This is a genomic window from Mesorhizobium sp. RIZ17, from assembly GCF_051127865.1.
Classification (GTDB): Bacteria; Pseudomonadota; Alphaproteobacteria; order Rhizobiales; family Rhizobiaceae; genus Mesorhizobium; species Mesorhizobium humile.
In genome coordinates, this window is the sequence record NZ_CP147861.1 from 390441 (window position 1) to 446490 (window position 56050).

The following is a 56050-nucleotide window of genomic DNA, read 5'->3' on the forward strand; positions in this document are numbered from 1 at the left end:
CTACTTCGACGGACAACAGGCGATGGATGTCCTGATGGACACATCCCGCCATAGATTTATCGATATCAGCGGCGAACCCGGCGCGGATCATCTTGTCGATGGTTCCGGCGCTAAGGACTGGATGGGCTGGGATGTCGAAGACATGCGCAAGGCCATGAATGGGCCGACCGTGCTCAGAGGCGTTTTTATTGCCGAGCTGGCCGGCGAAAAGGCGGCGATGACGACGCAACCCGGATCGGTTTGCCGGGATGTCGGTTTTGCCCTGGGTGAAAAAAAGCATTCATCTTGCAACGCGGATACATGGAACAACGACATCACCGATGAATCGGACGCTGCCAAGGCCCGGATTGAAGCCTGGAATCTTCGTAAAGTCGCCCTCGGCATCGAAAACGCAACTTCGGCAGACGAAATTCTCTCGGGCGTCAGAGACCCAATTCTTGGTGCGATGCCTGCAGCACGCCAATTAATCGACGCGGTTTTCGCTGCGGCTACCAATACGAGCGATGATTTGTTTAACCCGAGTGAGCTGCTTAAAGCGGCCTTGGCTGCTGTTGATGCTGATCCTGTTGCCAAAGAGATTTATGGAAGGTTCTTGAACGTAGGCATCGAGAATAGATTCTGGCAATACTTCGGGAGTGGAGCCGCAAAATACGCCGAATTTCTGGCCACCACGTCTGATGCCGAGCTGGCTGAAAATATCGCAGTAGAACGCGTCGGCCCGGCCATTGCTGAATACAACGCAACACAACCTGTTATCGATGCCCTTTTAACGAAGACATACACACCTGGCGGGTTGTTGAAGCTCGGACCTGGCTCGCTGCGGCTGACGGGTGACAGCACCTATAGCGGCGACACGTTGGTCAATGGTGGCCTGCTGGCGCTCGACGGCTCGATTGTGTCGACGGTGACCGTCAACAGTGCCGGCACACTGGGCGGTGTCGGCCGTGTCGGGGCGCTGGTGGCCAAGGACGGCGGCTGGGTATCGCCGGGCAATTCTATCGGTACGCTCTCGGTCAGCGGTGACGCCAAACTGGAGAAGGGCAGCAGCCTGCTGGTCGAGGTGGATGGGGACGGCAATTCAGACAAGCTTGCCGTCGACGGCAAAGCGACGCTGCTCGGCGGTGTTGTCATGGTCATCCCGGAAGCGCCTGTGCTCACCCAGGCGGTCATGGATACGCTGGTGGGCCAGACTTACACTATCCTGACCGCTGCAGGCGGTGTCGAGGGCACCTTCGCGGGCGCGCAGTCCTACTACACCTTCATCGGCACCGATCTCGCCTATCATCCCGGTGATGTCACGCTGACGCTCAACCGTGTTGCCTTTGCCGATGTCGGACGCACCTTCAACCAGCAGGAGACTGCAAGCGGCATCGAATCGCTTGGTGCCGGCAATCCGATTTATGATGCGATCCTGGCTTCGACGATCGATGACGACCCGGCTTCGACCTTCGCAGCGCTGTCGGGCGATATCCACGCCTCGCTCAAAGGCGTGTTGATCGAGGATGGCCGCATTGTGCGTGATGCCGCCAGCGCCCGGGTGCGCGCCACGCTGGGCGGCATCGTCACCACGACGGCAGCAACGGATGCCAGCAATGATACCGGGATTGCCCCCACCAACTGGGCTCAGGCTTACGGATCGTGGGCAAGTATCGGCAGCGACGGCAACGCTGCCGAACTTGACCGGAAGATCGGCGGCTTCCTCACCGGTACCGACGGCTTCATCGCCAACGACTGGCGGCTGGGCTTCCTGGTCGGCTATGCTAACACCGCCCTCTTTGGTGCGGCGTCTTCTGCCAACATCGACAGCTACCAGATCGGCGTCTATGGCGGCACGCGATGGGATGCGATTGGGCTCAGCTTCGGTGCCGCCTACGCCCGCCATGACATCGACACAACGCGCAGTGTCGCGGGATATAGCGCTCAAGCCAATTACAGTGGCGATAGCGTGCAGATCTTTGGAGAAGCCGGCTACACGATCGATACTGCCTTTGCGGTCCTCGAACCGTTCGTTGGTGCCGCCTATACGCATCTGAGCACTGACGGCTTCGCGGAGACAAACTCCGGTCCCTACGGTCTGTCCGGTTCCGGCAGTTCCACCGATGTCACAACGACGACACTCGGCCTGCGCGCCTCGCATCACTTCTCGCTTGGCGGCACGAGAGCCACGGCATCAGGCATGATCGGCTGGCGCCATGCCGTCGGCCACGTGACGCCGGAAGCCGCCCTTGCCTTCAAAGGTGGTGACATCTTCGTCAACAGGGGCTTGCCGATTGCCAGAGATGCGCTGGTGTTTGAAGCTGGTTTCGATGTCGATCTGGCAACGAACGCCAAACTGGGCCTTTCCCACAACGGGCAGATCGGCAATGGCTTCAACGCCCACACGGTCAAAACAAATCTCACCATCAAGTTCTAAGAACGATCTTGATGGACCGATCAATTTTAACGGTTTCTGCCTAATTCTACCGCGTCACAAGATATGGTGGCGCGTGCCGATCAGCGCGGAAGGGCGCCACTTCGCGGGAGGCGCCCCTCGTACCCGGAATGCGGATCAGGCGCGCCCGCTACGGCGCGGAAGCCGCCCTTCGACTTGCCCGCCATGTCGTGCTCTCGCCGCACCGGCAAGGCGGACAGGCGCAGTTCATCGAGCGCCCGGTCGCGCCGACGCCGAACGCCGACCGGTTCACGCGCGCTCTCGACAAGGTGCGGGCAACGCTCGGCGAAACGCACAGTCTCGACAGCGTCGCCGACATGGCAGGCCTCACGCGTCGCACCTTCACGCGCCGCTTCCAGAACTCGATCGGCACCAGTTTCGGCGACTGGCTCGCCGACCAGCGCGTGGCACTGGCGCAGAGGCTGCTGGAGCAGACGGACAAATCGGTGGACATGGTGGCCTTCGAAGCCGGCTTCGGCAGCGCCACGTCGCTGCGCCAGCATTTCGCCGCGCGGCTCAGAACCTCGCCGATGCGCTACCGGCGCGAGTTTTCCCGAAGCACCCAGGCGCCAGGCGGGCTCAGCCTCTCGTAACGACCCGTGCCGGGTTGCCGACGACGGTGGTGTTCGCCGCCACGTCGCGCGTCACCACCGCGCCGGCGCCGACGATGGCGCCCTCGCCTATGCTGACGCCGGCAAGGATCACCGCGCTGCCGCCGATCCAGGCACTGTCGCCGATCGTCACGGCCCTGGCGATCTCCAGCCCTGCCAGCCGGCCGGAGGCCTCGCGATGATGCTCGGCGCAGTAGATCTGCACATTGGGCCCCAGCAGCGTCCCCTTGCCGATGTGCACCGGCGCGGTGTCGAGGATGGTGCAGCCAGCATTGAGGAAGACGCCGTCGCCGAGGAAGAGGTTGAAGCCATAGGCGCAATGGAACGGTGCCTCGATGCGCGCCCCCTCGCCCGCGCCGCCGAGCAGCGCCCGCAAGGCCGGGGCGATATTGCCGCGCTGCCGGGGCGTCAGGCTGTTGTGCTCGAACACCGCATCGCGCGCGGCAACGCGCAAGTCCTCGAGCTCATCGTCGATGCAGATGTACCATTCGCCCGCCGCCATCTTCATGCGTTCGCTCGTCGTCATGGCGGTACCTCCGGAGTCTGCTGCCAAAGCATAATCGCCAAAGCATAATCGATTGTCAGACAAAAGCCCCGTGGCCAAACGCCTGGCCTATGCTAGCCTGCGGTTGCGAGACCATGCGACGGTCTCATTTGAGGGGGTCGATCATGCTTTACATTCTTGCACTGCTGATAGGCGTCGTTGCCGGCCTGCGCGCCATGACCGCGCCGGCTGCCGTGGCCTGGGGTTCGTATCTCGGCTGGCTGCCGGTCACAGGCACCTGGGCGAGCTTCATGGGCCACTGGATCGCCGTCGGCATCTTCACCATCCTGGCTATCGTCGAATTGGTCACCGACCAGTTGCCGTCGACGCCGAGCCGCAAGGTGCCGCAGCAATTCGGCGCCCGCATCGTGACCGGCGCCTTCTCCGGCGCGGTGATCGGCGCCACGGCCGGCGCCACCATCGGCGGGCTGGTGGCAGGCGCAATCGGCGCGGTGATCGGCACGCTGGGCGGCGCCGAGGTCCGCGGCAGGCTGGCCGCCGCCTTCGGCAAGGATCCGCCCGCCGCCTTCATCGAGGACGCGGTGGCGATCATCGGCGGGCTGCTGATCGTGGCGGCGGTGGCATGAGCGCGAAAGCTTTCGACGCCATCGTCGTCGGCGCCGGACAGGCCGGCACCCCGCTCGCCGGCCGGCTGAACGCGGCCGGCATGAAGGTGGCGCTGATCGAACGCAAGCTGGTCGGCGGCACTTGCGTCAACACCGGCTGCATCCCGACCAAGACGATGGTGGCGAGCGCCTATGCCGCCCATCTTGCCCGTCGCGCCGCCGATTATGGCGTGACCGTTTCCGGTGAGGTCGGCGTCGACTACAAGGCGATCAAGGCGCGCAAGGACAAGGTGTCGGGTGCTTCCCGCACCGGGCTGGAGACCTGGATCGCCGGCATGGAGGGCTGCACGCTTTTTCGCGGCCATGCGCGTTTCGAATCCGCCAATACGGTGCGCGTCGGCGACGAGCTGCTCACCGCGCCGAAGATCTTCCTCAACACCGGCGGCCGCGCCTCTGTGCCCGACCTGCCCGGTGTCCACGATATCCCTTATCTCACCAACTCCTCGATGATGGATCTCGATGTGCTGCCCAGCCATCTGATCGTCGTCGGCGGCAGCTACATCTCGCTCGAATTCGCGCAGATGTTCCGCCGCTTCGGCTCCGAGGTCACGGTGATCGAGAAGGCGCCGCGGCTGACCGGTCGCGAGGACGAGGACACCTCCGCAGCCATCCTGTCGATCCTCGAAAACGAGGGCATCGCCGTTCATGTCGGCGCCGGCGACATCAGCTTCGCCAAACAAGGCAGCGGCATCGCCGTCACCTTCGCCGCCGACAAGCCGGCGGCGGTCGGCTCGCACGTGCTGCTGGCGCTCGGCCGCGTTCCGAACACCGACGATCTCGGCCTCGACAAGGCCGGTATCGCAGTCGATCAGCGCGGCTTCGTCGTCGTCGACGACCAGTTGCGCACCAATGTGCCCGGCATCTGGGCGATGGGCGACTGCAACGGCAAGGGCGCCTTCACCCACACCTCCTACAACGACTTCGAGATCGTCGCCGCCAACCTGCTCGACAACGATCCGCGCAAGGTCAGCGACCGCATCGAAGCCTATGCGCTCTATATCGATCCGCCGCTTGGGCGCTGCGGCATGACGGAGGCCGCGGTGAAGAAATCCGGCCGCCGCGCGCTGGTCGGCCAGCGGCCGATGACGCGTGTCGGCCGCGCCGTCGAAAAGGGCGAGACGCAAGGCTTCATGAAGATCCTGGCCGATGCCGACACAGGCGAGATCCTCGGCTGCTCCGTGCTTGGCCCAGGCGGCGACGAGGCGATCCACTGCGTGCTCGACCTCATGTATGCCAAGGCGCCGATCTCGACGCTCGCGCGGGCGATGCACATTCACCCCAATGTCTCGGAGTTGCTCCCCACAATCGCCCAGGAGCTTAAGCCGCTGACCTGAGGCTGGCCCGTCGGCTGGTGGCGAAGGGTCGCCCTCGCCTTTCTGCATTGCTGCGTTGCGACAATGTCGCTTGTGTGGGGGCATGCCCAAAGCCAGTTTCGATTTTTGAACCGATTCAGTCCGGACATCCCATGCCGCTGCCGATCCTAGCGCTAGCCATTGCATCCTTCTGCATCGGCACCACCGAATTCGTCATCATGGGTCTTCTGCCGGAAGTCGCTGGAGACCTCGGCGTCTCGATCCCTTCGGCCGGCCTGCTGGTCACCGGCTATGCTCTGGGCGTGGTCTTCGGCGCGCCGATCGTCGCCATGGCAACCGCCCGCCTGCCGCGCAAGCCGGTGCTTGTCGGCCTTGCCACGCTCTTCGTCATCGGCAACCTCTTCTGCGCCATTGCGCCGAACTATTGGCTCTTGATGGCGGCGCGCGTGTTCACCGCTTTCGGCCACGGCGCCTTCTTCGGCATCGGCTCGGTCGTTGCGGCGGGCCTCGTGCCGCGCAACAAGCGGGCGAGCGCCATCGCGCTGATGTTTGCCGGCCTGACGCTCTCCAACATCCTCGGCGTCCCGGCCGGCACGGCGCTCGGCGAGGCTTTCGGCTGGCGCGCCACCTTCCTCGCCGTCGTCGGCATCGGCCTGATCTCGGTCGCAGCCATCGCCTGGCTGGTACCGTCGGATGTCGCCGAACCCAGCGGCGGCGGCCTGGTCGGCGAACTGCGCGTGCTCGGCAAGCTGCAGGTATGGCTGGCGATGCTGATCGCCTCGCTTGCTTCCGCCAGCCTGTTCGCCGTCTTCACCTACATCAAGCCTTACCTCACCGACGTCTCCGGCCTGTCGACGGCGACCGTCACCTGGGTGCTGCTCTTGTTCGGCGCCGGCATGACCATCGGCAACGTCATCGGCGGCAGGCTGGCAGACTGGAAGCTGATGCCGACGGTGATCGCCACGCTGCTCGCCATGGCCCTGCTGTTCCTCGTCTTCACCGAGCTCGGCGCCATCGCCAGCGTGGCTGTCGCCATCGTTTTCCTGTGGGGCATGCTGATCTTCATCGTCGTGCCGCCGCTGCAGATCCGTGTCGTCGAGGCGGCCGCCGAAGGACCGAACCTTGCCGCCACGCTCAACCAGGGCGCCTTCAATGTCGGCAATGCCGGCGGCGCCTGGATCGGCGGCCTCGCCATTTCCTGGGGCGTATCCTACGCCAATCTGCCGCTGGTGGGGGCGGCGCTCGCGCTTCTGGCCGTCGCGGTGGCCATGCTGTCGCAGGCGCTCGACCGCCGAACTCTCCTGCAGCCGCAACCGGCTGAATAACGCTCGGCGTCTTCGCCGTAGCGGGCTCGGCATCTTCGCCGTAGCGGGCTCGGCGTCTTCGCCGTAGCGGGCTCGGCATCTTCGCCGTAGCCAGCTTCTGCCCCGACGGGCCGGCCCGTCTGGACCACTCGACAGTCCTGCCGCAAACATGCATGTCTGGCCCTCCATTGGAGGTACCCCATGCAGAAGACGATCGAACGCATCGCCGGCGACAGCGAGGGCGTCGCTTACGAATTTCCGGTCTTCCGCTTCGAGGGCAAGGACAAGGCGGCTCCTTCCGCCTATCTGCAGGCGGCGCTGCATGCGGGCGAACTGCCGGGCGTTGTCGCCATCGACGCGCTGATGCCGATGCTGGCCAAGGCCGAGGCCGAGGGCCGCATCAAGGGTCCGATCACCATCGTGCCCTGGGCCAACCCGATCGGCCGCGCGCAATATCATTTCGGCGAGCATCAGGGCCGCTTCAATCTCGGCACCCGCACCAACTTCAACCGCTCATTTCCGCTGCTTGCCGCGCCCGACGCGCGGCTCTTGCCCGATGTCAGCCTCGGCGGCGCCGATCGCCGGCTGAAGAACCGGCTTGTCCAGCTCTCGCTCGGCAACGACATCGTCCTTGACCTCCACTGCGACGACGAAGGCCTTGCTTATCTCTACATCCACACCAGCCTGTGGCCGCATATGGCCGACTGCGCCGCCGCCATGGGCGCCGAAGCCGTCCTGCTGTGGAGCGAGGACAGCACCGGCACCTTCGAAGGCGCCTCGATCATGCCCTATCAGAACGTGCCTGCGAGCGTCGCGCGCTTCGACCGCCGCGCCGTCACCACGGTCGAATATCGCGGCATGCTCGATGTCGACGGCGCCCTGGCCGCGTCCGATGCCGCGGGACTCTATCGCCTGCTGGCGGCGCGCGGCGTCGTCCAGGACTCGTCCATGCCCAAATTCGAGACATTTTCCGGGCCGGTCGTGCCGCTGGAAAACATCGACATGATGCCCTCGCCCAAGTCCGGCGCTATCCTCTACGACGTCAAACCCGGCGACCGCGTCAAGAAAGGCGACAGGCTGGCGACGATCGTGCATGCGCCCGGCGAGACCGGCGGCCGCACGGAAGTATTTGCCCCTCAGTCGGGCTTCATCCTGACCCGGCGCTCGCGCCGCATCATCCGTACCGGCGAGGATCTTTTGAAGCTGGCCGGCGACGGCAGGAGCGGCGACGCGCGTTCCGGTACGCTGGAAGACTGAAGCCTCTGTCTTCCGTGCACGTGAAATCCAGTTGCACCGACCTCCATTCGCCGCTATGGGAGTCGCCATGAACATGCGTTCGAACAAGACCGTTTGGTGGTGGGCTCGCTGACAGCGGCCTGTTCGTGCGTGTGCGCGTGAAAGTAGAGGGTGGCCGCAACGGAATGTCCGGGCGGCCATTTGTTTTTTAAAGCCATTCCCGGGTCCGTTGCCCAAAACGCTGATGGAGACGGCAATGACGACTAGAGTTCTCGACAACGGGGCGGAGCGCTTCGTTACCGCGGGCGGCGTGACGATCACCCGCGAGCGGCACGACAGGCCCTATGAAGGCGCGATCGATGCCTATGTCGACGGCCTGAATTCGCGCCGCGGCGCGGTGTTCTCCTCCAACTACGAATATCCGGGCCGCTACACGCGCTGGGATACGGCCATCATCGATCCGCCGCTGGTGATCTCCGCGCGGGGCCGCACGATGCGCATCGAAGCGCTCAACAAGCGTGGCGAAGTGTTGCTGCCGGTGATCGGCAGGGCGCTTGGCGAGCTCGACGACGTGACGATCGCCGAGACCTCGAAGACGCTCATCCGCCTCGATGTGGCAAAACCCGGCCGTGTCTTCACCGAGGAGGAGCGCAGCCGCGTTCCCTCCGTCTTCACCGTGCTGCGCGCCATCACCGCGCTGTTCAAGACCGCCGAGGACGCCAATCTCGGCCTTTACGGCGCCTTCGGCTACGACCTCGCCTTCCAGTTCGACCCGGTCGACTACAAGCTCGAGCGCAGAGAGAGCCAGCGCGACCTGGTGCTGTTCCTGCCCGACGAGATCCTCGTCGTCGACCACTATTCGACCAAGGCCTGGACCGACCGCTACGACTATTCCGGCGACGGCTTTTCGACCGAAGGCCTGCCGCGCGACGCCCATGTCGAGCCCTTCAAGACCGCCGACCGCATCCCGCCGCGCGGCGACCATGAGCCCGGCGAATACGCCAACCTGGTGCGGCGCGCCATGGAGAGCTTCAAGCGCGGCGACCTGTTCGAGGTCGTGCCCGGACAGATGTTCTACGAGCGCTGCGAGACCCAGCCCTCCGACATCTCGCGCAAGCTGAAAGCGATCAATCCGTCGCCCTATTCCTTTTTCATCAATCTCGGCGAAAACGAATATCTGATCGGCGCCTCGCCGGAGATGTTCGTGCGCGTCAACGGCCGCCGCGTCGAGACCTGCCCGATCTCGGGCACGATCAAGCGCGGCGACGACGCCATTTCCGACTCAGAGCAGATCCTGAAGCTGCTCAACTCGAAGAAGGACGAGTCCGAGCTCACCATGTGCTCGGATGTCGACCGCAACGACAAGTCGCGCGTCTGCGAGCCGGGCTCCGTGCGCGTCATCGGCCGCCGCCAGATCGAAATGTATTCGCGCCTGATCCACACCGTCGACCACATCGAGGGGCGCCTGCGCGAAGGCATGGACGCCTTCGACGCTTTCCTGTCGCATGCCTGGGCGGTCACCGTTACCGGCGCGCCGAAACTGTGGGCCATGCGCTTCATCGAGCAGAACGAGAAGAGCCCGCGCGCCTGGTATGGCGGCGCCATCGGCATGGTCAATTTCAACGGCGACATGAACACCGGACTGACGCTCCGCACCATCCGCATCAAGGACGGCATCGCCGAGGTGCGTGCCGGCGCCACGCTGCTTTTCGACAGCGTGCCCGAGGAAGAAGAAGCCGAAACCGAACTGAAGGCATCCGCCATGCTCTCCGCCATCCGCGACGCCAAGACCGGCAACGCCACCGGAACCGAGCGCACCACCGCGCGCGTCGGCGACGGCGTCAACATCCTGCTCGTCGATCATGAGGACAGTTTCGTCCATACCCTGGCCAACTACTTCCGCCAGACCGGCGCCAATGTCTCCACCGTGCGCTCGCCGGTGCCCGAAGAGGTCTTCGAGCGGCTGAAGCCCGACCTCGTCGTGCTATCGCCCGGCCCCGGCACGCCGAAGGATTTCGACTGCGCCGCCACCATCAAGAAGGCGCGCAGCCGCGACCTGCCGATCTTCGGCGTCTGCCTCGGCCTGCAGGCGCTGGCCGAGGCCTATGGCGGCGAGCTCAGGCAGTTGCACATCCCCATGCATGGCAAGCCGTCGCGCATCCGCGTCTCCAAGCCCGGCATCATCTTCTCCGGCCTGCCGAAGGAAGTGACCGTCGGCCGCTACCACTCGATCTTCGCCGACCCGGTGCGCCTGCCCGACGGCTTCGTGGTCACCGCCGAGACCGAGGACGGGATCATCATGGCTTTCGAGCACCGCAAGGAGCCTATCGCGGCGGTGCAGTTCCATCCGGAATCGATCATGACACTCGGGCACAATGCCGGCATGCGCATCATCGAGAACGTCGTCGCGCATCTGCCGCGCAAGGCCAAGAAAAAGGCCGCGTAGGAGAACATGGCCGCAACGCAGGACATGACGGCGGCCGCGGCGAAAGCCGCGACCCGGGAGAAGGTTGCCAGGCTCGCCTTCTGGTCGATCGTCGTCGCCTGCGTCGTGCTCGCGCTCAAGGTCGCCGCCTGGTACATCACCGGTTCCGTCGCCCTCTATTCCGACGCGGCGGAATCGATCGTCAACGTCATCGCCTCGATCGCCGCCTACTGGGCGATCCAGGTCAGCTACAAGCCCGCCGACCAGGACCATCCCTTCGGCCACCACAAGGCCGAGTATTTCTCCGCCGTTCTCGAAGGCGTTCTGATTATCGTCGCGGCCCTCTTGATCCTCAACGAGGTCTGGCAGTCCTGGCAACATTCCGCGCCTTTGGAACAGCCCTGGCAAGGCCTGGGCGTCAACGGCGTCGCGACGGTGGTCAATGCCATCTGGGCCTGGGTGCTGATACGCACCGGTCGGAACGCGAAGTCGCCGGCCCTCGTCGCCGACGGCCAGCACATCATGACCGATGTGGTGACATCGGTCGGTGTGTTCGGCGGCCTCGTCGGCGCGGTGCTTACCGGCTGGCAGATCCTCGACCCGGCGCTTGCCGTCATCGTCGCGCTCAACATCCTGTGGCAAGGCTGGCATGTCATCGGCTCGTCGATGAACGGGCTGATGGACCGCGCAGTCGACAACCACGAGCACATGCAGATCCGCGACATCATCTCGGCCAATTCGAAGGGCGCGCTCGAGGTGCATGACCTGAAGACGCGCATAGCCGGGCGCGCCACCTTCATCGAGTTCCATCTCGTCGTCGACGCCGACATGACGGTCGGCGCCAGCCACGTCATCTGCGACCGCATCGAGGATGCGCTGAAGGCCGAGATCCCATCGGTGCGCGTCACCATCCATGTCGAGCCGGACGACGAGGCCAAGCTGCCGAAAGGCACCACGGCGGTGCCTTTCGCCTGAGCCGAGTAACCACCTTGGAAATTAGCCGAAGCCTTCAGACTTCGTCATGTATGGACGGCCCCTCTCGGACAAGAGGGGCCGTCCATACATGACGAAGCGCTGGTTACGGCGCGCACGCCGATTGCGGCATCGGCTGCAGCCGATAGACCTTGTCGTCCGACTTCGTCTTGCCTTTCGCCGCCTTCGAGCAGAGATCGAGGACCGCCACCGCATTGTTGGGGTTCGCGACCATCATCGTGCCGTTGGCGCCGCGCTTGAGGAAGATTTCCTTCTGCGAGATGTCGCAGGAAAAATCGCTCATCTTCGAGCTGGCCGAACAGCGCCACTGGTCGGCCTCGCCCTGGCAGGAATAGGTCTGCGTGACCTTTTTCCCTTTCTGCCTCGTCGTCACCGAAACGGCGATATCCGCCCCGTCGGGCCAGTTCGCGGCATCGCCGCCGGCGGCGAAGGAGGCGAGCTCGACCGGGCCGCGGAAGACGCGGATCGATTGCGTGAGCTGGTTGGGATGCGACTTCAGATGCGCATCGTCGTAGTCGCGCCCGAAGCAGAAGGGCTGATCGGACTTCAGCCGCACGCGCAGCGGATCGCCCAGCGCCGGATCGATCGGGTCGATGCGCGCGAACTCCGCCCTGCAGCTGTCGGCCGGCATCGGGTCCAGCTTGAAATTGTCGTCCTCGCTGCCCAGTTGCTGCCTGGCATACTCCGCCTTGCTCATCGACTCCGACGCATCAGGGTCGAGATAGACATCCGGCGACAGGCCGGAGAGCAGAAGCTTGCCCTTGTCATCGACCTTCAGCGAGGCCAGCGTCCGGTCGCAATCCATGCCGCAGCGGATGCCGCTCGCCTTGTCGCTCGGGTCTTCCTTGTTGCACCAGCTGCTCGCCCATTCCGGTTTTTTGGCGCCACGCACCGTGGTGGTGAGGAAGCCGTTATAGGAAGTATCCTGGTTGGCCGGAGGTTCTTCATTCGGCCGGCTGACCGGGTCATGGCCGTAGAGGAAGAAGATGCGCGCCACCTTCTGGTGCGGATGCGCCTTGAGATGGGCGGCATCGTACACACGGCCGAAGCAGGCGTCGGCGCCGGTCGGGCTGAGCTCGGGAAGTTTGGGCGGCTGTTCGGCGCGCGCCGCGCCGGCAAAAGCGGCAAGGGCGGCGCAAAGCGCCGCGCCCGCCATAGTCCTTGCCCTCGATGTCATGTGATCCTCCTCCCACCGACAGGACTGGCGTATGCTAGTCTAGGAGTGCCGCCCGGACCATGCAAAATCATGCGAGGCGGCGAGGCAAGGAGGATAGGATGCTGCGCCGTGACATTTTTCGCGCCGGTCTTGCCGGTGCCGCCGGCCTGTTCGGCCTGAACCGGGCAAATGCGGCAACGGCCGAGGGAAGGCTGAAAGTCGCCTATCACCTCAGCGACACCGACAAGGTCAACTTCGTCCTCGGCAACATCAAGAACCACTATGAGGGCACCGGCGGCAATGTCGACATCGTGCTTGTGGTGCACGGCCCGGCCCTGGCCGCCTTCAAGTCCAAGGGCGCTTCCGGCGCCGTTTCCAGCCGCTTTGCCGGCCTCGTCCAGCAGGGACTTGTCCCGCAAGCCTGCGGCAACACCCTGCACGGCATGGACATCACGCTGACCGACCTGCTGGCGGGCTTCGAGCTTGCCGAGAAGGGTGGCGTCGTGAAGCTCGCCGAGCTGCAGCATCAGGGCTATGTCTATCTCAGACCCTGAATGCGCCCACACTGAACGCCAACACTTGAAGGCCAGGCCGACAATGGCCTACGAAGGATGGGAGCCCGGAGGCCAGCCGACATGACGACACTTGCCATCCCCGATCTTGCCGGAAAGGCGGTGCTGGTCACCGGCGCTTCGACCGGCATAGGTGCCGCCCTCGCCCGCGCCTATGCGGCGCAAAAATGCCGGGTCGCGCTGCATTACAATGCGAGCCTCGCTCCCGCCGAAGCCGTGGCCAGGACCATCCGCGACGATGGCGGCGAGGTGTTTCTGGTCCAGGGCGATTTTTCGATACCTGCCGACGTCGAGCGCGTCGTCGAAGAGAGCGCAAAACATTTCGGCCGGCTCGACGGCCTGGTCAACAATGCCGGCGGCATGCTCGGGCGCGTCGCCTATGCCGATCAGGACGAGGCGCATTACGACGCGGTCATGGATCTCAATGCGCGCTCCGTCCTGACCGCCTCGCGCAAGGCGATACCGTGGCTGAAGCGCCAGGGCGGCTTCATCATCAACACCACCTCGATCGCCGCCCGCAACGGCGCCGGCGGCGGCGCCGGCCTCTATGGTTCGTCGAAAGCTTTCGTCTCCAACGTGACGCGCGGCATGGCCAAGGAACTGATCGGCTTCGGCATCCGCGTCAACGCCGTGGCGCCCGGCACGATCCTGACGCCCTTCCACGAACGCTATTCGAACGCCGAGCAGATCAAGGCCATGGTCGCCACCATACCGCAAGGCCGCGCCGGAACGCCCGAGGATTGCATCGGCGCCTATCTGTTCCTGTCGTCGGACCTCTTGAGCGGCTACATCATCGGCCAGGTGATCGAGGTCAATGGTGGCCAGTTGATGCCGTGAGCGGTCGACTGCATACTCGATGGAGCGTGCAACCTGGAGGGAGAGCAAGGGCATGTACGGACTGATCGGCAAGATGCGGGCGGCGCGCGGCCAGCGCGATGCGGTCATGGACGTGCTGCGCGAAAGCACCGGCGCGCTCCCCGGTTGCCTGAACTACATCATCGCCACCGATCCGGCCGACGCCGACGCGATCTGGGTGACCGAAGTGTGGACCGACCAGGCGAGCCACAAGGCCTCGTTGCAACTGCCGGAAGTCCAGGCCGCGATCGCCAGGGCGCGTCCCTTCATCGCCGGCTTCGAATTCCAGGTCGAGACCCACCCGGTCGGCGGCTTCGGCCTTCCCGCCTCCGAGAAGGCCGGCTAACCGCGCGGACGCGGAATTTCCGCGAAAAGCTGGTTCGCATTTGTCTGTATCCGGTCTAAGAGCCGGACATGGACTCTTCACCAGAGCAGCCATCCCAGAACCAAGCGCCCGTCGAGCGCATGGCGCGCCTGCGCCCGCCGCGGCAATGGCTGGTGGTTCTGGTATTCTCGCTGCTCTTCGCCGGCGCGCTGGAGTTCGCCGCCCTGCCAGCGGCCCTGCTGATCGGCCCGATGCTTGCCGCGATTCTGGCCGGCACCAACGGCGCCTCCGTGCGCGTGCCGCGACCGCTGTTCGGCGCGGCCCAGGCGATCGTCGGCTGCCTGGTTGCCGGTTCGATCTCGGCCGACATCTTCCCCGTGTTCTACGCCGAATGGCCGCTTTTCCTCGCCGTGGTGATCGCGACCGTCGCCGCCTCCAGCCTGCTTGGCTGGATGATCAGCCGTTGGCGCATCCTGCCCGGCACCACGGCAGTCTGGGGCTCCTCGCCGGGCGCCGCCACCGCCATGGTGCTGATGGCAGGCGCCTTCGGCGCCGACCAGCGTCTGGTCGCCTTCATGCAATATCTGCGCGTCATCTTCGTTTCGATGACGGCGGCGATCGTTGCCAAGATGTGGGTCGACACATCCGGCGTCGAGGTGACGCCCATCGTCTGGTTTCCGCCGATCGACGCCTTCGCCTTCGCCGCCACCATCGGCATTGCGATCGTCGGCGGCCTGCTCGGAAAGCTGGTCAGGCTGCCCTCGCCGTTCTTTCTCGGCACCTTCATCTTCGGCGCGGTGATCCATCTCGGCCTCGGCGTGCCGATGCAATTGCCGCCTTGGCTGCTGGCGATCAGCTATGCCATGGTCGGCTGGTCGATCGGGCTCAATTTCACCCGGCCGATCCTGCGTCACGCGGCGCGCGCCCTGCCGCAGATCGTCGGCTCGATCGTCGCGCTGATCACCTTTTGCGGCGGCATGGCCTTCGTCATCAGCCGCCTGCTCGGTATCGACCCGCTGACCGCCTATCTGGCGACCAGCCCTGGCGGCATGGACAGTGTCGCCATCATCGCCGCCGCGGCACGGAACGTCGACATCTCCTTCGTCATGGCGCTGCAGTCGGCGCGCTTCCTGGTCGTACTGCTGATTGGGCCAAGCGTAGCCAAGCTGGTGGCGCGAAACGTCGGGGCCTGATCCGGGCTATCCAATGCCTGAGCAGTTCCAGGAAAAGCGCTCGGCGGTTGGGCTCGGCGCATTCGCCGTAGCCTTCCGTCCGGAATTGCGTGAAACAGAAAATTGGAGCGGCTCAGCAATCCTGTCAGGATGCTGAATTGCTCTAAGCAAACGAGGGGGAATTGCCGATGAACCGCCGTTTGAACGCCGTCGATCTGTCCGGCCGCGTCGCCGTGGTGACCGGCGGCGCGCAAGGCATCGGCCTAGCGGTCGCGCGACGCCTGTTGTCGTCGGGGGCCGGTGTCGCCATCTGGGACGTCGACCAGGCCGCGATGGCCAAGGCCGTCGCCGAACTCGCTTTGCTCGGCCGCGTTGAAGCGATCCTTTGCGACCAGTCGCAGATCGAGGCCGTCGATCGCGCCACCACCCAGACCGAGCGGACGCTTGGCCCCGTCGATCTCCTCGTCAACAATGCCGGTATTGCCGGGCCGGCGGCGACCGTTGTGAACTACGACCCCGCCGCCTGGCGCCAGATCGTCGACATCGACCTCACCGGCGTCTTCTACTGCTGCCGGCGCCTGGTGCCCGGCATGGTCGCGCGCAACTACGGCCGCATCGTCAACGTCTCATCGGTCGCCGGCAAGGAAGGCAATCCCAACGCCGCCGCTTATTCCGCTGCAAAAGCCGGCGTGCTGGCGCTGACCAAGTCGCTCGGCAAGGAGCTCGCCGGCCACGACATCGCCGTCAACGCGCTGACGCCTTCGCCCGCCCGCACCCGCATCCTCGAGCAGCTCACCGAGGCCCAGGTCGCCTATATGCTCGGCAAAGTGCCGCGCGGCCGCTTCGTCGAGGTGGAAGAGGCGGCCGCCATGGTCGTCTTCATGCTGTCGGACGAGAACTCCTTCACCACCGGCGCGACCTTCGACCTCTCCGGCGGGCGCACGACCTACTAGAGCAATTCCAGGAAAAGTGTGAGCGGTTTTCCGTCCGGAATTGCGTACGGCCGAGCCGCAAGATGTCGCGTCGCTGCCGGCCTGCCAGGAAGGATAGCCGTCCACCAAATCAGCCGATGGCGAGAGAGGTCAACTGATGACCAGGCTTGCGATCCGGTCGCCGTCGAGCGTGAAGGCCATGTCGCCCTCGCCATTGAAGCCATTGCCCGTCACGGCGACGCGGGCATGGTAGACGCCGTCGCGCTCAGCGACGCGAACGATGCGAAGATTGGACTGCACGCCGATATTGTCCGAGCGGTTCCACCGCGCGACCCCGTCGCGGCCATGGAAATCGCGGCCCCAGTCGGTGAGGAAGGCGTTGTCGGTGAATGTCGCCAGAAAGGCTTCGGTATCACCGACGTTGGTGGCTTCGACAAAGCGGCGGATCGGATCGGGCGTGGTCATCAATCCAGTCGCTTCATCAGATCATCGTCCAGCCAGCGGCCGAAGAAATAGACAAGCTGCTTGTGCCACCACGGCCAGTCGTGGCTGACGTCGCCACCCCAATAGTCGACCCAGGCCGGGATGGATTTGTCGCGCAGCACCTGCTCCAGTTCGCGCGTCTCGACCAGCATGCGCTCTTCCCAGGCGCCCTGGCCGCAGCAGAAGATCAGCCGCAGTGCTCTGACCCGCCCGAGCAGCTTCTGGTCGACGATGCCGGGCAGGTAGTCGAGCGGCGAGTTGAAATAGATGTTGCCTTCCAGCGTCCGGCCGAAGAAGTCGCGGGCCGAATAGACGCCGGACAGCGAAATCACGCCGCTCGCCAGCTCCGGGAAGCGGAACACGAAGTTCGACGAGTGGTAGCCGCCCATCGAGCAGCCGCAAAACAGCGGCTTCAAAGCACGACCGCCATTGGCCTTGGCGGCGACCGCCTGCAGTTCCGGCAGCGCCTCTTCGCGCACATAGCGGAAATAGGCCTCGTGGCGGGCGATGCGATGCGCCGCGTCGGCATGCTTGTTGAAGAACGACTCCGAATCGATGCCGTCGAGCGTGAAGAGCTGGATGCGGCCGGTGTCGATGAAGTCGGCAAGTGCTGCGACCCCGCCGGAATCCTCGAACTGGTAGAACCGCCCCTGCGAAGTCGGGAACACCACCACCGGGCGCCCGGCATGGCCGTAGCGCTTGTATTCCATGTCGCGGCCGAGATTGCGGGCATGGCCCTTGTGATAGGAGACGTCCATCGGCTCAGGCCTTTTCCGCGTGGATATAGTCGACCGCCTGGCGCAGCGCCTTCGGATCCTTCGAACGCATCTGATAGGCGTAGTTGCCCATGGCGCGGCTGAAGATCTCTTCGATGGCCTGGTGATGGACGATCTTGTCGCCGTGGGCGGCTAGCACGTCCGCATGGCTGTGCAAATAGTCGATATGGCGCTTGCGACTGGCATAGGCGGTGAAATACTTGCCCTTGTAAGGGCCGCCGGCGGCATCCTTGACCACCATGTCGGCCCAGGCGGCATAGACGTCGATGTCGAACGTGTAGTTGATGGCGTCCGTCATCCAGGCGCCGGGCGGGCGCATGTTGACCTCGAGCGCGATGACGCGCTTGTCCCTGGTTTCGAACAGCTCGATGTGGAAGAAGCGCTCGCGCACGTCGAACGCCTTGAGTATCTTGCGGCCCGCCTCCTCGACCTGAGGGCTGATCTCGGGGAAGCAGGTGTAGCTCATGTGGCGGTCCTTGTTGACCGCATCCATGATGCTCTGGTCGTAGCGGTGGCTGGCCGCCAGCACCACCTCGCCATCGCGGTTGACCAGCCCGTCGAAGGTCACCACCAGCCCCTCGATGAACTGCTCCATGACGAAGGTGACGCCCTCGGGCTTGTCCCTGAAGAACTGGTCGAGCTCCTTGGCGTTTGAGATCTTGAAGGTGTTCGAGGCGCCGGAGCCCGAATCCGGCTTGACCACCACCGGGTAGCCGACACGACGGATGAAGGTCATGGCGCCGGCGCGGTCGGAGCATTTGCGCTGCGGAATGGTCTCGACGCCGCTCTTGCGGAAGAAGGCGCGCATGCGGCTCTTGCGCTTCAAATTCTTCACGAAATCGACCTTGGTGCCGAAGATGTTGAAGTCGGTTCGGATGTTGGCTTCGAGTTCGAGCCAATGCTCGTTGAGCGACTCGAAGCGGTCGATGCGGCCCCATTTGTGGATGAAATGCCCCATCGCGCGGAACACGGCATCGTAATCTTCCATGTCGGCGATGCGGTAATATTCCGAAAGCGCCGTCTTCAGCTTGCCGTTCAGCGTCTCGTAAGGTGCATCGCCGATGCCGAGCACGGTGGCGCCTGCCTTTTTCAGCCGGTCGCAGAAATCCGTGCCGTTGGCCGGGAAATGCGGCGAGAAGAACACGAAATTCATGCACAACCTCCCCCGGGGCACTATGGGCCGCGTCGGGCGAGTGTGGCGCATTTGCCCGATGCGGGGAAGAGCCAGCGCTAATGCATGTCGCCCAAAGTTTGCGCCGCTTTTGGGAAAACGACATGCATAAAACCAAAGGCTTAAAGCGCGTCGCTCGAATCTATTTCGATGCGAAGCGCTTTAAGCGCGTCCTGGCCGGCACTTGCCTCCCGATGGCCGCTCCTGTAAGAGAGCCGCCATGACCACGCGCGTCCGCTCTGTCGCTTCCTCTCGCACCGGCTTTGCCGGCGAGACTGCGCGCGCGCTCGCCTCGACCCTGCTTCTTCTCGGCCTTATCGGCGATCGCCGGGTTCGCTGAAGGAGCGCCCGGCGGTCGGTACCAGCCGCCTCAGGCGCATGCTCCTTGGCAAGGTCATAATCAAGCGAACGAAATTCTGGTAGAGGCGACGCTCGCCATCAATCCGCCCAAGGCGAACGCGAGCCGCCCGGAGAAGAGACGATGAACGCACGAGAAGAAATCAGCGCCGGCGAAGCTGAAGCCGGGAAGCGCACGGCCGGCCACATGCCGGATGCGGCACGCAAATACCAATCCTACCCGACGGTCGGCCTGATCGACCGCACCTGGCCGAACAAGATCATCGACAAGGCGCCGATCTGGTGCTCGGTCGACCTGCGTGACGGCAACCAGGCGCTGATCGACCCGATGGGCCATGAACGCAAGGCGCGCATGTTCGCCTTGCTGCTCGATATGGGCTTCAAGGAAATCGAGATCGGCTTCCCCTCGGCCTCGCAGACGGACTTCGACTTCGCCCGCTGGTGCATCGAGGAAGGCGGCGTGCCGCAGGATGTATCGCTCCAGGTGCTGGTGCAGTGCCGGCCCGAGCTGATCACGCGGACCTTCGAGGCGTTGAAACGCGCGCATCGCCCGATCGTGCATTTTTACAATTCGACCAGCGAGCTGCAGCGCCGCGTCGTCTTCGAGAAGGACGTCGCCGGCATCAAGCGCATCGCCACCGACGCCGCCAAGATGATCACCGACATGGCGGCCAAGGCCGGCGGCGGCTATCGCTTCGAATATTCGCCCGAAAGCTTCACCGGCACCGAGCTCGACGTCGCGCTGGAGATCTGCAACGCCGTCACCGAGATCGTGAAGCCGATGGCCGACAACAAGCTCATCATCAATCTGCCCTCGACGGTCGAGATGTCGACGCCCAACGTCTATGCCGATCGCATCGAGTGGATGTGCCGCAATCTCGACAACCGCGAGAACCTGATCATCTCGCTGCACCCGCATAACGACCGCGGCACCGGCATCGCCACCACCGAGCTCGGCCTGATGGCCGGGGCCGACCGCGTCGAGGGAACGCTGTTCGGCAATGGCGAGCGCACCGGCAATGTCGACATCGTCACGCTGGCGCTCAACATGTTCACCCAGGGCGTCGATCCGGAGCTCGACTGCTCCGACATCAACCGGATGAAGGATGTCTACGAGTATTCGAACCAGCTGAAGATCCCGGAGCGTCACCCTTATGTCGGCGAACTGGTCTACACGGCTTTCTCCGGCTCGCACCAGGACGCCATCAACAAGGGCATGAAGGCTCTGAAGAAGGCCAACACGCCGATCTGGGAAGTGCCTTATCTGCCGATCGATCCGGCCGATGTCGGCCGCACCTACGAGGCGATCATTCGCATCAACTCGCAGTCGGGCAAGGGCGGCATCGCCTATGTGCTGCAGGCCGATTACGGCCTCAATTTGCCGCGCAATCTGCAGATCGAGTTCAGCCAGGCGATCCAGGCGATCACCGATGCGGAAGGCAAGGAAGTGCCGGCCAAGCGCATCCATGACCGCTTCCTCGAAACCTATGTCGACCAGCCCGGCGCGCGGCTGAAGTTCCTCGACCATCGCACCTATCCCGACACCGAGGTAAAGGGCCGGCGCATGGTCGAGGCGGATATCCTCGACAATGGCAAGGAAGTGACCATCACCGGCTCGGGCACCGGCCCGATCGACGGCTTTGTCGATGCGCTCTCGCGCCATGTCGGCGTCGACATGTCGGTGCTCGACTATTCCGAGCATTCCTTGCAGCGTGGCTCCAACGCCTCGGCGATCTCCTATGTCGAAATGGAGTATCCGGGCGGCAAGCTGTTCGGCGCCGGTATCAACACCAATATCGTGGCCGCCTCGCTGGAGGCCGTTGTTTCGGCCGCCAATCGCATCATCGGCCATAAAGCCGGCTGAGCGGCAACTCGATCGAAGTGTGGCGCATCCAACATGCGCCGCACTTCAAAGACAGACGCGAAAGACAGACGCGAAAGCCTGCCATTCGTTAACCGCCGGAGGAATTTCCGGTGGCTTACGCGATCGCATAATAGAAGCATCCTTGTGCGCCGGCGCGGGCGCTATATTATCGCGTCCTAACCTGTGCCGACTTCGAAAGGCTCGACACTTGGAGCATGCCCCGCCTGCCGCCCCCGCAGTGCGCGAGACATTGGAGCGACTGCTTGCCAGCGAAACGTTCGGACGATCCGAGCGTGCGCGCAGGCTTTTACGCTATCTGGTCGAACGCGAGCAGGCTGGCGAGGCGGACAGGCTGAAGGGCGTTTCCATCGCCATGGACGTCTTCGGCAAGGACGGCGATTTCGACGCCTCCACCGATGCCGTGGTCAGGGTCCAGGCCGGCCGCCTGCGCGAGCTCCTGGACCAGTACTTCGCCAATGAAGGCATTGCCGAGCCGGTGCGCATCGCGATCCCGCGCGGCGGTTATGTCCCGTCCTATGAGCTGAATGCAATCCGCTTGCCTGGCAACGCCAGGTCCGCCTCCGACGGCACCGCGCGGCCCGACGTGTTGGCCGAAGCCGAACATCTCGACAGGCCGACGCTGGGCGAGCCTGCCGCCCCCATTGCCCCAGCCACACCTGCACAATCGCTGACGCTGCAACTGCGTTTCTTCTGGGCTGCCATGGTCCTGGTCATTGCCATGCTCGGCGTGCTCATCCTTCGCCAGGGCGATGTCTTCCTCGGCGGCGGCGACACGGTGGCAACGGCCGAAACGGCGGGCGTTGCCGGCACCGCCGCCCAGCCGGTGTTCGACTCCCTGCCGCTGATCTACATTGCCACGAAAGCCGACGGAGCAGAGGCGGCTCGCGTCGCGTCGTCGCTGCGCGCCGGGCTCGCCGGTTTCGACACCATCGACTTCATCGGGCGCGATGCGGATTCGACGCGCGATCAATCGGCCGACCCGATCAGTTTCGTCTTCGATATTGTCCCCGGCCCCGCCGCCGGCGACGTCACGGTCGAACTACAGAGCGTCGCGACCGGTCGGGTTCTCCTGTCGCGCAACCTGACATCGGCCGAAACCGCGCCTGGCGTGGTTGAAAGCAACATAGCCAGCCTTCTGACATCGACCGTTCCCGCTTCCGGCGCGATCTACAGCTACATCGACCAGAGCGACATCCGGACCAGCCAGATCGGTTGCCTGGTGCTCGACGACCGCTATTTTCTCGACATGAACGCCCAGACCCATGAAGCTGCCTATCGCTGCCTGGAGAAGCTTGCCGCCGAAGGCACCAAATCATCGCTTGTCTATGCGGAACTGGCCGCGCTTCATGGGGAGGCCGTCACCGCGCACTATTCCTATCCACCGGAAGCAACGCTCGAAAAGGCCATGTCGCTTGCGCATCGCGCCGTCCAGATGGGGCCTATGAACCCGCACGCGCATCGTGCCCTCGGCTACCTCAACTCGCGCCTCGGCAACGCGGACGAAGGGATCCGCTTGACGCGCAGGGCCTACGAACTCAACCCGTATGATCTCGGCATGGCCGCCGCCTATGGCTACGGACTGATCTTCGCCGGCAAATATGATGAGGGAACACCGATCCTGAGCCACGCGGTCGAGGCCTTCAGCGGCCATCCGACCTGGTGGGATTACGGCCTGTTCGTCGGAGCCTTCATGCAGGGCGATATGAAACGGGCCGCGATCGCCAGCGAGTCGCTGCGCACGACGGCATCCAAGTCGCATTACCTGGCCGCGCGCCTGATCGGCGCCAGGATTTCGGGCCGCGACAAGCTGGCGGACGAGCTTGCCAACGAACTCACAGCCGAATTCCCGAAGTTCGCCGCCGACCCGCGGGCGACATTCGTCGACCGCAAATACCCCGCCGATCTCACCGACCGGCTGGTGCAATCCTTGCGTGCGGCCGGGATCGGCAACCCGAGCTGAACACGCCTTCGGCCCATTTCGGCGGCCGATCGAGCGCCTGACGGATCGCTTCGGTCGCGAAAATTTTACTGGCCAACGGTCCGGATCAGGAGCAATCCAGCCACAATTCGAAAGTGTTGCCCTCTTTGCTCACTGCTCCATTTTTCATGCTTCCATTCCCCTATGCCGTCGAGAGCGGCGCTGGCCTGAAGACGATCGTCTTTCTGCACGGCTTCGGAGGCTGCAGCGAGATTTGGCGTGACGTCGCGCTGTCGCTCGCGACGGAGGCAAGGATATTGGCCTACGATCTGCCGGGCCATGGTCATTCGCTGGAGTGCGAAGGCATGGGCGGCGCCAAGCCGGCCGCGCAAGCCATCCTCGCCGATCTCGCCGCGCGGCGGCTGGGCAGAGTCCATCTTGTGGGTCACTCAATGGGCGGCGCGATCGCGACATTGATGGCGCTTGCCGACCCCGACAGGGTGGCCTCGCTCACACTGTTGGCGCCCGGCGGCTTCGGCTCGGAAATCAACGCAGGCTTGTTGCGCCGCTATGCCGCCGCGACCGGCAGGAGAGAGGTCCGCGCCAGCCTCGCGGCCATGTCGGGTCCGCGGAGCGTGCCGCCAGACCACGTGGTGGATGCATTGTGCCGGATGCGCACACAGCCTGGCCAGTTGCAGGCTTTGATCGATATGGCGGCCGCGATGACAAGGGATGACCGGCAAGGGGTCATCCCACGCGCGCAGCTGGATACGCTTGACATGCCGGTGATGGTCGTTTGGGGAGCGGAGGACCCGCTGCTGCCAGTCGAGCAGGCCGAGGCGTTGCCCTCGCATTTCCATCTGCACCATGTTCTCGACGCGGGTCATATGCTGGTCGAGGAGGCTCCGGGCCTGATCGCCGAAATCGTCCGCCGCAACACGCGCCGGCGCCGCAGGCGGGTGCGCCCATCACGGGACGCGGCGGCGAGCTGATCGCTGATTGTCCTGCGGGATTGGCCCTTCGGACCGGCCTCGAAAATATCCGCAACCCGCTCCGCCAGACCGCAGCGGTCGCACTGCTCGTCACCGGCAGTGCATTTTGCCGGCGATTGTGTTAACTCGCTGTTAACCAACAGTGAGGCAGCCGCCATGAAGGATGCAGGCGACAAGATCACCCCTATCGAGCCGTCGCGGAAGCTCGCCGATGCCGTACGCGACGTCAAGAACGCCTTCGCCGACCGCGACGACGTGGTCGTCGACATGCGCGAGGCGCACCGCATGCGGCTCGATCTTCTGGCAACCGAGCTTGCCCCGATCTTTGCCGATGTTCCGGCCGACATGGACAGCTTCGACTTCGCCGTCTCGTCCGGCCTGCAGCCGCGGCTATGGATCGACGCGGTGAGCCACGTCGCCATGGGACGCGACCGCCGCACCTACCGCTTCCTCAAGGATACGCGCGTCGGCCGTGTTGTGCTGGCCGAGACGACCGAGATGAAGGCCGTCGCCGATGCGGTGACGCGCTACGTGGCCGAGCGGGTCGTCGAGCGGCAACGCATGATGGAAGGGAGCATGGAAAGCGCCGTTCCCGGCCTGCATCGCCACGTGGTCCAGGAAGCGGAACCGCCCATCCGATCCGAAACCCGCCGCAGCAATGGCTGGACCACCTTCTTCGCCGGCCTCGGCCTGATTACCGCCGGTGCCCTTGTCGGCCTGGCGGTTTCGCTGGCGATGTTCTGGGACCGCATCGTGCACATGAAGATCAGCTTCTGACGAGTTCGCGGTCCTTCGCGACCGGCACGTCGAGATCCGTCGTTTGCAGGTCTGACGGCGGCAGCGCCGGCCCCGTCAGGCCGCGCCGGATCAGGCGGAGACGCCAGTCACCCTTTTCGCCGTCGATCTCGAACAGATTGTACTGAGCGGCCGGATGTTTGCCACCGGGCGCCTGGCCTGCGGCTGCGACTCCGACCACGGGCACCTTGGCGCCACGTGCGCCGATGGTGAACAGCGACGGCAGATGCGAATGGCCGTGCAGGACGAGTTCCGCGCCATGCCGGCGAATGACCTTGTGAAAGCGAGCGATGCCGAACAGTCGCTTATGCTGGGTGACGGCGCCGCGCACCGGCGGGTGGTGGATCATGATGGCGCGGAACAGCCCTTGTTTCGCCGCGTCGTCGAGAACCTTGCCGAGCCGCTCGGCCTGTCCTTCCATGAAGAAGCCGTTGGCCATGAAGGGCGCGGTGGCGCGCGCCGTGGTGACGCCGATCAGCGCGACATTGCCGCGCACGCGCAGATACGGAAAGGAATTGCGGTCGACCGGACTGTTGACCCCGTCGCCCGTCATCCAGGGAGCCCACGCCCGGCAGACTTTGTCGAAGGCGCCCGGCACATAGGCGTCGTGGTTGCCGGGAACCACGGAGACGTCGTGCGGCGATCCGAGCGTCTCCAGCCAGTGCTTGGCCATCTCGATCTCGCCGTCGAGCGCCAGGTTGACGAGATCGCCTGTCACAGCGAGGTGGTCCGGCGCGTTCGCCTTGATGTCGGCGACGATGGTATCGATGACCGCGTCATGCATATGGCGGCGCCGGTTGCGCTGCCAGTTGACGTAGCCCAGCACGCGCTTGGACGCGAGGTCGCGATAGGTTACATCGGGCAGCGGTCCCAGATGAGCATCGGAAATATGCGCGAGCCTGAACATGGTCCCTTCTTAAGCGACGCTGACGAAGCTTTCCACTCACCCTTTGCTGTTCGCCCAAGCAGGTTCCGCAAAAGTCTCCCACGGTTTTGCGGCCAGAATCTGCGAAAAACAAGGAAAGCCAAGCAGATGTTCGTGGGGCAACCCACGAACATCTGCTTGGGGATCGTTGCATGAACCGCCGAGCCGATCCGGAAGAGGCATTCCGCCAGACCGGCTGGCCGGGGCTGCGGGCAAGGTTGTTCCATTTCTACTTCCTGCTGCGCCGCCCGATGACGCTCGGCGTGCGCGGGCTGGTTTATGACCGTGCCTCCAACGCCGTCTTCCTGATCCGCCACACCTATGTGCCAGGTTGGCAATTGCCGGGAGGCGGCGTCGAGGTCGGCGAGACCCTCGAGGAAGCGCTGGCCCGCGAGCTGGCCGAGGAAGGCAACATCACCCTGACCGCTCCGCCGGTGCTGAAGTCGATGCATTTCAACCGCCGCTCCAGCAAGCGCGATCATGTCGGCCTTTATCTGATCGACACCTTCGGCCAGACGGCGCCGAAACTGCCGGACCACGAGATCGCCGAAGCCGGCTTCTTCCCGCTTGGTCGGTTGCCGGAGGGCACGACGCCGGCGACGCTCCGGCGGATAGCGGAGATTTTTGAGGGCGAGCGCATCTCGGCTTACTGGTAATCAAGCCGCCTTCCTGAACCGTCCCCGGTCATGCGGCGCGGCATAATCGAGTTCCGGCCCCGCCGGAACGATCCCCGTCGGATTGATCGACCTGTGGCTGCCGTAATAATGCGCCTTGATGTGATGCAGGTTGACCGTGCCCGAGACGCCCGGCACCTGATAGAGATCGCGCAGATAGTTCGACAGGTTCGGATAGTCGGCGATGCGGCGCAGGTTGCATTTGAAGTGGCCGACATAGACCGGATCGAAACGAACCAGCGTCGTGAACAGCCGCCAGTCGGCCTCGGTGATGTGTTCGCCGGTCAGATAGCGCTGCTTCGAAAGCCGCTCCTCGATCGTATCGAGCGCTAGGAACAATTCGCCGAACGCTTCCTCATAGGCTTTCTGCGCGGTGGCGAAGCCGGCGCGATAAACGCCGTTGTTGATCGCCGGATAGACCAGCGCATTGATCCTGTTGATCTCCCCGCGCAGCGCCGCCGGGTAGAAGTCGAGACCCGCGTCGCCCCATTGGTCGAAGGCCGAATTGAGCATGCGGATGATCTCGGAGGACTCATTGTTGACGATGGTCTCTTGTTCTTTGTCCCACAGCACCGGCACCGTCACGCGGCCCGAATAGCCCGGATCGGCCTTGGCATAGACCTGGTGCAGGAAATCGAGGCCGTAGAGCGTGTCCCCGGTCGCGCCGTCCTCGGCTTTGAAGGTCCAGCCGTTTTCGCCCATGAAATGGTGCACCACGGAGACGGAGATGATGCCCTCCAGCTTCTTCAGGGCGCGGAAGATCAGCGTGCGATGCGCCCATGGGCAGGCGAGCGACACGTAGAGGTGATAGCGGCCGGGTTCCGCCTTGAAGCCGCGCGTGCGGCCTTCCGCCGGCGCGCCGTCGCGCGTGATCCAGTCGCGCCATTGGGACTCCGTGCGTATGAACCGCCCGCCGCTGTCGGTGTTGTGCGGCCGGTCCTGCCATTTGCCTTCAATCAGCAATCCCATGCGAAAATCTCCCTGGCGGTTGCCATTATCTAGGCTGATGACCGGGCTGGCGAAGCCCTCAGGCGCTGAACAGTTCGTCAAATGGCGAATAGGTCCAGCGATGGACCGGTTCGTCATGCAACGCAAAGAAAGCCGGAAAGCACCGATTGCAGCGGCACAAAATTGGTGCTAGCGGAGGCGCCCATGTTCGACTTTGCCTCGATCCGGTTCGACCGACGACGAAAGGGCGCCCGCGCTTAAGAGCGCTGATTGGCGAACGCTGCCGCTTGCAGCAAACCTTCCTCGCATGCCGGAACGCAAAGACCATGAGCCTTGCCGACGTGAAATACCTGCCGGAAACCCCGGCGCATGATGCTGAAATCGAAGCCATCAACGACGAGGCCTTCGGCCCGGGTCGTTTCGTGCTCGCCGCCTACAAGATCCGCGAGTCGGGCGGACATGACCGCTCGATGTCCTTCGTCGCCGTCAAGGACGACACGGTCATCGCTTCGGTGCGCATGACGCGCGTGGCAGCAGGCGCCGGTCGCGCCATGATGCTCGGCCCGCTTGCGGTGCGCCCCGCCTTCAAGAATCTCGGCATCGGCCGCAAGCTGGTGGCTATCGCGCTGGAGGCGGCCAGGAAGGCCGGCGCGCCCGCCGTCATCCTGGTCGGCGACGAGCCATATTATGGGCCGCTCGGCTTCAAGCGCTTTCCGCGCGGGCAGATCGCCATGCCGCGCCCAGTCGATCTCGACCGGCTGCTGCATCACGAAATCAAGCCGGGCGCCGTCGCCCGCTTTGCCGGCGATGTCTGCCACGCCAACATGGCGAGGGTTGCAGAATTTGCCCCGGCCCTGGCGCGGCCTGCCGCCAATGCGCAGTCGTCGATCGACCCGGCTATTGCGGTTGCGCCTCCTTTGCGCGCCTCGTAGCATAATTCGAAATCCAGGGAGGCTTGCATGAACCCGAACGGCCAGATCGCGATCGTCACCGGCGGGGGATCCGGTCTTGGCGAGGCGACGGCGCGCGCGTTGGCGGCCAAGGGCGCCCGTGTCGCCATCCTCGACGTGGGCGTCGAGCGCGCTGCCAAAGTCGCGGCCGACATCGGCGGCATTGCCGTCCAATGCGATGTCAGCAGCGGCGACAGCGCTGCCGCCGCGATCGCCGAAGCGGCTGAAAAGCTCGGGCCGCCGCGCATCCTGGTCAATTGCGCCGGCATCGCCATCGGCGTGAAGACGATCGGCAAGGACGGGCCGCATCCGCTCGACCAGTATCGCAAGGTGATCGAGATCAACCTGGTCGGCACCTTCAACATGATCCGCCTCGTCGCCGACCGGGCGGCGAAACTCGATCCGCTCGCCGGCGGCGAGCGCGGCGTCATCGTCAACACCGCCTCCGTCGCCGCCTATGACGGCCAGATCGGCCAGGCCGCCTACGCGGCTTCCAAGGGCGGCGTTGTCGGCATGACGCTGCCTGTGGCGCGCGATCTCGCCCGCTCCGGCATTCGCGTCTGCACCATCGCGCCCGGCATCTTCAAGACGCCGATGATGGCCGGCATGCCGCAGGAGGTGCAGGATTCGCTCGGCGCTTCCGTGCCCTTCCCGCCGCGACTCGGCGAGCCGTCGGAGTACGCGGCACTTGCCCTCCACATCGTCGAGAACCAGATGCTGAACGGCGAGACCATCCGCCTCGACGGCGCCATCCGCATGGCGCCGAAATAAGCGGAGATGCCTGGCTCGCCTACAGGCGCCGGTGCTTCCACCGGAAAGATCGGCCCGCTCGCCGGCCTGAAAGTGATCGAATTGGCCGGGCTCGGCCCAGTGCCGCTTGCCGCCCTGATGCTGTCCGAGATGGGCGCCGAGGTGCTGCGCATCGAACGCGCCGACGCCGGCCAGCCGCTTCTAAGCCTGCCGGAAGAATACGATCTCGACCGCCACGGTCGTTCCATCCTCAAGTTCGACCTCAAGCGCCCGGCGGGCGCGGAACTGCTGCTGCGCCTTGCGGCACAGGCCGACTTGCTCGTCGAAGGCTTCCGTCCCGGCGTGATGGAGCGGCTTGGGCTGGGGCCGGATGTCGTTCTCCAGCGCAATCCGGCGCTGATCTATGGTCGCCTGACCGGCTTCGGCCAGGACGGGCCGCTGTCCGGGCGAGCCGGGCACGACATCACCTATCTCGCCTATGCGGGCCTCTTGCATGCGATCGGCAGGCAAGACGCGCCGCCGGTGCCGCCGCTCAACCTCGTCGCGGATCAAGGCGGCGGTGCCATGATGCTGGTCGCGGGCGTGCTCGCCGCTCTTTTCCAGCGCTCGCGCAGCGGAAAGGGCCAGGTGGTCGATGCCTCGATGATCGAGGGAGCCTCGATGCTCGCAGCACCCATCCATGCCTACATGGCATCGGGTCTGTGGAGCGACAGGCGCGGCGAGAACCTGCTCGATTCCGGCACGCCTTTCTACGACACCTATGAGACGGCGGACGCAAGGCACATTGCCATCGGCTGTCTCGAACCGCGCTTCTTCGCCGAATTCGCCAGGCTGCTGCCGCTCGACGGGCATTTTGTCGGCGGCCAATACGACAAGTCAGCATGGCCCGCGATGCGCGCCGCCATTGCCGGCCGGATCAAGGAGAAGACGCGCGACGAATGGGCCGCGCATTTCGCCGCGACGGACGCCTGCGTGGCGCCCGTACTGTCCCTGGCCGAAGCCAGGAACCATCCGCACAATCGCGCCAGGCAAAGCTTCGTGAAGTCCGGCAAACTCGACCGCCCGGCGCCGGCGCCGCGTTTCTCGCAAGGCGTACAAGCGCTTGCCGCAGCGCCGGCCGTCGCCGATCGCGAGCCCTCTGGCATATTGACCCGTTTCGGCTTGACCGAAGAGGAGATCGGAGCGCTTGCAAAAACGGGTATACTCGGTCGATAGCCGGAGAACGAAAATCAACTTATCTCGGGTGAGCTTGTGACCGAACCGAAAAAGGACGTCATCCGCGAGACCGACGCCGAGGCGATCAGGCTGGCGAAAACCTTGGTCCGCGCGGCACGTTTCGGCGCGCTCGCGGCGATCGAGCCTGGCACCGGCGCGCCGCTGGCAAGCAGGGTTGGCGTCGCCACCGACATAGACGGCGCGCCGCTGATCCTGATCTCGATGCTGTCCGCGCATACCGGCGCGTTGCTCGCCGATCCGCGCTGTTCTCTGCTGCTTGGCGAACCCGGCAAGGGCGATCCGCTGGCGCATCCACGCATCAGCCTGGCATGCCGGGCCCTGCGACTGGAGCGGGGATCGGCCGATTACATCCGCGCCGAGCGGCGCTACCTCAACCGCAATCCGAAGGCGAAGCTCTATGCCGGGCTCGGCGACTTCTCGTTCTTCCGGCTCGAGCCCGAGCGCGCCAGCCTGAACGGCGGCTTCGGCAAGGCCTTTCTTCTCGACCGCGATGATCTCATCGCCGGCGCCACCCTTGTCGAGGAGTTCGCCGGCGGCGAGCAGGCAGCGCTCGATCACATGAATGCCGACCATCGCGACGCGCTTGCCCTTTATGCCCGTCATTTCGGCCGCGCCGAGGGCGACGGCTGGATCGCGACCGGTCTCGACCCCGATGGCATGGATCTCGCCGCAGCCGATGCGACCTGCAGGATCTTCTTTCCCCGGCCTCTGCAAGGCGCGCACGAATTGCGTTCGGCGCTTATCGAGATGGCGAAGGCAGGACGCGCAGCGGAGCAAGAGCGATAGTTGATCGCGCGCCGGCGAAAGCAACGCTTGAGATTTAGACGAAATGAACTACCTTTGTAGTGACGCTGATTCAGCGCCCATCGACATCTGAACATTGCGGAATCAGGCGCCATTGCCCCCTGGCGCCTGGATGAGCCAAGACCCTTGGGGGATCTATGATCTCAAATAAGCTAATCGCCAATGCGGAATCTGCGGCCGCGTTTCTCACCCTCATGGGCAACGAAAAGCGCTTGCTGATCGTGGCCCATCTGATCGACGATGAAATGTCGGTCGGCGCCATCGCCGAGAAGGTGCAGCTCAGTCAGTCCGCGCTGTCGCAGCATCTCGCCAAGCTGAGGGCGCTCGATCTCGTCGAGACCCGGCGCGACCGCCAGATGATCTACTATTCCTGCAAATCCGAGGCAGTGCGCGAATTGCTGCGCATGCTGGAAGGCATTTTCGGCGACGGCGACCTTTCCCAGATGGCCTATCGGCTGCGCCGCGCCGGGGCTTGACCCGCGCCATCCAAAACCCCTTACCTCGCTGGCAATTTTTCCAGCGAGATTTGCATGAACCTCATTCCGATCGACGACCCTAAGGACCCGCGCGTCGCCGCCTATCTCGACATCCGCGAGCGCGATCTCGTCGGCCGGCACGGCCGCTTCGTCGCCGAAGGCAAGGTGGTGCTGGACCTCCTGCTGTCGAGCGGGCGCTTCGCCGCCGAGTCTGCCCTCATCCTCGAAAACAGACTGGCCGGCGTGCAGGAGATCCTGCGCAAGGCGCCCTCGGATTTTCCGGTCTATGTCGCCGCGAGCGAGGTCATGGACCGTATCGCCGGCTTCCACATGCATCGCGGCATCCTGGCGATCGGCATGCGTGGCGACCCAGTGCCCGCCGAGATTCTGGTGGAGACCTTGCCCCGGCGCGCGTTGGCCGTCGTCCTGGTCGGCATATCCAATCACGACAACATGGGAGCGATCTTCCGCAATGCGGCCGCCTTCGGCGCGGACGCGGTGCTGCTCGACCAGACGTGCTGCGATCCGCTCTACCGTAAGGCAATCCGCGTTTCGGTTGGCGCGGCGCTGAAGGTTCCCTTCGCCGCCTTCGGCGATACCGGAACCTTCACCGCGACGCTCGATCGGCTGGGCTTCGGCCAGTTCGCGCTCTCGCCAGGCGGAAACGTCGACATCCGCGCCGCGGAACGATCAGCGCGCCTGGCGCTCTATCTCGGCACGGAAGGCGAAGGCCTGCCGCGAGACCTGCTTGCCCGGCTGCAAACGGTGAGGATCGCCATGGCGGAAGGTTTCGACAGCCTGAATGTCGCCGCCGCGTCGGCAATAGCCCTGCATCACTTTTCGAACCGGTAGCGGCCATCAGAACGACCCGGAGGCCGGTAGCTGCAACGCTTTGAGCGTGTGTCGAGATTCAGGTCAGGCCGGCCTCACCTGAAATCTCACCGCACCTCAGTTGGTCGAGCCGGCTTTCTGCAAGGCCCTCACCCGGTCCGCAAGGCTGACGCCGCGCCCATTTTGCTGCCCCTCGCGCGCCAGAGCCTTGGCGATAGGCGAGTCCGGCCCGTCGAGCTTCATCGTCAGATTGACCACCTCGGCGGCCAGCTCGTTCATTTGTTCGCGAAGGCCGGCGCCGGAGCGTGCGTCGCCCGCCGATTCGGGCATTGCCGTTCCCGAGGCGGCAAGATCGGTTTTCAGCCGCTTGTTCTCGCGCGCCAGCGCCGTCAGCCTTGCCTCAAGCCGTTCCCGGTCGGCCTCGAGCCTGGCGATTGCCTTGTCGACATCGTCGCCTTTCGCATCCGCGCCGGCCGCGAGCCGCGCGACGCCGTTTGCGGCGCTCTCCTTCGAACGTTCGCGCATTCGAGCGAGATCCTTCTCGCGCCGGTCGAGCTTTTCCTCGCGGTCGGCAAGCGTGGCAAGCAGCCGCTCGACCTTCTTGTCGAGCTCGGCCGTTTTCTTCTTCTCCGCCTTCAACGCCTCGCGCGCGGCCTTGCTTTCCGACGCGACCTCCTGGTTGCGTCGGTCCGCCTCCTTGCGCTGGCCCTTGAGCAGCGCAATGTCGCTGGCGAGCTTTTCCAGCTCCGATTCGCGGGCAACCAGTTCGATCTGGCGGTTCGAGGACGAGAAGCTGGCGTCGTCATACATCTGCTCGAGCTTCTGCAACTCCAGCGCGCGCTTCTCCAGCGCCCGCTCCGTCTGTGCGAGCTTTTCCGACAGCCGGTGCAAGTCCTCCTCGCGCTGCCTGAGCTCCGCATTCTTTGCCTGCAGATCGGAGAGCGCCTGGTTCTTGTCCTTCTTTTCGACCGCGAGTCCCTTCAGGGCCTCGCGCCCGCGACCGATCTCCACCAGCTGTTCGGCCGTCTTTTCCTGCAGGTTCTTGACGGTGATCTCCAGTCGGCGCGTCGTCATGGCATATTCCGCCCGGACCCGGTCCTTGTCCGCCTGGATTTCGGCTTGTGTCAGCGGCAGCGAAGCCTCGAGGCGCCTGCGCGTCAGGACAACGGCCCGCCGCCAGACCGCCGGCGCCACCAGCGACACCAGAAAAACGGCGCAGAGGAAACCGAGTACGAAGAACAGAACCGACTGGACCAAGGCGTGCTATCCATTTTACGGAGCGGCAATCGCTGGATTGTGCCACCTTGGCATGGCCGAAATTCAACGCCGCGGCAAGGGCTTGCCACGGCGCGATCAGCACTGTCCGAGCGATTATAGCGGGCGCAATCCGATCAGAACGGGTTCCAGGTCGGCCTTTCGGTGAGCTTCAGATAGCCGAGATTGACTCCCAGACGCGCGCCGACACCAGTGCGGATCGGCACGAGCAACACCCGATTGGACTGCAACACATTGAAGCCTACGCCCGCAATGACATAGGCGGAGCCCGCGACGCCGCCGAAGCGGTTATAAAGGCTGCTGATATCGTCGAGGTTGTAGACCAGCATCATCACCCGCGATCCCTCGCCGCCGAAATCCCAGCCGAGCGACGGACCTTGCCAGAACACCTTATGATCGCCGGCGTTCTTGGTGTAGAGCGTCCCTTCGCCATAGGTCAGGCCGCCGATCAGGGCGCCGGAACCTTCCTCGCCAAGCAGGTAGCCGTTGGGCAGGCCGTAGGAGGCAAAGATCTTCTCGACGACGGTGGCCAGGCCGCCGGACGTCTCGCCGAAGAATTTATGACCGGAATCGACGATCTCCTGAGCGGTGTACTGCTGAGCCCGCGACGCGGCGGTCGAAAGGACCAAAGCCCCCAGGAGTGTGATGGTCATGGTGAGGACGCGGACGAATGTCCGGTCGTAGTATCGGGAAAACATGCTTCCAATCTCCGTCAGGGAGCACTTTCGCCGACGCCTCGCACCCCTACGGCTCTTGCCGGCCGTTCAGGATGGCTGTTACGGGCAAACTATGCCGTAATCCTTTTTCAACCATTAAACTCCCACACGAAGATGGCGGTTCGAAGGCTGCACTTTTGCCGCTGCGGCGGGTTTCCCCCCGCGAACACACCATTTTTGCCGTCGACAATTTTGGATTTGTTGATGCGCGCTCGGGCCCTGTGTATTCAGAAAGCCTTGGAAAAGAGCGTGATTCGTGCGGGCAGGCGCGAAAACGGTCGCTCGGCCATGAACAGATGACTTGAGCAGGGATTTCGCCGATGGCCGAGCTTTTCACCCTTTCCGCGCCAGATCTCGCGGCACTGCTTTGCAGCCGTGTGTGCCACGACATCATTTCGCCGGTCGGAGCCATCAATAACGGCCTCGAGTTGCTCGACGAAGGCGGCGCCGACGAAGACGCCATGAAGCTCATTCGCCAGAGCGCCAAGAACGCCTCGGCGCGATTGCAGTTTGCGCGCATCGCCTTCGGCGCCGCGGGTTCCGCCGGCATGATGATCGACACCGGCGATGCCGAGGCCGTGGCCTTCGCCTTCTTGAAGAACGAAAAGCCGGAACTGTTGTGGAACGGCCCCCGTGCGCTGCTGCCTAAGAACAAGGTCAAGCTACTGCTTAACCTCATTCTCGTCGCCAACGCGGCCATACCGCGCGGCGGCAAGCTGGTGGTCACGCTGGAAAGTCCCGAAACCGAGCCGCGTTTTTCGCTGTCGGCCAGTGGCCCGATGCTGCGCGTGCCGCCGAAATTCCTCGAGCTGCATTCCGGCCACAAGCCGGAGGAGCCGATCGACGCCCATTCGGTCCAGCCTTACTACACGCTGCTTCTGGCGCGTGAGGCCAATATGACGATCTCGATCCACGCGACCGCCGAGGAGATCGTACTGAAGGCTGCCTAAGAAAAGTCGAAGTATCTTTTCTTGCCAATATTTGTGCTGGCAGTGCCGGTCGAGCAATGCCAGCTGCAATCCATATAATGGCGTCGGGAGCTAGAGCGGCGCAAGATGCCCGTTTGGAAAAACTTTACCTAACGGCTTTTCAGCTTCTTTACCAGATTGGCCTATGGTGCCTTGCAGTTACCCGGAGATTGCCGGTGCGGCAGATGGCAAAGAGGACCCGGACATGAAGCGCTGCCTGTTCGTCGATGATTCGAGCGTCATCAGGAAGGTCGCAAAACGCATTCTTGGCGGCTCGGACTTGATTGTCGTCGAGGCCTCGACAGGAGTCGAGGCCGCCGAGATTTGCGCCGACGCCATGCCCGATGTCATCGTCATCGACGGTGGTCTTGCCGACGTCCCGGCCGTGGACCTTATTCGCCGCATCCGTGCTATCGAAGCTCCCATCAAGCCGCAGATCCTGGTCTCGCTGGTCGAGGTCGACGTCGCGGCGATCATGCGCGCCAAGCGCGCCGGCGCCCAGGGCTATCTGCTGAAGCCCTTCAACCGTGCGCAACTGCTCGAAAGCTTCCGCGTCCTGAAGATAGCCGCCTGATTCGCCAGGGCTTGTTCCAAACAAAAAACCCGGCTTGAGCCGGGTTTTTCGTTCGAATCACTTGGATCGTTTACGCGCTGACGCGGATATCTTCCGGCTCGCGCAGCACATAGCCGCGGCCCCACACCGTCTCGATGTAGTTCTGGCCGCCGGACGCCGCGTCGAGTTTCTTGCGCAGCTTGCAGATGAAGACGTCGATGATCTTCAGCTCCGGCTCGTCCATGCCGCCATAGAGATGGTTGAGGAACATTTCCTTGGTGAGCGTCGTGCCCTTGCGCAACGAGAGCAGCTCCAGCATCTGGTATTCCTTGCCGGTCAGGTGCACGCGCTGGCCGCCGACCTCGACCGTCTTGGCGTCGAGATTGACCACCAGGTCGCCGGTGGTGATGACCGACTGGGCATGGCCCTTGGAGCGGCGCACGATCGCATGGATGCGTGCCACCAGCTCGTCCTTGTGGAAGGGCTTGGTCATATAGTCGTCGGCGCCGAAGCCCAGGCCGCGCACCTTGTCCTCGATGCCGGCCATGCCGGAGAGGATCAGGATCGGCGTCTTGACCTTGGAAAGTCGCAGGGTGCGCAGGACTTCATAGCCCGACATGTCGGGAAGATTGAGATCCAGAAGGATGATGTCGTAATCGTAGAGCTTGCCGAGATCGACACCTTCTTCGCCGAGATCGGTCGTATAGACGTTGAAGCTCTCCGATTTCAGCATCAGTTCGATGCTCTGTGCGGTTGCACTGTCATCTTCAATCAGCAGAACACGCATTTCATTCCCCTTTTCTGCTGCCGGACCGTGTCACGACCCGTCCGGGACCCGGAGCAGTGATTGCCTGAACAGAAGGTGCCACTGACTGGTTAACAAATCCTAATTTCGTGCCATCCACGATACCAGATTTTTTAACCCCTTTCTACACCCACTTGAATCTAATAATGAATCACAGACCAAAACCGCTAATGCACCACATTAATAAGTCAGCCTAAGTGACTCCAGAGACTCGCTGGCCAGGGCTTCCGCCGAGAGCCGGAATTTTTACCCGGCCTTAAGTCCTCGCCCGTATGATTAACAATGCCCGTAAACGAATGGTTACCGCCGGCAAAAATCTTTAGGGCTTTGTTTCCCATAGCCCAGGGAAAGCCGGTGGAAACGGGTGGCGCTTGGGTCGTTCCGGGCGGACTGGACGGTATTGCAAGTGTGCGTTTGCGGAGTATCGAGTCATGAAGTCACGTGAAAACCTCGTTCGGCTGAAGCAGTTTCAGGTGAATGAGAAGCGGCGCCAACTCTTGCAGCTGGACATGATGATCGCCGAGTTCGAGCGCATGGCCGTGGAGCTGGAAGCGCAGATCATCGCCGAAGAGAAAAAAGCCGGCATCACCGACATCAACCATTTCGCCTATCCGACCTTCGCCAAGGCGGCTCGCCTGCGCCGCGACAACCTCAGGAACTCACAAAGCGACCTCGCCCAGCAGCGAAGCGCCGCCGAATCATTACTCGGCGAAGCTGAAGCGGAGCTGTCCAAGGCGGAGATGCTGGAATCGCGCGACACCAAGATCCGCGAGGCCGAAACCGGCGGCCGCAGCGCCATGATCGGCTGATTGCCGGGCATATTCGCAATCATGCCGGAGACCTGCCGGCACCTTCAGATCGGCAATCGGCAGAAATCGGCCCCGCGGTGTTCAGGACGCAGCGCCCATCTCGCCGTGATCGGCTGAAGCCCGGGCCCGGGCATCCTTGATATCCGGCGCATGCTCTTCCGCCCAGGAGCGTATCTGGCTGAGCAGCCCCGCAAGGTTCTGGCCAAGTTCCGTCAGTTCGTATTCGACGCGTGGCGGGATGACCGCGAACACCTCGCGCCGGACAAGGCCGTCACGCTCCAGCACCCGCAGCGTCTGCGTCAGCATCTTGGGCGTGATGCCCTCCAGCTTGCGCGCCAGCTCGCCATTGCGCAGCCGGCCGCGCCGCAACGCGCAGACCGTGAGGTAAACCCATTTGCTGGCCAGCATCTCCAGCACCGTATGCGACGGGCAGGTGCGCCGGAATGCGTCGTAGCCGAGTGGCGATCTGTCTTCACTATCCATAAGGTGCCTATATATAGAAAATGTGCATACTCGACAAATGAATATTACTTTCCAAATGATAGCGGCACATCCAATCGAACCAGGAGGCGTTCATGCGTGCCGTTACCCAGACTTCCGTCGGCGGACCCGAGGTCCTTTTCGTGGCCGAGCAGCCCGACCCCTCGCCCCGGCCCGGCGAAGTGCTCGTCCGCGTCAAGGCGGCGGGCATCAACCCGGTCGACGGCGCCGTGCGCGGCGGTTTTTATCCCCTGCTCGGCGAACCGCCATTCATCCTTGGCTGGGACATTTCGGGGACCATCGCGGCGCTCGGTCCCGACGTGACCGCCTTCAAGGTCGGCGACGAGGTGTTCGGCATGCCGCGTTTCCCCAAGCAGGCAGCCGCCTATGCCGAGCTCGCCGCGGCGCCGGCGGACGAGATCGCCGCCAAACCTGCCGCCATCGACCATGCGCATGCCGCCGCCTTGCCGCTGGCCGGCTTGACGGCCTGGCAAGGCCTTGTGCGCCATGGCGGCCTGCAAGCGGGGCAACGCGTGCTGGTTCATGCCGGGGCCGGCGGCGTCGGTCATCTGGCGGTTCAGATCGCCAAGGCGCGCGGCGCTTACGTCATCGCCACAGCCAGCCCGGACAAGCTCGATTTTGTCCGCTCGCTCGGCGCCGACGTCGTCGACTACACCAAGGGCAACTTCGTCGAACAGGTCGGCAATGTCGATCTTGTGCTGGACCCTATCGGCGGCGACCATGCCGACGAGTCGCTGAAGGTGGTGCGTGACGGTGGCGTCCTGGTGTCGCTGCTCAACGTTCACGACGCCACCAGGGCGAAGGCCAAGGAGCGGAACATCCGTGTTGAACGAATGTCTGTAATCCCCGACCGCGAAGGGCTTACCGGGCTCGCCAGGCTCGTCGATGCCGGAAAGCTTGCGCCCCATGTGGCGAAAGCCTTTCCGCTCGACCAAGCGGGAGCTGCCCATGCTTTTCTCGCCACGCGGCCGATCGGCAAGATCGTGCTGACGGTCTGAGGCTTTTGCAAAAAGCGAAAGGGCGCGGTGTTCCGCGCCCTTTCGTACTGTGTCTGTCCAGCCTAGAGCAATTTCAGGAAAAGTGTGAGCGGTTTTCCGTCCGAAATTGCGTCAAAACAAGGAGATAGAGCGGTTCGCCGTTTCCGTGAAACGGTGAAACGCTCTAGTGCCGGTACTGCTGGATCCGCGTGGTGCGCAGCCCGGCAAGGCCGTATTCGTCGATCGATGCCTGCCAGGAGAGAAATTCTTCGGTGGTGAGCTTGTAGCGCTGGCAGGCTTCCTCAAGGCTGAGCAGGCCGCCGCGTACTGCAGCAACCACTTCCGCCTTGCGCCGGATAACCCAGCGCCGGGTGTTCGTCGGCGGCAGATCGGCGATCGTAAGAGGGCTGCCGTCAGGCCCGATAACATACTTGACTCTAGGTCTAACCAGATCGGTCATCGTACTCTCTACTAAAAACTCAAAGACCCAATCCCCGCCACACTACCGCCACAGCTTTAAAAATTGCCTAAGCGAACCCTAATCATTAGGTAAGGATCGTGAACGCCCGGTTAGGATTTCGTTTAGAATTCGAAACACCGGCCTGCGGGCCTTGATTTTGCCGGTGAACTCGTCCTGGGCCGCAAGCTGGCGCATGCGTGGCGCTTGACCTATATTCCGGCCATTGGCATTGAGCGCCACACAGTGAAAGCACCATGAACAGCCTCGATCTTCCCCGCCGCCCCGAAGAAACCCGCGTCGTCGTCGCGATGTCGGGCGGTGTCGATTCGTCCGTCGTCGCGGGCATCCTGAAGCACGAGGGCTATGACGTCGTCGGCGTGACGCTGCAGCTTTACGACCACGGCGCGGCCACCCATCGCGCCGGTTCGTGCTGCGCCGGGCAGGACATCGACGATGCCCGTCGTGTTTCGGAGACGCTCGGCATCCCGCATTACGTGCTCGACTATGAGGAACGCTTCCGCAAGGCGGTCATCGATCCCTTCGCCGAGAGCTATGTCGCCGGCGAGACGCCGATCCCTTGCGTGTCTTGCAACCAGACGGTGAAGTTCGCCGATCTTCTGGCGACAGCCCAGGATCTCGGCGCCGACGCGTTGGCCACCGGCCATTACATCCGTTCGCGCGCCAGTGGCGCGCATCGCGCGCTCTACCGGCCGGTCGACGCCGACCGCGACCAGAGCTATTTCCTGTTCGCCACCACGCAGGCGCAGATCGACTATCTGCGCTTTCCCCTCGGCGGCCTGTCGAAGCCGCAGGTCCGCGCCATTGCCGAGGAGATGGGGCTGACCGTCGCCGCCAAGCAGGACAGCCAGGACATCTGCTTCGTGCCGCAGGGCAAATATTCCGACATCATCGCCAAGCTGAAGCCGGCCGCCGCCAATCCCGGCGACATCGTCCATATCGACGGCCGCGTGCTCGGCCGCCATGAAGGCATCCTGCGCTACACGATCGGCCAGCGCCGCGGCATCGGCATCGCGTCCGGCGAGCCGCTCTACGTCGTCCATCTCGACGCCGACCGGGCCCGCGTCATCGTTGGCCCACGCGAGGCGCTGGAGACGCACAAGATCTATCTGCGCAACATGAATTGGCTCGGCGACGGACCGCTGTCGGACGTCCCGGCCGGCGGCATCGAGCTGTTCGCGAAAGTCCGCTCGACCAGGCCGCCGCGTCCAGCCGTGCTGCACCACCGCAACGGCGTGACGTCGGTCGAGCTGGCCGACGGCGAGTCGGGCATCGCGCCGGGACAGGCCTGCGTGCTTTATTCCGACGACGGCAACGAGGCGCGGGTGTTCGGCGGCGGCTTCATCGAGCGCTCCGAGCGCGGCGCCGAGGCCGAGGCCATGCTGTCCAGGCTCGCGGCCAGGCCGGCGCAGATTCCCGCCGAGTAATCTCTCAGTCTATTGTTGCCGTTTCAGCACAGATTCACACGGACGAACCCGTATGGATCACCGTGCCGGCAGTCAGGATGCGCAGCACCCTGATCGCTTCCTCGCCGTCGGTGCGCGGCTCGGCGCGCGTCTCGATGCACTGCATGAAATGGGCAAGCTCGCGCGTCAGCGGCATGCCTTCGCCGACCGGCACGTAGGAAGGCTCGTTGGCCGTGAAGGCCCATTGGCCGCTGTCCTGCCAGACCGCGTGGCGGTAGACGGCGAGCTTGCGCTCCCAGGGCTCGACGTCGTCGAACACCGCCATCGCCTTGGTGCCGACGACCGTCAGTCGCCGCTCGCGGTAGGGATTGAGGCGCGAAGCGAAGAGATGGCTGCGCAAGCCGTTCGGGAAGCGCATATGCAGATGCGCGAAGTCGCTGAGATTGTCGAGCAGCGCCGCTCCCTCGCCCCTCACCTCAATCGGCTCGGTGCCGGTGATGGCGAGGATCATCGACAAATCATGCGGCGCCAGGTCCCAGAGCGCGTCGTTTTCGGTATGGAACTTGCCGAGGCCGAGCCGATGCGAGTGGATGTAGCGCACCTCGCCCAACTCGCCATTGTCGATCAGCGCCTTCAGCGTCTCGAAGGCGGGATGGAAGCGCAGCACATGGCCGACCATGAAGACCCGGCCATTGTCCTTTGCCGCCTTCACCGCGCGCTCTGCGTCGGCGACCGTCAGCGCGATCGGCTTTTCCACCAGCACGTCCTTGCCGCTTTCGACGGCGCGCACCGCGGTGTCGGCGTGGAATTGCGGCGGCAGCGCCATGACGATGGCGTCGATGTCGTTGCGTTCGAACAGCCTGTCCGGCTCGATCGCCAGGCAATCCTGCTCGCTGGCGAAACCTTCGGCGCGAGCGCGGTTGACGTCGGAAACGGCATGGAGCGCGCCAAGCGCCTTGAGGGTGCGGATATGGTTGCTGCCCCAGTATCCGCAACCGAGGACTGCGATGCGCGGCTTCATTCGCTCAAACTCTAGAATTTCATGGCCGAGACATAGCGACGTGCCCCGCCGAACTCAACCCCGGGACATGCCCTGAGTGTCTGTCCGGCAAAGCTTTTCTGGGATGAGATTATGCCGGCTGGATTATGCCGGCATGTCGGCCGCTTCGAAGCTTGACAGGCTCACCCTCGCAACCTTATATCCGCGCGACCTTGGCGAACGCCTCGCGACGCCCGTCCATTCAGGACGGTTTTCCGGGCCATTTGCCACCCTGGCGGGGTAGCTCAGTTGGTTAGAGCACGGGAATCATAATCCTGGGGTCGGGGGTTCAAGTCCCTCTCCCGCTACCATCAATACAGCGTTAGGCGCCTCTCCTGGTTTGCGGTTTGCCAGGTTGAGGAGCTCCGCCAGCGCACCGTGAACCTTGAGCTCAATCTGCCCCCTGCCCTCCGTCGGAATGATCTCGATCCTCGCGACCAGTGAGCGGACAATCCTCGCTGCCTCTTGACGCTCGCGATCGTCGAATTGCAGCGCCTCCTGGAGTTCTGACACTTTCCGGCGATAGGCTTCAACCGCCGCCGGGTGAAACTCCACGATGCTTGCAGCGCCATGGCCTGAAGTCCCCGCCCTAGATTTTCCTTATCGCTCTCGAGTTCCAGCAGCTTCGATCTCATGCTGGCCGTAGAGACAAGGCGAAGAAGCTCGGCATCAAGTGCTTCGACTTCCGCAAGAAGGGCGGTGCGTGAGCGCCGCGCTTTCATTCGCACACTATTCGGTGCTCGCGCCGCCTTTCGGGATATCGACGACAAACCGGGCACTTGGACCCGGCTCGACAGTTATCTTTCCCTCGAATTGCTCGACGATCGACCGGATCAGGCGCATGCCCAGCCCCTTGCCGCCCTCTACGAGGAAGTTGCTCGGCAGGCCAACGCCATCGTCGCTGACGCTGAGGCGAGCGATCGGGCCCGCAGATCTCAGCTCGACCCTGATGCTGCCGTGCCGACCTGCGGGATAAGCGTGCTTCAAGCCGTTCATCACGAGCTCGGCCACGAGCATTCCCGTTTTCATCGCGCGCTTCGAGCCGAGCACAATCGGTTCCGCCTGGACCTCAATGCCATCAATATTGCTTGGCCGGTGAGCAGCGAGCGCTTTGCAAATCCCATCGAGGAATACTGACATATCGACCGTGTCGCTGCCTGACGCCCGATAAAGCTGCTCGTGCGCCGCCGCGACGCTCGCGATTCGGCGCTGCGCCTGTTCGAGCGCCCTTGTCCCCTCGATGCTGGAGAGCTGATGCGCCTGAAGCCTCAGCATACTCGACACCATTTGCAGGGAGTTCTTCACCCGGTGGTCGACCTCCTGCATCAGCATATGGTTTTGCTCCAGGAGCCGGTCCTTTTCCGCAAGAAGCTGCTCAGCATCGCGACGCGCCAAGCGCTGCGCGGCGAGCGACCGCCTCAACTCAAGCTCAGTTATGACGCGGCTGGCCAGCACCTTCAGCAGCGACCGCTGCCTCTTCGTCAGATCGCGCGGCCTCCAATCGAGCACGCAAAGGGTGCCGACATGGCCTCCGTCTGGAGCCACGAGCGACGTCGCGGCGTAAAAGCGCACCGAGTTCTCCGGATGCGCCCGCAGGTAGTCCCTGAACCGCTCATCGGCTATGAGGTCCGGAATGACCATGATCGTATCTGCCGGCGACACCAGAGCGCAGATCCCGGCCGGATCGGCACCATCTCCGTCCGGCAAACCAGTCACCGCTTGGATGCAACGGTGATCGTCATTGACGAAGTTGATGGCGGCGATCGGCGCGTCGCAAATCGCGGTCGCTAAACGGACGATCTCGTCGAAAGCAGGGGCCGGGGCAGTGCCAACAACGTCGTAACGATGCGAAATGTCGAGCGGTATTTCTTCAAGCTCCTTAGTATCTTCAGCATAGTGCATGACGTGCCCTCCCATGCGCGAACGTCGCCTCAAGGCCAAGAAGGCCGAGTGTACGTACGCGCCTTTTGTGGTGTATCCGCGGGCTGTTCTTTACCGGTCCGTCACGTGGCTCCATAGAGCCGGACGCATCATGCAAGCCTAGTAAAACTGCATTATTCAGTGTCGTCGCGGCCGCTTCGAGCTTCCTGCGCCAATCCCGGTGAAGCCACGTTCACGTGCCCAGACAACGGCGCCCGCTCTATTATGCACGTCAGCCTTCACATAAATCCGAGCTATGTGGTTACGAACCGTATTTTGCGTCACCCCAAGCTTTTTGACAATCTCGACGTTGCTCAATCCCTGAGACATCAGGCCAAGGATCTCAAGCTCCCGCGGTGTCAAATCGGCAAGTCCGGCCTCCGGCTTGCCCGACGCGCCCGGTCGACGCAGGTGAGCGAGTTTCTCGATGATCGTGCGGCTAAACCAGGACGTATCCTGCATCACCGCCTCGATCGCGGCGATTAGTTCTACCTCCGAGCGTTTCCGCTCGGTAATGTCTTGGATGACCGTCAGGACGCACTCTTCCCCCTGAATACTGATGGTCTCCGTCGAAACGAGACAATCAAGCACTTCATCGTGCTTGGTTCGCAACTGAAGTTCGAGCTTGCGCAAACTGCCCGCCGCTTCGATCTCACGATCGAGACGCTTGCCCGAGGCCGCATCGACCCAAATGGGAAGCTCCGGACTGGTCCGACCGATCACCTCTTCCGGCTCATAGCCGAGTACAGCCTCGAAGGCGTCGTTGACGTCCAGAACACGGAGCTGCTGGCGCGTCGACAACATCGTCGGGATGGGCGTCAGCCGGAATGACCGGGCAAAGCGCTCCTCACTCTGACGCAGCGCATCCTCCGCTTGCCTGCGAGGCTCCATGTCGATGAAGGAGAAGAGCATGCACTTCTCATCACCGATCTCGATTGGCTGGCCTGCGACGATCACAGCCTTGCTGCCTCCGTCAGGCAGCCGGAGCATTGACTCCATCTGAGGAATGGTCCGACCTTCGCGAAGGCTGGCAATGGCCGCCTCTTTCGCCCCCGCGTTCTCAAGTACATCGAACTCGTAGGTCGAGCGCCCGATGACGTCGTCGCGACTACAACCCGTCATCTGCAGGAATCCGGAATTGACCCTGACATAGCGCAGGTCGGAAAGCCGACAGATGAGCGCCGGCGCAGGATTGGCCGCGAATGCTCGCTCGAACCGTTCCTCGGCGCTTATCTTCTCGGTGACGTTCTCGATAACGAGCACATAGGATTCCGGATTTCCCTTCGCATCCGGGAGCGCGAAGCCGTGGAATTTCAAGACGCGTCGTCGATCCTCGATGGTGTTTGAACGCTTTCTCGCCAACTCGACAGTAACGTCGCGAAACTCGTCCCCCGCCAGGAGACGGTCGACCGGATATTGGCCCTCATCCAGAGGGTGATGGTTCCGATACTTCAGCTCGAAACTATCGCGATAGTCGGCCGCCGAGGTGCCAAGCTGTGGAAGCTCCGAAATATTGTGAAGTGCTAACGCACTTTCGTTTGCCCAGACGATACCTTCTTTGGGGTCGACAAGAATGATGCCCTCGCCGAGCCCGGCGATAATCATCTGCAATTGTCGCCTGTTGACCTGCCGTTGCAATGCGACTTCGTCCGGCACCACCTGGTTCATCGAAAATCTTCCTCACCACCCCGCGCTCGTTACTGAATATCCTATCCTCCGGGAGGCGCTGCGATTTCGGCGCCGAACAGCATTTTCAAGCGCAATTGGTCTGATCCTGCGCGATATGTCCTCCTTCGCTGTCTCCAGTGGTCCGCCGATTACGTCACGCCCAACGTCATACTCGTCCACGCGCGACTTCCAGAACGGCGAGGATCGTCACCAAGCGAGTCCTGAGTTCAGGACGCCAGCCAAGACGCCCGATGATGGGCTGATCTCGAGTCCACTGCCGCGAGCCATCAGGATCGCGACATCAACACGGCAAGCCCGGCCGACGCTGCCCCAAAGATGCATGTCCCGCTCCATCCCCACGCCGAATAAGCGAGCCCGCCGCCTCCGGCACCAACCGCGCCTCCGAGGATCATGGTCGCCATGAAGATCGTGTTGAGACGGCTGCGTGCGTCGGGATCCAGCGCATAAACCCGTGCCTGATTCGCAACCTGGGACGATTGCACCGCTACGTCCAGGATCAGCACGCCGATGATCATCGCCACGAGCGAACCCTGAAATAGGCCGAAGATGGCAAAGGCGAGGACCACCAGCCCGGTGCCGATCGTCACCGTCGTGTCAGGCCCGCGCCGATCGGCGAAACGCCCCGCGAGCGGCGCCGCCAGCGCGCCGGCGACCCCGACCAGCGCCATCAAGCCCACTGCTGTCGCACCGAACCGGTAAGGCGGCGCAGCGAAGACCAATGCGAGATTGGACCAGAAACCGATGAAAGCGGCGAAGATCAGGGCCTGGACCGTGATCGCTTGGCGCAGCACACGATGCGTCCGCAGCAAGGTCCAGAGCGATCCCAGAAGCCGTCCGTAGCTCAAATCCGTGCCCGGTTCGACGCGCGGCAAGGTCACGGTCAACACCGCCGCCGTCGTGATCATCAAGCCGGAAGCGGCCCAGAACACCGCCTGCCAACCCCACAGGTCCGAGACGATACCGCTGATCGTGCGCGCGAGCACGATGCCGATTAGAATGCCGCCGGTCACGATGCCAAGTACGCGCCCACGCTCGGACGGGGAAGCCAGATGCACCGCGAGCGGCACGATTTGCTGGGTGACGGTGGCGAACAGCCCGATGCCCATGCCGGCGACGACGAGCCATGCGAAGCTCGGAGCGACGGCAGCAACAAGGAGCGCCACGACCAGCACCGCCATCGTTTTCAAAATGAGGGACCGACGCTCCAGACGATCGCCGAGCGGAGCGAGAAACAAGATGCCGGCGACATTACCGAGTTGGGTCAAAACCGGGAGAAGCGAAACCGTTCCCGCGGAGAGCTGGAACTCGCTCGCCAGCAAACCGAGCATCGCTTGATTATAGTAGTTGTTGGCGACCGTCAGCCCAGCCGCAATCGCCAAAATTGCCAGCAGGCCATCGCTGATAGCTGACTTTGGGCCTGTAGTTATCATCTCGGCAATTGCGTTCATCGCCGCGACCCTGCACAATCAGCGCAGCAGCAACAAACCACATCTCTTGCGTGCCGGTTTAGCTTACCTAAACTGACGACATGCAACCACCGGTCTCCCTCCTCGCCCTGCGGGCCTTCGCCGAAGTTGGACGCCACGGCAGCGTGAAGCGCGCGGCCGCGGCTCTTGGCGTCACGCCGGGAGCAATCAGCCAGCAGGTCAAGCTTCTTGAGCACAGGCTTGGCGTCACGCTGCTGGAGCGGCGCAATCGCGAGGTTCGCGTGACGGCCGACGGAATGCGGCTGCTCGAACCGTTGTCCGCAGGCTTTCAACAGATCGAAGACGCAGTGGGTCTCTTCGCCGTCGCATCGCCCAGTCGCAAAATCCTCACCGTAAGCACCACCCCCTCCTTTGCAGCATCCTGGCTCGTTCCTCGGCTTGGTCGCTTCTCCGCCCGCCACCCAGATCTGTATGTTCGTGTCGACACCACGCCCCGACTGGTCGACCTGCGAAGTGAAGGCGTCGACGTGGCGCTCCGTCACGGCGCCGGAAGCTATTCCGGCCTGGAGGCTGTGCGGCTGTTCACGCCACAACTCATCTGCGTCGGGAGTCCTGCCCTTCTGGCAGGCGGCCCGCCGATGCTGGAGCCAAACGACTGCCTTCACCATCCGCTCCTTCAGGACCGGGATCGCGCCGACTGGCCCTTGTGGCTTCGCGCGCGCGGAGTTGGCGCGATCGACGAACGAGCTAGAAACGGTCCATGCTTCGAAAACGACCTACTCCTGATCCGCGCTGCGATCGCCGGCCAAGGCCTGGCTCTTGTTCGCGATGTCTATGCCAGTGACGAGCTGAGCTCCGGGCGAATTGTTCTCGCTTTGGAAGGATCATCGCCGACGGCTGATGCCTATTATTTCGTGGCGCGGCCAGAAGCGATGGCGACGACCAAAGTCGCCGCGTTCCGTGATTGGATTTTCGAAGAGAGTGCCAACCGAGTTTGAAAGGTGTGGGCCGATCGTCCTGTTTGGGGGATGCACACGCGACGAAATCGGCTTGTTGATCTTGTCCGCAAGGAAGTGCGATCCAACGCCGCGCCGCGTCGCCACCATCCGATGGACTGAAGTTCCGCCAATGCTTTGCGGACCGTGGTGCGGCTGATCCCAAAGGCTCGCTATAAGCTGGCTTCCGATGGCAACGCGATGTCGGCGGAGCGATTGCCGCCGGAAAACTCGCTCAGTAGCTGCTCGGCTATGGTTCGATAAAGTGGTGCCAAGGCGTATCTCCATGAGCAAATGGTCGGACGCCCAAACAAGTAAATCTCGAACTGCACTGGATCGCTCTGAATTAGCGCAGTTGAATCAGATACATGAGAATGCTTCCTGTCGGCTACTTGTATCCTTTCTTCCTCTGGGAGTTCGGGAGTTCTGACGAGGCTGGCAGCCTAACGCCTAACGGCTTGCCAAGGCGAGTTGTGCAGCCAGCGCAGCAAAAGCAGCAGCGAAGCCGCGCCGCATCCATGTCTGGACGGAGGCGCTGGAGATGACATGCCGCCGAACAGCAGCGGCAAACGCTCCATAGGCAGCGAAGATCACGAACGTCAGCGCCATGAATACTAGGCTCAATTCCAGCATCCGACTCACGGGCGACGCGTCATCCGCCTTCACGAATTGCGGCAGGAAGGCGAAGAAGAAGATGGAGAGCTTGGGATTGAGCAGATTGATAAAGATAGCCGAAACGATCACCTGCCGGACGCTTTTGCCCGCCGCCTCGTCATTCAGGCTGAGCAATCCGCGATCACGGAACATCGCCCAGGCCATGTAGAGCAGATAGGCGACACCGAGATATTTGAGAATCTGGAAGGCCAGCGCGCTCGTATGAAGCAGCGCGGCGAGCCCGCTGACGGCCGCCAGCATATGGGGGACGATCCCGAGCGTGCAGCCAAAGGCGGCAATGAAGCTCGCCCGCGTGCCGCCCGAAAGACCGGCCGCCACGGTGTAAATCGCGCCGGTGCCGGGCGATGCGATGATGACCAGAGAGGTGAGGAGAAATTCCAGCGTCATAGCGGTTCCAATTCTGTCACCGCAGCGGCAGGCCAGTTCGCGGCAAGCGCCTCGGTAAGCGACGACGTGAGGACGGCAAGATCGTCGCCGGCCGTCTTGTGGAGGGCTTCGACGACGATCAGGGCTTGGGTGGTATCCGGGCGAATGGCTGACCAACCGCTCTGACGGTGGGTCCAGCGGCGCGCATGAGCTCGGTTGGTATCATCGGCGAAGATGACTTCTCCACGTTCGGGATGTTCGACGTCACCGGCAAAGGTCTCATAGATTTCGGTGCCATAGGCGGGTCGAACGGTTATCGCGCCAGTGACCCTGGCCGTATCGAACACTGCGACCGGAATGGCGAAGGCGAGCGAGGCCGCGTTGCACAGGTCGATGAGGGGATGAAGCGCGGGGAGAGCTCTCTCTTTGCGATAGCGCCTCAGCAGCGCTTCTGAGGCACACCGATAGTTAGTCGGCTTAAGCCCCATTGCGGAAAAGGCACGCCGCCACGCCTGTATCTCGGGAAATTCCCCTTCACTGGTGGCGGCAAGCCGTCTATCGGCAATCGCATTCAGCCGCGCGATCTGGGCGGAAGGGTCAGCCTTTGCGTCGATCCCGTCGACGAGCAGGACGCGCGATTGGAGTTGCGGAAAAGCGGTTCGAATATCAGGGGCATAGCGAAACTGCATGGGCATACTCGTAGCTCGATTGTTTTTCGAGCCATTCTCACGGTCCCGCTTCGCCCCGTCTTGAAGGAAATTGCAGCTCAGTTCACCGCGGCGGCATAAAGGCCGGGCGACATGCCATACGTGCGGACGAACAACCGGGTCATGTGGCTTTGGTCTGCGAAGCCAGCCGCTTGCGCCGCATCGGCGAGGGTCGCGCCTGCCGCGATCATCTTTCGCGCTCCTTGAAGCCGGCGCTGGATGAGATAGGCGTGTGGCGTGAGCCCGGTCGCCTTCGAGAAGCCCCGCACAAGTTGGAACTGGCTGACCCCCGCGATGGCGGCCAGTTCTCCAAGCGACAGCGGCGCAGACGGATCATCGTCGATACGCTCACGCGCCTGTTGTATCGCCTTGGGTGCTCCCGGTTGTTTCCGTTCGCGACGGTCGACGAGCGGCGCCAGCAGCAGAAGCAGATTTTCCCGGCCCTCGATCTCGCTATACCCGCCGTGTGGATCGGTCATCGTGCGAAAGAGAGACAGAAAGCACGCCGCCGATGCCGGATCGCGCATCGCCGGATGCGAAAGCTCGGCGCTACCGGTGCTGCCTTCCGTCACGGTGCGGATAGGGCCGGCCAACGCAGCCGGGTCGAAATAGAGCATCCGCCAAGCCCGGCCGCCCTCTCCGAGGGGCGAGCCGTCGTGCACTTCGCCGGGATTGACCGTAATGACGTCGCCGGCTTCCGCTTCCACGACACCTCTGCCGCTCATGGATTTCTGCGCGCCGCGCAGGATGACGCCGATCCCGAACTGGTCATGGGTATGCCGCCCGAACGCATGCGACGTATCGGCCGACACCGCGTCCACGCCTTCCATCCCGCAACGGGCTATCTTGAACCGTCCTTTTGTCATCACGCCGATACTATATCGCAACGGTCTAGCGAACCACGCGAAAACTTGGCGATATAGATCAACTGAGTTGAGCGATCCGGCCCATTTTGCCCGCTAGATTGAGCATGTTGTTCAGTGCGGCATTGCGGTTCGACAGCGGCTAGACGGCCGAGAACGGCTCCGGCTCGTTCCCCGGGCTTTCATGAACCCCTGTTCGTCGAGGAAGAGGCCGGCGCATGGTTCAAGGCATTGACGAAGCCTTGTTATGAGATAACAGTGATGCAATGATCGAGAGCTCTCGTTAACCCGCAATCAAAAACTCGTCCTCGGTGCGGTCGAAGCCTCCCCAATTCCTGTGAGCGCCTACGCTATTCTTAGCGCGCTGGAGGGAACTGGTATCCGTCATCCATTGCCGGTGTACAGAGCGCTGGAAAAGCTGGTCGCCTTACGCCTCGTCTATCGGGTTCACACCATGGCGCGTTCATAGCAGCGGCGACCGCTGCCGATCCGCTGGCGGCGGAAACCCAACTCGTATTCACGATCTGCGATGTATGCGGCCGGGTCTCCGCCCTCCTGGACAAGGCGCTCCGCAAGCAACTCGACAGCACGCTGAAATGCCCAAGCATAAGCGCTTGCGGCTCAAATCAATAAAGCTCTAACCAAAAGCCTTCACGAATCCGAAGGCCGGTTGCGCTATGTTCCGGCGAGGCATACCGGTTGGCAATGTCGTAGCATTGAATGGGAAACGCCAACACGCTGGTAAGTCGACGTCCATGTCCAAGAGTTTATTTTCGAATCGGCAAAAAGACTGGGAACGAACTGCCAAAGAGCGCGTAGACGATGCTGATAATATTCGGCAAACTCAAGTCAACTCACATGGAACTTTCGATCGCAAGCTGTCGGTCCGCATTCTCCTTGCGATCCTCTGCACATCGCTTCTTGCATTGTCCATTGTTGCGCCGACTTATCGCGATTTCGCTGTTGCGCGACAGAATCTCCACGACATCCAGCAATACCGACTGATCCTCGATACCGCGAACTCTCTGGCAGCCGAGCGAGGCCCCGCCAATATCGTCATGTCCGAGGACCCGTCTATCGATAGTCCCGGCATGAAGCGTTTGGTGGAATTCCGAGCGCGAAACGATGCAGCTTTAGCTCAGCTCGCGGCTGTATCCGACGTTCCCTTTGGGCTGCACGGTCACCGAGTCCCGCAGGATCTGCTGCAAGATGTCCGCGACCAGCTAACCCTCGCACGAAACAAGGTCGATGGGATCGCATCGATCCCGCGCGCCTCGCTGAAGCTCGACGAAATCCAGGATGCGATTGATAGCATGTTCGCGGTGTCGGATCGGTTTCGCGTCGTAATTGCCTGGAACTCCAATGAACTCGCTCAACATAGTACGGGCCTCGCCGCACCCGCCCTTATCGGACAGATGCTCAGCGATCTTCGCGAACATGGCGGCAGGGTTGGCTCCGAGATTATGGCCCCGCTCGCCACCAACCAAAAAATGCCGCTGCAGAACGTAATCGACAGTCGGCGCAGCCAGGGTGGGCTCCTTGAGCTCTGGCAACTGATCAGCGGCCAAACCAACCTCTATAACGTGCCGTCGCTCGCAGCGAGCCGCGATGAAATCGACCGAGCCTTTTTTGGCCACGGCCTTGCCTTAGTCGATCAAGTCATCGACGAGGGACGGCGCAATCCGCCCTATACCGTGACAGCGACGGAATTCACAAATCGCTTCGTCCCAACCATGCGGCCTATCGAGACCTATCGGGCAGCGTTCCTCGATGCCGTCGTCGAACGGTTTGCCGACGCGAGGACCAGCGCACTTGTAAGCCTCGCTACGACCGTCCTGGTGTCGACCGCCGTCCTTACTATCCTCGTCGGCATCGTCTTGTCGGCGCGGGCACATGTGTTTCGCCCGCTCATGCAAGTGCACGACGCCGTCCTTCGATTGGCAGCCGATCGCCTCGTCACATTACCGGCCCGCCCCACTCAGGTGGGAGAGATCCGCAGTCTCTTCCACGCCATCGAAGTCCTCCAAGGAAAGCTGCAGGAGCGCGCGTTCCTCACGCACGAGCTTAGGCGTCAGGCAGAGACTGATGGTCTGACCGGTCTCCTGAACCGGCGCATGCTCGACCGCTTCGCGCGATCGCCCTCGCTTGGAGAACATGCGGGCGACGCTCTCTGCCTTATCCTCATGGACATTGATCACTTCAAGAACGTGAACGACACCTTCGGCCACTTTACCGGTGATCGCGTGCTGATCCAAATCGCGGAACTCCTGCGGTCTCACCTCAGAGAAAGCGACATTATCGCCCGCTTCGGCGGTGAGGAATTTGCGATCCTCATCTCCGACGTTGATCTATCGGGCGCGATCTCGATTGCGAAAAAAATTCGCCTGGCCATTCAGACCGACACGTTCACCACGCCCGATGGGACGCCTTTCCGTGTGACGGCGAGCCTCGGCGTCGCGCGGGGCCGCCGCGGCGAAGTCGCGTGGGCTGAGCTCATCGAGCGCGCAGACACCGCACTTTATCGTGCAAAATCCGAAGGTCGCAACCGCGTCCGCTTTGCGCGACTGTCAACGCCAGACATGGTGCCGTCGACCTCCAACCTTCTGTCGCTGACGGCGGCCACACGACCGAGTTCGGGCTGATAGGGCAGCAGACCTTTCGATGCCAGGTCCGGAGCCGGCGCATGGTCGATTCCCGGACCGTCAAAACTGCGTCGGGTTTGGTGCGCCAAGGGAGAACGCGAATGGCCAGGAGAAAGCTTATCAGCTCGAAGGAGGCAGCGACGCTCCTGGGTATAGCGACGGATGAGGATAGCCTGATCCGTCACGTCAAGGAACCGCTTGTCTATCGATCGCCTTCTCACTTCGAATTTCGGCAGGCTCAACAGGGAAGCGATCAAGCCGTGATTTTCAGATAGAGCCGCGGCAGCAGGTCGACGAGGCGATCGACGGAGTTGATGCTGAGCGTGTTGCGCCGTCCGAAGATGCGGCCGAGCGAGGAATCGGCGGTCGAATCGAGCCCGACGCAGAATGTGTCGATGCCCATGCGGTTCAAACCGTGCACGGCATTGCGGGCGTCTTCCACCAGATAGAGGCGATCCTCGACATCGATATCGAACGGCTCGCCATCGGTGACGACAAGCAGAAGCCGACGATAAGAAAGCCGGCGCGCCAGCGATGCTCCGGCATGCCGGATGGCGGCGCCGAGCCGCGTGGAAAACGCGCTTTCGAGACCGGCGAGATGTGCGTAGGTCGTAAGATCGGCGGGGAGTCCGAAATCCTTGACCCTAGTATAGCGCACATCTTCACGGCGGTCGGAACAGAATGCGGCAATGGCGAAGGGATCGCCAAGTTCGGACATGGCATGCGCCAGAAGCGTTGCCGCCTGACGCTCGATATCCAGAACGGACCGACCGGAACCCCGCACTTTTTCGGCTGTCGATTGCGACGTATCGAGAAGCAGGAGGACGCTGAGGTCGCGATGTCGCCGCTCGTAGCGGCCATGCACGCGCGGGCTTGGCGGCTCGCCGATACGCCGCGCGATTGCCGCATCGATACAGGCGTCGAGGTCGAGGAACTCGCCCTCCGGCTGACGGCGCAGCCGCTCGGTGCGGCTGACGCGCGCCGAACGGATCAGCGCGCTGAGCCGGTTGACCAGATCGGCCCGCTCGTCGCGAAGCCTTAGCAGCGCTTCGGCGGAACCGCGCCTAGGCGTATATTCGCGGACAGTTGTCCACTCTCGTCTTTCGCGGCCGGTGACATAATCATATTCGGGGTAGCGACCAGCCAGCATGCCGTCCATTTCCGGCTCGACGAGGCTGGCGCGGCCAGCCGCCTCATCCAGGTCGTCAGCGTCGTCGCGCTGCGGCTCGCCGCCCTCGCCAACCTCGGTCCTGATCCTGACCGACTCCACGATCTGCTCGGCCTCCACCGCCTGCTGCTGGTCGTCGTCGCCGAAATCCCAAAGGCCGAGATTGTCGTCGCGGTAAGGCGGCTGCACGATATAGCCCTTGGCATCGAACTGCACCCGCATCTGGCCAAGATCATTGCCGAGCAGGTCGCCGATGCGACGGCTGAGTTGCTGGTCGCTCAGGGCATCGCTGTCGGCGAAGAATGCCTTCCTGGCCTTGTCTATCCAGCCATTGTCGTCCTCGTAGGCCGGGTCGATCAGTGCCCGCGACAGGCGGGCAAACAGGCTTGGAGCGGTGTTTGGCCCGTTTGCCTGCGCGACATGAAAAGGTAGGTACAGACGGGCAAGGCCGGGAAGCTCCCGCATCGCCAGCCAATCGACCCTGGCGTCCTCGACCAGCGACACCAGCGCGACTTGAGCCGGCCGCAGCCCGCCGAGCTTGAACTTTTTCCGCGTGAACCGGTGGTGGGCGCCGACATGCGCGACAGCGGCGCGATAGAGTTTCTCCGAGTCCGCCGCGACAAAGCCCGGAAAGGATGCCGGCATCCTTACCACGCCATCGTCGAACCCCGGCCGTCGCCTGGCATTTTCCGGCGCGCCGGCCGGGACCTCGCGCAACGGCGGGCTGATGCCCCAGAGTGCCGAGAGAAACGGCTTGAGACGCCCCTCAAGGTCGAGAAAGCCAACCTCGCCGGATTCACGCTGCAGCCAACGCTGGGCTTCAGGGTCTTCCAGCGTGAAGAAGCGCAACCGTCGCGCCGCATCGCCAACGGCTGTGCGAACGCCGATCCTCAGCCAGGATTCCAGACCGGCAAGATCGAGCCGGGCAAGAAGATAGTCGGTCCGCTCAAGGATCGGGACCATCGATTCAGGAGCTTGCAGGGTCACTTGCTCGATGAGCCGCAGCCAGCGGCGCAGCGCGCCCGATGCCGTCAGCCGCTTCGCCGCAACCACCGTCGCCGCCGGGAGTTGGGAGGCAGCCCGGCTGCCCGATCGTATCGCCATGTTGGAGACGGACGCCGCCAGATCGATGGCGACATCGGTCGAGCTCAACCGCGCCACGTCGGGCGCCTGCCGTTCATACGCTTCGGCGACGTCGCCGCCATAGCCGGCCCCGGCAAGGCGCCGGTAAGCCTTGAGCCAGGCAGCATAGGCATCGCCCGGAAATGCGGCGCGAAGCACGGCGTCTGGCGCGCGGTCCAGCATGGTGCCGACGCCAACCGATGCGTCGCCGTCTTGTGTCTCGTCTCCAGTCATTGCCCGATCGCTCAGACGCAGGCAGCGATCGCCGCCCTCAGCGCATCGCGAATATCGGGGTCGTCGGTGATCGGCAGCACGAGTGCCACGTCGCAGGCCTCGGCAAGGGCGATGCCGTTGCCGACAAGCAAGCCGGCATTGATCAGCATGCGGGTCGAGGCGCCCTCTTCCAGACCGTGGCCCTTCAGGTTCCGCGACCGCGCGCCAATATTGACCAGCGTGGCGGCCGTGCGTTGGTCGACACTTGCC

52 protein-coding genes, 1 tRNA gene and 1 pseudogene (2 of these 54 only partly in view) are annotated in these 56050 nt (G+C 63.3%); 33 read left to right on the forward strand and 21 right to left on the reverse strand.

Annotated features, from left to right (window positions below):
• Both WDX12_RS01985 and WDX12_RS01990 read left to right on the forward strand, forming a co-directional pair.
• A protein-coding gene (locus tag WDX12_RS01985; protein ID WP_434723750.1) for an autotransporter domain-containing protein crosses the window boundary here: on the forward strand, positions 1–2413 show its 3' portion. It extends 1631 nt beyond the left edge of the window; the window shows 2413 of its 4044 coding nt (coding positions 1632–4044); the start codon falls outside the window, past its left edge; it ends in the stop codon at positions 2411–2413.
• Positions 2414–2541: 128 nt separating this feature from the next.
• A pseudogene (locus WDX12_RS01990) lies at positions 2542–3024 on the forward strand (GlxA family transcriptional regulator); the annotation flags it as partial.
• On the opposite strand, the gene WDX12_RS01995 reads toward WDX12_RS01990, so the two are convergent.
• A complete protein-coding gene (locus WDX12_RS01995) occupies positions 3011–3568 on the reverse strand; it encodes a sugar O-acetyltransferase (RefSeq protein WP_434723751.1) in 558 nt (185 codons plus the stop codon). The pseudogene WDX12_RS01990 and the gene WDX12_RS01995 sit on opposite strands and share 14 nt — an antisense overlap.
• A gap of 143 nt (positions 3569–3711) precedes the next feature.
• Between WDX12_RS01995 and WDX12_RS02000 the strand changes: the two genes are divergently transcribed.
• The 6 genes from WDX12_RS02000 (at position 3712) to WDX12_RS02025 (ending at position 11465) form a co-directional block, all read left to right on the forward strand.
• Positions 3712–4173 (forward strand): DUF4126 domain-containing protein, encoded by a 462-nt coding sequence (locus WDX12_RS02000; RefSeq protein WP_434723752.1) that lies wholly within the window; start codon positions 3712–3714, stop codon positions 4171–4173.
• A complete protein-coding gene (locus WDX12_RS02005) occupies positions 4170–5546 on the forward strand; it encodes an FAD-containing oxidoreductase (RefSeq protein ID WP_434723753.1) in 1377 nt (458 codons plus the stop codon). The genes WDX12_RS02000 and WDX12_RS02005 overlap by 4 nt, the downstream gene beginning before the upstream one ends.
• 131 nt (positions 5547–5677) lie before the next feature.
• Positions 5678–6850: an MFS transporter gene (locus tag WDX12_RS02010; RefSeq protein ID WP_320293320.1), complete on the forward strand. Its 1173-nt coding sequence runs from the start codon at positions 5678–5680 to the stop codon at positions 6848–6850.
• A gap of 180 nt (positions 6851–7030) precedes the next feature.
• Positions 7031–8086, forward strand: coding sequence for a peptidase M14 (locus WDX12_RS02015; RefSeq protein ID WP_434723754.1), 1056 nt, complete (start codon positions 7031–7033; stop codon positions 8084–8086).
• 235 nt (positions 8087–8321) lie between these two features.
• Positions 8322–10511 carry an anthranilate synthase gene (locus tag WDX12_RS02020; RefSeq protein ID WP_434723755.1) on the forward strand — a complete coding sequence of 730 codons (2190 nt, stop codon included), beginning with the start codon at positions 8322–8324 and terminating at the stop codon, positions 10509–10511.
• A gap of 24 nt (positions 10512–10535) precedes the next feature.
• Positions 10536–11465 carry a cation diffusion facilitator family transporter gene (locus WDX12_RS02025; protein ID WP_430699214.1) on the forward strand — a complete coding sequence of 310 codons (930 nt, stop codon included), beginning with the start codon at positions 10536–10538 and terminating at the stop codon, positions 11463–11465.
• 103 nt (positions 11466–11568) lie between these two features.
• Here the strand turns inward: WDX12_RS02025 and WDX12_RS02030 are convergent, their stop codons facing one another.
• The gene (locus tag WDX12_RS02030; protein WP_434723756.1) at positions 11569–12660 is read right to left on the reverse strand and encodes a hypothetical protein; all 1092 of its coding nucleotides are present in this window, start codon (positions 12658–12660) and stop codon (positions 11569–11571) included.
• 98 nt (positions 12661–12758) lie between these two features.
• Between WDX12_RS02030 and WDX12_RS02035 the strand changes: the two genes are divergently transcribed.
• From WDX12_RS02035 to WDX12_RS02055, 5 genes are all read left to right on the forward strand, one after another.
• Positions 12759–13193, forward strand: coding sequence for a DsrE family protein (locus WDX12_RS02035; RefSeq protein WP_320293315.1), 435 nt, complete (start codon positions 12759–12761; stop codon positions 13191–13193).
• Between the two features lie 81 nt (positions 13194–13274).
• Positions 13275–14048, forward strand: a complete 774-nt coding sequence (locus WDX12_RS02040) for an SDR family NAD(P)-dependent oxidoreductase (RefSeq protein WP_434723757.1) — start codon at positions 13275–13277, stop codon at positions 14046–14048.
• Between the two features lie 52 nt (positions 14049–14100).
• Positions 14101–14412, forward strand: coding sequence for a putative quinol monooxygenase (locus tag WDX12_RS02045; RefSeq protein WP_320293313.1), 312 nt, complete (start codon positions 14101–14103; stop codon positions 14410–14412).
• Positions 14413–14480: 68 nt separating this feature from the next.
• On the forward strand, positions 14481–15584 hold the full coding sequence (locus WDX12_RS02050; protein WP_434723758.1) for an AbrB family transcriptional regulator: 1104 nt from the start codon (positions 14481–14483) through the stop codon (positions 15582–15584).
• Positions 15585–15763: 179 nt separating this feature from the next.
• Positions 15764–16516, forward strand: a complete 753-nt coding sequence (locus WDX12_RS02055; protein WP_434725760.1) for an SDR family NAD(P)-dependent oxidoreductase — start codon at positions 15764–15766, stop codon at positions 16514–16516.
• A 129-nt stretch (positions 16517–16645) separates the two neighbouring features.
• On the opposite strand, the gene WDX12_RS02060 is transcribed toward WDX12_RS02055, so the two are convergent.
• From WDX12_RS02060 to WDX12_RS02070, 3 genes are read right to left on the reverse strand one after another with little or no spacing between them, the layout of a single operon-like run.
• Positions 16646–16960, reverse strand: coding sequence for a nuclear transport factor 2 family protein (locus tag WDX12_RS02060; RefSeq protein ID WP_434723759.1), 315 nt, complete (start codon positions 16958–16960; stop codon positions 16646–16648).
• The gene (locus tag WDX12_RS02065) at positions 16960–17736 is read right to left on the reverse strand and encodes an esterase family protein (RefSeq protein WP_434723760.1); all 777 of its coding nucleotides are present in this window, start codon (positions 17734–17736) and stop codon (positions 16960–16962) included. The genes WDX12_RS02060 and WDX12_RS02065 overlap by 1 nt, the downstream gene beginning before the upstream one ends.
• 4 nt (positions 17737–17740) lie before the next feature.
• Positions 17741–18907, reverse strand: a complete 1167-nt coding sequence (locus WDX12_RS02070) for an ATP-grasp domain-containing protein (protein ID WP_320293309.1) — start codon at positions 18905–18907, stop codon at positions 17741–17743.
• Between the two features lie 499 nt (positions 18908–19406).
• On the opposite strand from WDX12_RS02070, the gene leuA reads away from it, so the two are divergent.
• The 4 genes from leuA to WDX12_RS02090 all read left to right on the forward strand — a co-directional run bounded on the left by leuA (position 19407) and on the right by WDX12_RS02090 (position 24854).
• Positions 19407–21146, forward strand: coding sequence for a 2-isopropylmalate synthase (leuA, locus tag WDX12_RS02075; protein ID WP_320293308.1), 1740 nt, complete (start codon positions 19407–19409; stop codon positions 21144–21146).
• Positions 21147–21354: 208 nt separating this feature from the next.
• The gene (locus WDX12_RS02080; RefSeq protein WP_434723761.1) at positions 21355–23127 is read left to right on the forward strand and encodes a tetratricopeptide repeat protein; all 1773 of its coding nucleotides are present in this window, start codon (positions 21355–21357) and stop codon (positions 23125–23127) included.
• A gap of 146 nt (positions 23128–23273) precedes the next feature.
• Positions 23274–24077 (forward strand): alpha/beta fold hydrolase, encoded by an 804-nt coding sequence (locus WDX12_RS02085; RefSeq protein ID WP_434725761.1) that lies wholly within the window; start codon positions 23274–23276, stop codon positions 24075–24077.
• Positions 24078–24233: 156 nt separating this feature from the next.
• Positions 24234–24854, forward strand: coding sequence for a hypothetical protein (locus WDX12_RS02090; protein WP_434723762.1), 621 nt, complete (start codon positions 24234–24236; stop codon positions 24852–24854).
• On the opposite strand, the gene WDX12_RS02095 is transcribed toward WDX12_RS02090, so the two are convergent.
• Complete coding sequence (locus WDX12_RS02095) at positions 24844–25779, reverse strand: metallophosphoesterase family protein (protein ID WP_434723763.1); 936 nt, start codon at positions 25777–25779, stop codon at positions 24844–24846. The two genes, WDX12_RS02090 and WDX12_RS02095, sit on opposite strands and share 11 nt — an antisense overlap.
• Positions 25780–25949: 170 nt before the next feature.
• On the opposite strand from WDX12_RS02095, the gene WDX12_RS02100 reads away from it, so the two are divergent.
• A complete protein-coding gene (locus tag WDX12_RS02100) occupies positions 25950–26453 on the forward strand; it encodes an NUDIX domain-containing protein (RefSeq protein WP_434723764.1) in 504 nt (167 codons plus the stop codon).
• On the opposite strand, the gene WDX12_RS02105 is transcribed toward WDX12_RS02100, so the two are convergent.
• Complete coding sequence (locus tag WDX12_RS02105) at positions 26454–27440, reverse strand: glutathione S-transferase family protein (protein WP_434723765.1); 987 nt, start codon at positions 27438–27440, stop codon at positions 26454–26456.
• Between the two features lie 305 nt (positions 27441–27745).
• On the opposite strand from WDX12_RS02105, the gene WDX12_RS02110 reads away from it, so the two are divergent.
• From WDX12_RS02110 to WDX12_RS02135, 6 genes are all read left to right on the forward strand, one after another.
• Positions 27746–28351, forward strand: coding sequence for a GNAT family N-acetyltransferase (locus tag WDX12_RS02110; protein WP_320293302.1), 606 nt, complete (start codon positions 27746–27748; stop codon positions 28349–28351).
• 27 nt (positions 28352–28378) lie between these two features.
• Positions 28379–29140: a 3-hydroxyacyl-CoA dehydrogenase gene (locus tag WDX12_RS02115; RefSeq protein WP_434723766.1), complete on the forward strand. Its 762-nt coding sequence runs from the start codon at positions 28379–28381 to the stop codon at positions 29138–29140.
• Positions 29141–29146: 6 nt separating this feature from the next.
• Positions 29147–30334 carry a CaiB/BaiF CoA transferase family protein gene (locus WDX12_RS02120; RefSeq protein ID WP_434723767.1) on the forward strand — a complete coding sequence of 396 codons (1188 nt, stop codon included), beginning with the start codon at positions 29147–29149 and terminating at the stop codon, positions 30332–30334.
• Between the two features lie 36 nt (positions 30335–30370).
• Positions 30371–31141 carry a HugZ family protein gene (locus tag WDX12_RS02125; protein WP_320293299.1) on the forward strand — a complete coding sequence of 257 codons (771 nt, stop codon included), beginning with the start codon at positions 30371–30373 and terminating at the stop codon, positions 31139–31141.
• A 155-nt stretch (positions 31142–31296) separates the two neighbouring features.
• A complete protein-coding gene (locus WDX12_RS02130) occupies positions 31297–31635 on the forward strand; it encodes an ArsR/SmtB family transcription factor (RefSeq protein ID WP_140645679.1) in 339 nt (112 codons plus the stop codon).
• 54 nt (positions 31636–31689) lie between these two features.
• Positions 31690–32487 carry a TrmH family RNA methyltransferase gene (locus tag WDX12_RS02135; protein ID WP_434723768.1) on the forward strand — a complete coding sequence of 266 codons (798 nt, stop codon included), beginning with the start codon at positions 31690–31692 and terminating at the stop codon, positions 32485–32487.
• A gap of 96 nt (positions 32488–32583) precedes the next feature.
• Here WDX12_RS02135 and WDX12_RS02140 read toward each other — a convergent pair whose 3' ends face one another.
• Both WDX12_RS02140 and WDX12_RS02145 read right to left on the reverse strand, forming a co-directional pair.
• Positions 32584–33723, reverse strand: a complete 1140-nt coding sequence (locus WDX12_RS02140) for a hypothetical protein (protein WP_434723769.1) — start codon at positions 33721–33723, stop codon at positions 32584–32586.
• A 134-nt stretch (positions 33724–33857) separates the two neighbouring features.
• Positions 33858–34394: a DUF1134 domain-containing protein gene (locus WDX12_RS02145; protein WP_320293762.1), complete on the reverse strand. Its 537-nt coding sequence runs from the start codon at positions 34392–34394 to the stop codon at positions 33858–33860.
• Positions 34395–34510: 116 nt separating this feature from the next.
• Here WDX12_RS02145 and WDX12_RS02150 point away from each other — a divergent pair, with 116 nt between their 5' ends.
• The 3 genes from WDX12_RS02150 to WDX12_RS02160 all read left to right on the forward strand — a co-directional run bounded on the left by WDX12_RS02150 (position 34511) and on the right by WDX12_RS02160 (position 35999).
• Complete coding sequence (locus WDX12_RS02150) at positions 34511–34762, forward strand: hypothetical protein (RefSeq protein ID WP_320293296.1); 252 nt, start codon at positions 34511–34513, stop codon at positions 34760–34762.
• Positions 34763–34777: 15 nt separating this feature from the next.
• Positions 34778–35407 (forward strand): histidine phosphotransferase ChpT, encoded by a 630-nt coding sequence (gene chpT / locus WDX12_RS02155; protein WP_320293295.1) that lies wholly within the window; start codon positions 34778–34780, stop codon positions 35405–35407.
• A gap of 223 nt (positions 35408–35630) precedes the next feature.
• Positions 35631–35999 carry a response regulator gene (locus WDX12_RS02160; RefSeq protein WP_320293294.1) on the forward strand — a complete coding sequence of 123 codons (369 nt, stop codon included), beginning with the start codon at positions 35631–35633 and terminating at the stop codon, positions 35997–35999.
• A 70-nt stretch (positions 36000–36069) separates the two neighbouring features.
• Here the strand turns inward: WDX12_RS02160 and ctrA are convergent, their stop codons facing one another.
• Complete coding sequence (gene ctrA / locus WDX12_RS02165; protein WP_006203583.1) at positions 36070–36765, reverse strand: response regulator transcription factor CtrA; 696 nt, start codon at positions 36763–36765, stop codon at positions 36070–36072.
• 449 nt (positions 36766–37214) lie between these two features.
• Between ctrA and WDX12_RS02170 the strand changes: the two genes are divergently transcribed.
• On the forward strand, positions 37215–37592 hold the full coding sequence (locus WDX12_RS02170; RefSeq protein WP_140811206.1) for a flagellar export protein FliJ: 378 nt from the start codon (positions 37215–37217) through the stop codon (positions 37590–37592).
• 81 nt (positions 37593–37673) lie between these two features.
• Here WDX12_RS02170 and WDX12_RS02175 read toward each other — a convergent pair whose 3' ends face one another.
• Complete coding sequence (locus WDX12_RS02175; protein ID WP_320293293.1) at positions 37674–38075, reverse strand: winged helix-turn-helix transcriptional regulator; 402 nt, start codon at positions 38073–38075, stop codon at positions 37674–37676.
• Positions 38076–38167: 92 nt separating this feature from the next.
• On the opposite strand from WDX12_RS02175, the gene WDX12_RS02180 reads away from it, so the two are divergent.
• Positions 38168–39091, forward strand: coding sequence for an NADP-dependent oxidoreductase (locus tag WDX12_RS02180; protein WP_434723770.1), 924 nt, complete (start codon positions 38168–38170; stop codon positions 39089–39091).
• Between the two features lie 163 nt (positions 39092–39254).
• Here the strand turns inward: WDX12_RS02180 and WDX12_RS02185 are convergent, their stop codons facing one another.
• A complete protein-coding gene (locus WDX12_RS02185; RefSeq protein ID WP_006203587.1) occupies positions 39255–39530 on the reverse strand; it encodes a DUF1153 domain-containing protein in 276 nt (91 codons plus the stop codon).
• A gap of 254 nt (positions 39531–39784) precedes the next feature.
• Here WDX12_RS02185 and mnmA point away from each other — a divergent pair, with 254 nt between their 5' ends.
• Complete coding sequence (gene mnmA, locus WDX12_RS02190) at positions 39785–40975, forward strand: tRNA 2-thiouridine(34) synthase MnmA (RefSeq protein ID WP_320293291.1); 1191 nt, start codon at positions 39785–39787, stop codon at positions 40973–40975.
• A gap of 34 nt (positions 40976–41009) precedes the next feature.
• On the opposite strand, the gene WDX12_RS02195 is transcribed toward mnmA, so the two are convergent.
• Positions 41010–41975 (reverse strand): Gfo/Idh/MocA family protein, encoded by a 966-nt coding sequence (locus WDX12_RS02195; RefSeq protein ID WP_320293290.1) that lies wholly within the window; start codon positions 41973–41975, stop codon positions 41010–41012.
• A 252-nt stretch (positions 41976–42227) separates the two neighbouring features.
• Here WDX12_RS02195 and WDX12_RS02200 point away from each other — a divergent pair.
• Positions 42228–42304, forward strand: a tRNA-Met gene (locus tag WDX12_RS02200).
• Between the two features lie 418 nt (positions 42305–42722).
• On the opposite strand, the gene WDX12_RS02205 is transcribed toward WDX12_RS02200, so the two are convergent.
• From WDX12_RS02205 to WDX12_RS02215, 3 genes are all read right to left on the reverse strand, one after another.
• Positions 42723–43895, reverse strand: coding sequence for a sensor histidine kinase (locus tag WDX12_RS02205; RefSeq protein ID WP_434723771.1), 1173 nt, complete (start codon positions 43893–43895; stop codon positions 42723–42725).
• Positions 43896–44051: 156 nt separating this feature from the next.
• Complete coding sequence (locus WDX12_RS02210; protein WP_434723772.1) at positions 44052–45581, reverse strand: PAS domain S-box protein; 1530 nt, start codon at positions 45579–45581, stop codon at positions 44052–44054.
• Positions 45582–45868: 287 nt separating this feature from the next.
• Positions 45869–47050, reverse strand: coding sequence for an MFS transporter (locus tag WDX12_RS02215; RefSeq protein ID WP_434723773.1), 1182 nt, complete (start codon positions 47048–47050; stop codon positions 45869–45871).
• A gap of 80 nt (positions 47051–47130) precedes the next feature.
• Between WDX12_RS02215 and WDX12_RS02220 the strand changes: the two genes are divergently transcribed.
• Positions 47131–48027, forward strand: coding sequence for a LysR substrate-binding domain-containing protein (locus WDX12_RS02220; RefSeq protein ID WP_434723774.1), 897 nt, complete (start codon positions 47131–47133; stop codon positions 48025–48027).
• 447 nt (positions 48028–48474) lie between these two features.
• Here WDX12_RS02220 and WDX12_RS02225 read toward each other — a convergent pair whose 3' ends face one another.
• The 3 genes from WDX12_RS02225 to WDX12_RS02235 all read right to left on the reverse strand — a co-directional run bounded on the left by WDX12_RS02225 (position 48475) and on the right by WDX12_RS02235 (position 50638).
• Positions 48475–49086, reverse strand: a complete 612-nt coding sequence (locus WDX12_RS02225) for a LysE family translocator (RefSeq protein ID WP_320293285.1) — start codon at positions 49084–49086, stop codon at positions 48475–48477.
• The gene (locus WDX12_RS02230) at positions 49083–49754 is read right to left on the reverse strand and encodes a B3/B4 domain-containing protein (RefSeq protein WP_434723775.1); all 672 of its coding nucleotides are present in this window, start codon (positions 49752–49754) and stop codon (positions 49083–49085) included. Before WDX12_RS02230 ends, WDX12_RS02225 begins: the two co-directional genes overlap by 4 nt.
• Positions 49755–49831: 77 nt before the next feature.
• Positions 49832–50638 (reverse strand): AraC family transcriptional regulator, encoded by an 807-nt coding sequence (locus WDX12_RS02235; RefSeq protein ID WP_434723776.1) that lies wholly within the window; start codon positions 50636–50638, stop codon positions 49832–49834.
• Positions 50639–51390: 752 nt separating this feature from the next.
• Here WDX12_RS02235 and WDX12_RS02240 point away from each other — a divergent pair.
• The gene (locus WDX12_RS02240) at positions 51391–53277 is read left to right on the forward strand and encodes a GGDEF domain-containing protein (RefSeq protein WP_434723777.1); all 1887 of its coding nucleotides are present in this window, start codon (positions 51391–51393) and stop codon (positions 53275–53277) included.
• Positions 53278–53530: 253 nt separating this feature from the next.
• Here WDX12_RS02240 and WDX12_RS02245 read toward each other — a convergent pair whose 3' ends face one another.
• A complete protein-coding gene (locus tag WDX12_RS02245; RefSeq protein ID WP_434723778.1) occupies positions 53531–55801 on the reverse strand; it encodes a nitric oxide reductase activation protein NorD in 2271 nt (756 codons plus the stop codon).
• A gap of 11 nt (positions 55802–55812) precedes the next feature.
• Positions 55813–56050: the 3' end of a CbbQ/NirQ/NorQ/GpvN family protein gene (locus WDX12_RS02250; RefSeq protein ID WP_434723779.1), read on the reverse strand. It continues 608 nt past the right edge of the window; the window shows 238 of its 846 coding nt (coding positions 609–846); the start codon falls outside the window, past its right edge; its stop codon occupies positions 55813–55815.

What these genes read in the sequence shown, in the direction of transcription:
- WDX12_RS02150 (WP_320293296.1), top strand. Translation starts at nt 34,511, where the DNA reads ATGGCTGTTACGGGCAAACTATGCCGTAATCCTTTTTCAACCATTAAA.
- WDX12_RS02220 (WP_434723774.1), top strand. Translation starts at nt 47,131, where the DNA reads ATGCAACCACCGGTCTCCCTCCTCGCCCTGCGGGCCTTCGCCGAAGTT.
- WDX12_RS02035 (WP_320293315.1), top strand. Translation starts at nt 12,759, where the DNA reads ATGCTGCGCCGTGACATTTTTCGCGCCGGTCTTGCCGGTGCCGCCGGC.
- WDX12_RS02235 (WP_434723776.1), bottom strand. Translation starts at nt 50,638, where the DNA reads ATGACAAAAGGACGGTTCAAGATAGCCCGTTGCGGGATGGAAGGCGTG.
- WDX12_RS02195 (WP_320293290.1), bottom strand. Translation starts at nt 41,975, where the DNA reads ATGAAGCCGCGCATCGCAGTCCTCGGTTGCGGATACTGGGGCAGCAAC.
- WDX12_RS02180 (WP_434723770.1), top strand. Translation starts at nt 38,168, where the DNA reads ATGCGTGCCGTTACCCAGACTTCCGTCGGCGGACCCGAGGTCCTTTTC.
- WDX12_RS02245 (WP_434723778.1), bottom strand. Translation starts at nt 55,801, where the DNA reads ATGACTGGAGACGAGACACAAGACGGCGACGCATCGGTTGGCGTCGGC.
- WDX12_RS02100 (WP_434723764.1), top strand. Translation starts at nt 25,950, where the DNA reads ATGAACCGCCGAGCCGATCCGGAAGAGGCATTCCGCCAGACCGGCTGG.
- WDX12_RS02015 (WP_434723754.1), top strand. Translation starts at nt 7,031, where the DNA reads ATGCAGAAGACGATCGAACGCATCGCCGGCGACAGCGAGGGCGTCGCT.
- WDX12_RS02145 (WP_320293762.1), bottom strand. Translation starts at nt 34,394, where the DNA reads ATGACCATCACACTCCTGGGGGCTTTGGTCCTTTCGACCGCCGCGTCG.
- WDX12_RS02105 (WP_434723765.1), bottom strand. Translation starts at nt 27,440, where the DNA reads ATGGGATTGCTGATTGAAGGCAAATGGCAGGACCGGCCGCACAACACC.
- WDX12_RS02160 (WP_320293294.1), top strand. Translation starts at nt 35,631, where the DNA reads ATGAAGCGCTGCCTGTTCGTCGATGATTCGAGCGTCATCAGGAAGGTC.
- WDX12_RS02090 (WP_434723762.1), top strand. Translation starts at nt 24,234, where the DNA reads ATGAAGGATGCAGGCGACAAGATCACCCCTATCGAGCCGTCGCGGAAG.
- WDX12_RS02205 (WP_434723771.1), bottom strand. Translation starts at nt 43,895, where the DNA reads ATGCACTATGCTGAAGATACTAAGGAGCTTGAAGAAATACCGCTCGAC.
- WDX12_RS02060 (WP_434723759.1), bottom strand. Translation starts at nt 16,960, where the DNA reads ATGACCACGCCCGATCCGATCCGCCGCTTTGTCGAAGCCACCAACGTC.
- WDX12_RS01995 (WP_434723751.1), bottom strand. Translation starts at nt 3,568, where the DNA reads ATGACGACGAGCGAACGCATGAAGATGGCGGCGGGCGAATGGTACATC.
- WDX12_RS02230 (WP_434723775.1), bottom strand. Translation starts at nt 49,754, where the DNA reads ATGCAGTTTCGCTATGCCCCTGATATTCGAACCGCTTTTCCGCAACTC.
- WDX12_RS02135 (WP_434723768.1), top strand. Translation starts at nt 31,690, where the DNA reads ATGAACCTCATTCCGATCGACGACCCTAAGGACCCGCGCGTCGCCGCC.
- WDX12_RS02070 (WP_320293309.1), bottom strand. Translation starts at nt 18,907, where the DNA reads ATGAATTTCGTGTTCTTCTCGCCGCATTTCCCGGCCAACGGCACGGAT.
- WDX12_RS02020 (WP_434723755.1), top strand. Translation starts at nt 8,322, where the DNA reads ATGACGACTAGAGTTCTCGACAACGGGGCGGAGCGCTTCGTTACCGCG.
- WDX12_RS02085 (WP_434725761.1), top strand. Translation starts at nt 23,274, where the DNA reads ATGCTTCCATTCCCCTATGCCGTCGAGAGCGGCGCTGGCCTGAAGACG.
- WDX12_RS02170 (WP_140811206.1), top strand. Translation starts at nt 37,215, where the DNA reads ATGAAGTCACGTGAAAACCTCGTTCGGCTGAAGCAGTTTCAGGTGAAT.
- WDX12_RS02225 (WP_320293285.1), bottom strand. Translation starts at nt 49,086, where the DNA reads ATGACGCTGGAATTTCTCCTCACCTCTCTGGTCATCATCGCATCGCCC.
- WDX12_RS02240 (WP_434723777.1), top strand. Translation starts at nt 51,391, where the DNA reads ATGTCCAAGAGTTTATTTTCGAATCGGCAAAAAGACTGGGAACGAACT.
- WDX12_RS02005 (WP_434723753.1), top strand. Translation starts at nt 4,170, where the DNA reads ATGAGCGCGAAAGCTTTCGACGCCATCGTCGTCGGCGCCGGACAGGCC.
- WDX12_RS02010 (WP_320293320.1), top strand. Translation starts at nt 5,678, where the DNA reads ATGCCGCTGCCGATCCTAGCGCTAGCCATTGCATCCTTCTGCATCGGC.
- WDX12_RS02040 (WP_434723757.1), top strand. Translation starts at nt 13,275, where the DNA reads ATGACGACACTTGCCATCCCCGATCTTGCCGGAAAGGCGGTGCTGGTC.
- WDX12_RS02030 (WP_434723756.1), bottom strand. Translation starts at nt 12,660, where the DNA reads ATGACATCGAGGGCAAGGACTATGGCGGGCGCGGCGCTTTGCGCCGCC.
- ctrA (WP_006203583.1), bottom strand. Translation starts at nt 36,765, where the DNA reads ATGCGTGTTCTGCTGATTGAAGATGACAGTGCAACCGCACAGAGCATC.
- WDX12_RS02185 (WP_006203587.1), bottom strand. Translation starts at nt 39,530, where the DNA reads ATGACCGATCTGGTTAGACCTAGAGTCAAGTATGTTATCGGGCCTGAC.
- WDX12_RS02000 (WP_434723752.1), top strand. Translation starts at nt 3,712, where the DNA reads ATGCTTTACATTCTTGCACTGCTGATAGGCGTCGTTGCCGGCCTGCGC.
- WDX12_RS02130 (WP_140645679.1), top strand. Translation starts at nt 31,297, where the DNA reads ATGATCTCAAATAAGCTAATCGCCAATGCGGAATCTGCGGCCGCGTTT.
- WDX12_RS02115 (WP_434723766.1), top strand. Translation starts at nt 28,379, where the DNA reads ATGAACCCGAACGGCCAGATCGCGATCGTCACCGGCGGGGGATCCGGT.
- WDX12_RS02110 (WP_320293302.1), top strand. Translation starts at nt 27,746, where the DNA reads ATGAGCCTTGCCGACGTGAAATACCTGCCGGAAACCCCGGCGCATGAT.
- WDX12_RS02095 (WP_434723763.1), bottom strand. Translation starts at nt 25,779, where the DNA reads ATGTTCAGGCTCGCGCATATTTCCGATGCTCATCTGGGACCGCTGCCC.
- mnmA (WP_320293291.1), top strand. Translation starts at nt 39,785, where the DNA reads ATGAACAGCCTCGATCTTCCCCGCCGCCCCGAAGAAACCCGCGTCGTC.
- chpT (WP_320293295.1), top strand. Translation starts at nt 34,778, where the DNA reads ATGGCCGAGCTTTTCACCCTTTCCGCGCCAGATCTCGCGGCACTGCTT.
- WDX12_RS02120 (WP_434723767.1), top strand. Translation starts at nt 29,147, where the DNA reads ATGCCTGGCTCGCCTACAGGCGCCGGTGCTTCCACCGGAAAGATCGGC.
- WDX12_RS02210 (WP_434723772.1), bottom strand. Translation starts at nt 45,581, where the DNA reads ATGAACCAGGTGGTGCCGGACGAAGTCGCATTGCAACGGCAGGTCAAC.
- WDX12_RS02050 (WP_434723758.1), top strand. Translation starts at nt 14,481, where the DNA reads ATGGACTCTTCACCAGAGCAGCCATCCCAGAACCAAGCGCCCGTCGAG.
- WDX12_RS02215 (WP_434723773.1), bottom strand. Translation starts at nt 47,050, where the DNA reads ATGAACGCAATTGCCGAGATGATAACTACAGGCCCAAAGTCAGCTATC.
- leuA (WP_320293308.1), top strand. Translation starts at nt 19,407, where the DNA reads ATGAACGCACGAGAAGAAATCAGCGCCGGCGAAGCTGAAGCCGGGAAG.
- WDX12_RS02025 (WP_430699214.1), top strand. Translation starts at nt 10,536, where the DNA reads ATGACGGCGGCCGCGGCGAAAGCCGCGACCCGGGAGAAGGTTGCCAGG.
- WDX12_RS02065 (WP_434723760.1), bottom strand. Translation starts at nt 17,736, where the DNA reads ATGGACGTCTCCTATCACAAGGGCCATGCCCGCAATCTCGGCCGCGAC.
- WDX12_RS02045 (WP_320293313.1), top strand. Translation starts at nt 14,101, where the DNA reads ATGTACGGACTGATCGGCAAGATGCGGGCGGCGCGCGGCCAGCGCGAT.
- WDX12_RS02175 (WP_320293293.1), bottom strand. Translation starts at nt 38,075, where the DNA reads ATGGATAGTGAAGACAGATCGCCACTCGGCTACGACGCATTCCGGCGC.